The 54864-nt window shown below is 67.3% G+C and carries 65 protein-coding genes and 3 tRNA genes (2 of these 68 running past the window's edge); 63 read left to right on the top strand and 5 right to left on the bottom strand.

Annotated elements, in window-relative coordinates; genetic code table 11:
- Positions 1-112, top strand: the 3' end of a protein-coding gene (locus ACFYP4_RS24380; protein ID WP_388787970.1) for an alpha/beta hydrolase family protein. Its footprint begins 1379 nt before the window's first position; only the last 112 of its 1491 coding nucleotides appear in the window; its start codon lies off the left edge, out of view; its stop codon occupies positions 110-112.
- A gap of 54 nt (positions 113-166) precedes the next feature.
- Here the strand turns inward: ACFYP4_RS24380 and ACFYP4_RS24375 are convergent, their stop codons facing one another.
- Positions 167-823, bottom strand: a complete 657-nt coding sequence (locus tag ACFYP4_RS24375; RefSeq protein ID WP_358852986.1) for an NAD(P)H-binding protein — start codon at positions 821-823, stop codon at positions 167-169.
- 185 nt (positions 824-1008) lie between these two features.
- On the opposite strand from ACFYP4_RS24375, the gene ACFYP4_RS24370 reads away from it, so the two are divergent.
- Complete coding sequence (locus ACFYP4_RS24370) at positions 1009-2007, top strand: hypothetical protein (RefSeq protein WP_358852985.1); 999 nt, start codon at positions 1009-1011, stop codon at positions 2005-2007.
- 198 nt (positions 2008-2205) lie between these two features.
- On the opposite strand, the gene ACFYP4_RS24365 is transcribed toward ACFYP4_RS24370, so the two are convergent.
- A complete protein-coding gene (locus ACFYP4_RS24365; protein ID WP_358852984.1) occupies positions 2206-3465 on the bottom strand; it encodes an amidohydrolase family protein in 1260 nt (419 codons plus the stop codon).
- 513 nt (positions 3466-3978) lie between these two features.
- On the opposite strand from ACFYP4_RS24365, the gene ACFYP4_RS24360 reads away from it, so the two are divergent.
- The 6 genes from ACFYP4_RS24360 (at position 3979) to ACFYP4_RS24335 (ending at position 6648) form a co-directional block, all read left to right on the top strand.
- Positions 3979-4051, top strand: a tRNA-Thr gene (locus ACFYP4_RS24360).
- Positions 4052-4097: 46 nt separating this feature from the next.
- A tRNA-Met gene (locus ACFYP4_RS24355) sits at positions 4098-4170 on the top strand.
- 88 nt (positions 4171-4258) lie between these two features.
- Complete coding sequence (rpmG, locus tag ACFYP4_RS24350) at positions 4259-4423, top strand: 50S ribosomal protein L33 (RefSeq protein ID WP_003948671.1); 165 nt, start codon at positions 4259-4261, stop codon at positions 4421-4423.
- A gap of 128 nt (positions 4424-4551) precedes the next feature.
- Positions 4552-5004: a MaoC family dehydratase N-terminal domain-containing protein gene (locus ACFYP4_RS24345; RefSeq protein WP_358852983.1), complete on the top strand. Its 453-nt coding sequence runs from the start codon at positions 4552-4554 to the stop codon at positions 5002-5004.
- A gap of 1 nt (position 5005) precedes the next feature.
- Complete coding sequence (locus tag ACFYP4_RS24340; RefSeq protein ID WP_388787965.1) at positions 5006-5434, top strand: MaoC family dehydratase; 429 nt, start codon at positions 5006-5008, stop codon at positions 5432-5434.
- A 158-nt stretch (positions 5435-5592) separates the two neighbouring features.
- Positions 5593-6648 carry a UDP-N-acetylmuramate dehydrogenase gene (locus ACFYP4_RS24335; RefSeq protein ID WP_358852981.1) on the top strand — a complete coding sequence of 352 codons (1056 nt, stop codon included), beginning with the start codon at positions 5593-5595 and terminating at the stop codon, positions 6646-6648.
- A gap of 33 nt (positions 6649-6681) precedes the next feature.
- Here the strand turns inward: ACFYP4_RS24335 and ACFYP4_RS24330 are convergent, their stop codons facing one another.
- Positions 6682-7701 (bottom strand): adenosine deaminase, encoded by a 1020-nt coding sequence (locus ACFYP4_RS24330; RefSeq protein ID WP_358852980.1) that lies wholly within the window; start codon positions 7699-7701, stop codon positions 6682-6684.
- A gap of 186 nt (positions 7702-7887) precedes the next feature.
- Positions 7888-9114: a pyridoxal phosphate-dependent aminotransferase gene (locus tag ACFYP4_RS24325; protein ID WP_358852979.1), complete on the bottom strand. Its 1227-nt coding sequence runs from the start codon at positions 9112-9114 to the stop codon at positions 7888-7890.
- A 213-nt stretch (positions 9115-9327) separates the two neighbouring features.
- Here ACFYP4_RS24325 and ACFYP4_RS24320 point away from each other — a divergent pair.
- From ACFYP4_RS24320 to ACFYP4_RS24195, 26 genes are all read left to right on the top strand, one after another.
- Positions 9328-9400 (top strand) — tRNA-Trp (locus ACFYP4_RS24320).
- Positions 9401-9507: 107 nt separating this feature from the next.
- The gene (gene secE / locus ACFYP4_RS24315; protein ID WP_358852978.1) at positions 9508-9795 is read left to right on the top strand and encodes a preprotein translocase subunit SecE; all 288 of its coding nucleotides are present in this window, start codon (positions 9508-9510) and stop codon (positions 9793-9795) included.
- Positions 9796-9872: 77 nt separating this feature from the next.
- Complete coding sequence (gene nusG, locus ACFYP4_RS24310; protein WP_358852977.1) at positions 9873-10775, top strand: transcription termination/antitermination protein NusG; 903 nt, start codon at positions 9873-9875, stop codon at positions 10773-10775.
- A 191-nt stretch (positions 10776-10966) separates the two neighbouring features.
- Entirely contained in the window at positions 10967-11401 is a 435-nt protein-coding gene (gene rplK, locus ACFYP4_RS24305) for a 50S ribosomal protein L11 (protein WP_030359033.1), read from the top strand.
- A 79-nt stretch (positions 11402-11480) separates the two neighbouring features.
- Positions 11481-12206, top strand: coding sequence for a 50S ribosomal protein L1 (rplA, locus tag ACFYP4_RS24300; RefSeq protein ID WP_358852976.1), 726 nt, complete (start codon positions 11481-11483; stop codon positions 12204-12206).
- 186 nt (positions 12207-12392) lie between these two features.
- Positions 12393-13253 (top strand): hypothetical protein, encoded by an 861-nt coding sequence (locus tag ACFYP4_RS24295; protein WP_388787956.1) that lies wholly within the window; start codon positions 12393-12395, stop codon positions 13251-13253.
- Between the two features lie 81 nt (positions 13254-13334).
- Complete coding sequence (locus tag ACFYP4_RS24290) at positions 13335-14204, top strand: DUF1396 domain-containing protein (RefSeq protein ID WP_388787953.1); 870 nt, start codon at positions 13335-13337, stop codon at positions 14202-14204.
- A 356-nt stretch (positions 14205-14560) separates the two neighbouring features.
- The gene (rplJ, locus tag ACFYP4_RS24285) at positions 14561-15091 is read left to right on the top strand and encodes a 50S ribosomal protein L10 (RefSeq protein ID WP_358852973.1); all 531 of its coding nucleotides are present in this window, start codon (positions 14561-14563) and stop codon (positions 15089-15091) included.
- Between the two features lie 110 nt (positions 15092-15201).
- Positions 15202-15585, top strand: coding sequence for a 50S ribosomal protein L7/L12 (gene rplL / locus ACFYP4_RS24280; protein ID WP_358852972.1), 384 nt, complete (start codon positions 15202-15204; stop codon positions 15583-15585).
- Between the two features lie 612 nt (positions 15586-16197).
- Positions 16198-19683, top strand: a complete 3486-nt coding sequence (gene rpoB, locus ACFYP4_RS24275; RefSeq protein ID WP_358852971.1) for a DNA-directed RNA polymerase subunit beta — start codon at positions 16198-16200, stop codon at positions 19681-19683.
- Positions 19684-19782: 99 nt separating this feature from the next.
- Positions 19783-23682 (top strand): DNA-directed RNA polymerase subunit beta', encoded by a 3900-nt coding sequence (locus ACFYP4_RS24270; protein WP_358852970.1) that lies wholly within the window; start codon positions 19783-19785, stop codon positions 23680-23682.
- A gap of 545 nt (positions 23683-24227) precedes the next feature.
- Positions 24228-24599, top strand: coding sequence for a 30S ribosomal protein S12 (rpsL, locus tag ACFYP4_RS24265; RefSeq protein WP_003948652.1), 372 nt, complete (start codon positions 24228-24230; stop codon positions 24597-24599).
- Between the two features lie 2 nt (positions 24600-24601).
- Positions 24602-25072: a 30S ribosomal protein S7 gene (gene rpsG, locus ACFYP4_RS24260; RefSeq protein WP_003974303.1), complete on the top strand. Its 471-nt coding sequence runs from the start codon at positions 24602-24604 to the stop codon at positions 25070-25072.
- 39 nt (positions 25073-25111) lie between these two features.
- Positions 25112-27238, top strand: a complete 2127-nt coding sequence (fusA, locus tag ACFYP4_RS24255) for an elongation factor G (RefSeq protein WP_358852969.1) — start codon at positions 25112-25114, stop codon at positions 27236-27238.
- 144 nt (positions 27239-27382) lie between these two features.
- Positions 27383-28576 (top strand): elongation factor Tu, encoded by a 1194-nt coding sequence (tuf, locus tag ACFYP4_RS24250; RefSeq protein ID WP_358852968.1) that lies wholly within the window; start codon positions 27383-27385, stop codon positions 28574-28576.
- Between the two features lie 308 nt (positions 28577-28884).
- Positions 28885-29322: a hypothetical protein gene (locus ACFYP4_RS24245; RefSeq protein WP_388787947.1), complete on the top strand. Its 438-nt coding sequence runs from the start codon at positions 28885-28887 to the stop codon at positions 29320-29322.
- A gap of 19 nt (positions 29323-29341) precedes the next feature.
- Positions 29342-31153 (top strand): alpha/beta hydrolase, encoded by a 1812-nt coding sequence (locus ACFYP4_RS24240; RefSeq protein ID WP_388787945.1) that lies wholly within the window; start codon positions 29342-29344, stop codon positions 31151-31153.
- Positions 31154-31194: 41 nt separating this feature from the next.
- Complete coding sequence (locus ACFYP4_RS24235; protein ID WP_388787942.1) at positions 31195-31725, top strand: hypothetical protein; 531 nt, start codon at positions 31195-31197, stop codon at positions 31723-31725.
- A 249-nt stretch (positions 31726-31974) separates the two neighbouring features.
- Entirely contained in the window at positions 31975-32505 is a 531-nt protein-coding gene (locus tag ACFYP4_RS24230; protein WP_388787940.1) for a hypothetical protein, read from the top strand.
- Complete coding sequence (locus tag ACFYP4_RS24225; protein WP_388787937.1) at positions 32505-34088, top strand: translation initiation factor IF-2; 1584 nt, start codon at positions 32505-32507, stop codon at positions 34086-34088. Before ACFYP4_RS24230 ends, ACFYP4_RS24225 begins: the two co-directional genes overlap by 1 nt.
- A 68-nt stretch (positions 34089-34156) precedes the next feature.
- Complete coding sequence (gene mycP / locus ACFYP4_RS24220; RefSeq protein ID WP_358852962.1) at positions 34157-35347, top strand: type VII secretion-associated serine protease mycosin; 1191 nt, start codon at positions 34157-34159, stop codon at positions 35345-35347.
- Positions 35348-35453: 106 nt separating this feature from the next.
- Positions 35454-35924 (top strand): hypothetical protein, encoded by a 471-nt coding sequence (locus ACFYP4_RS24215; RefSeq protein ID WP_388787934.1) that lies wholly within the window; start codon positions 35454-35456, stop codon positions 35922-35924.
- Between the two features lie 10 nt (positions 35925-35934).
- Positions 35935-37269: a hypothetical protein gene (locus ACFYP4_RS24210; RefSeq protein ID WP_388787931.1), complete on the top strand. Its 1335-nt coding sequence runs from the start codon at positions 35935-35937 to the stop codon at positions 37267-37269.
- Between the two features lie 61 nt (positions 37270-37330).
- A complete protein-coding gene (locus ACFYP4_RS24205; protein ID WP_358852959.1) occupies positions 37331-37828 on the top strand; it encodes a hypothetical protein in 498 nt (165 codons plus the stop codon).
- 55 nt (positions 37829-37883) lie between these two features.
- Entirely contained in the window at positions 37884-38396 is a 513-nt protein-coding gene (locus ACFYP4_RS24200; RefSeq protein WP_388787928.1) for a hypothetical protein, read from the top strand.
- Between the two features lie 175 nt (positions 38397-38571).
- Complete coding sequence (locus tag ACFYP4_RS24195) at positions 38572-38922, top strand: DUF4333 domain-containing protein (protein ID WP_388787925.1); 351 nt, start codon at positions 38572-38574, stop codon at positions 38920-38922.
- 169 nt (positions 38923-39091) lie between these two features.
- On the opposite strand, the gene ACFYP4_RS24190 is transcribed toward ACFYP4_RS24195, so the two are convergent.
- On the bottom strand, positions 39092-39379 hold the full coding sequence (locus ACFYP4_RS24190; protein WP_358852956.1) for a YrhB domain-containing protein: 288 nt from the start codon (positions 39377-39379) through the stop codon (positions 39092-39094).
- 547 nt (positions 39380-39926) lie between these two features.
- Between ACFYP4_RS24190 and rpsJ the strand changes: the two genes are divergently transcribed.
- The 29 genes from rpsJ to ACFYP4_RS24045 form a co-directional block, all read left to right on the top strand.
- Complete coding sequence (gene rpsJ / locus ACFYP4_RS24185; protein ID WP_003948644.1) at positions 39927-40235, top strand: 30S ribosomal protein S10; 309 nt, start codon at positions 39927-39929, stop codon at positions 40233-40235.
- Positions 40236-40252: 17 nt separating this feature from the next.
- A complete protein-coding gene (gene rplC, locus ACFYP4_RS24180) occupies positions 40253-40897 on the top strand; it encodes a 50S ribosomal protein L3 (protein WP_355782961.1) in 645 nt (214 codons plus the stop codon).
- 5 nt (positions 40898-40902) lie between these two features.
- Complete coding sequence (gene rplD / locus ACFYP4_RS24175) at positions 40903-41568, top strand: 50S ribosomal protein L4 (RefSeq protein ID WP_358852955.1); 666 nt, start codon at positions 40903-40905, stop codon at positions 41566-41568.
- The gene (gene rplW, locus ACFYP4_RS24170; protein WP_388787922.1) at positions 41568-41984 is read left to right on the top strand and encodes a 50S ribosomal protein L23; all 417 of its coding nucleotides are present in this window, start codon (positions 41568-41570) and stop codon (positions 41982-41984) included. The genes rplD and rplW overlap by 1 nt, the downstream gene beginning before the upstream one ends.
- 39 nt (positions 41985-42023) lie before the next feature.
- A complete protein-coding gene (gene rplB, locus ACFYP4_RS24165) occupies positions 42024-42860 on the top strand; it encodes a 50S ribosomal protein L2 (protein ID WP_059192905.1) in 837 nt (278 codons plus the stop codon).
- 12 nt (positions 42861-42872) lie between these two features.
- Complete coding sequence (rpsS, locus tag ACFYP4_RS24160) at positions 42873-43154, top strand: 30S ribosomal protein S19 (RefSeq protein ID WP_015035577.1); 282 nt, start codon at positions 42873-42875, stop codon at positions 43152-43154.
- A 41-nt stretch (positions 43155-43195) separates the two neighbouring features.
- On the top strand, positions 43196-43543 hold the full coding sequence (rplV, locus tag ACFYP4_RS24155) for a 50S ribosomal protein L22 (protein ID WP_003974262.1): 348 nt from the start codon (positions 43196-43198) through the stop codon (positions 43541-43543).
- Positions 43543-44385, top strand: a complete 843-nt coding sequence (gene rpsC, locus ACFYP4_RS24150; RefSeq protein WP_356167229.1) for a 30S ribosomal protein S3 — start codon at positions 43543-43545, stop codon at positions 44383-44385. Before rplV ends, rpsC begins: the two co-directional genes overlap by 1 nt.
- A 5-nt stretch (positions 44386-44390) precedes the next feature.
- A complete protein-coding gene (rplP, locus tag ACFYP4_RS24145; RefSeq protein WP_099500627.1) occupies positions 44391-44810 on the top strand; it encodes a 50S ribosomal protein L16 in 420 nt (139 codons plus the stop codon).
- A complete protein-coding gene (rpmC, locus tag ACFYP4_RS24140; RefSeq protein ID WP_003998824.1) occupies positions 44810-45034 on the top strand; it encodes a 50S ribosomal protein L29 in 225 nt (74 codons plus the stop codon). Before rplP ends, rpmC begins: the two co-directional genes overlap by 1 nt.
- The gene (gene rpsQ, locus ACFYP4_RS24135) at positions 45034-45318 is read left to right on the top strand and encodes a 30S ribosomal protein S17 (protein WP_358852953.1); all 285 of its coding nucleotides are present in this window, start codon (positions 45034-45036) and stop codon (positions 45316-45318) included. Before rpmC ends, rpsQ begins: the two co-directional genes overlap by 1 nt.
- A gap of 149 nt (positions 45319-45467) precedes the next feature.
- A complete protein-coding gene (gene rplN, locus ACFYP4_RS24130; protein ID WP_003998823.1) occupies positions 45468-45836 on the top strand; it encodes a 50S ribosomal protein L14 in 369 nt (122 codons plus the stop codon).
- A 2-nt stretch (positions 45837-45838) separates the two neighbouring features.
- Entirely contained in the window at positions 45839-46162 is a 324-nt protein-coding gene (gene rplX, locus ACFYP4_RS24125) for a 50S ribosomal protein L24 (RefSeq protein ID WP_107904101.1), read from the top strand.
- On the top strand, positions 46162-46719 hold the full coding sequence (rplE, locus tag ACFYP4_RS24120; RefSeq protein ID WP_358852952.1) for a 50S ribosomal protein L5: 558 nt from the start codon (positions 46162-46164) through the stop codon (positions 46717-46719). Before rplX ends, rplE begins: the two co-directional genes overlap by 1 nt.
- A gap of 5 nt (positions 46720-46724) precedes the next feature.
- Positions 46725-46910, top strand: a complete 186-nt coding sequence (locus ACFYP4_RS24115; protein ID WP_003948630.1) for a type Z 30S ribosomal protein S14 — start codon at positions 46725-46727, stop codon at positions 46908-46910.
- Between the two features lie 209 nt (positions 46911-47119).
- Entirely contained in the window at positions 47120-47518 is a 399-nt protein-coding gene (gene rpsH / locus ACFYP4_RS24110) for a 30S ribosomal protein S8 (RefSeq protein ID WP_010986352.1), read from the top strand.
- 24 nt (positions 47519-47542) lie between these two features.
- A complete protein-coding gene (gene rplF, locus ACFYP4_RS24105) occupies positions 47543-48082 on the top strand; it encodes a 50S ribosomal protein L6 (protein WP_121405504.1) in 540 nt (179 codons plus the stop codon).
- A gap of 3 nt (positions 48083-48085) precedes the next feature.
- On the top strand, positions 48086-48466 hold the full coding sequence (rplR, locus tag ACFYP4_RS24100; RefSeq protein WP_121405505.1) for a 50S ribosomal protein L18: 381 nt from the start codon (positions 48086-48088) through the stop codon (positions 48464-48466).
- 68 nt (positions 48467-48534) lie between these two features.
- A complete protein-coding gene (gene rpsE / locus ACFYP4_RS24095; RefSeq protein ID WP_006376045.1) occupies positions 48535-49140 on the top strand; it encodes a 30S ribosomal protein S5 in 606 nt (201 codons plus the stop codon).
- 2 nt (positions 49141-49142) lie between these two features.
- Positions 49143-49325, top strand: a complete 183-nt coding sequence (gene rpmD, locus ACFYP4_RS24090; protein WP_033319647.1) for a 50S ribosomal protein L30 — start codon at positions 49143-49145, stop codon at positions 49323-49325.
- Positions 49326-49327: 2 nt separating this feature from the next.
- Positions 49328-49783 (top strand): 50S ribosomal protein L15, encoded by a 456-nt coding sequence (gene rplO, locus ACFYP4_RS24085; protein ID WP_356167236.1) that lies wholly within the window; start codon positions 49328-49330, stop codon positions 49781-49783.
- A gap of 253 nt (positions 49784-50036) precedes the next feature.
- Positions 50037-51356: a preprotein translocase subunit SecY gene (gene secY, locus ACFYP4_RS24080; RefSeq protein WP_358852951.1), complete on the top strand. Its 1320-nt coding sequence runs from the start codon at positions 50037-50039 to the stop codon at positions 51354-51356.
- Complete coding sequence (locus ACFYP4_RS24075; protein ID WP_358852950.1) at positions 51356-52006, top strand: adenylate kinase; 651 nt, start codon at positions 51356-51358, stop codon at positions 52004-52006. Before secY ends, ACFYP4_RS24075 begins: the two co-directional genes overlap by 1 nt.
- Positions 52007-52106: 100 nt before the next feature.
- Positions 52107-52943, top strand: a complete 837-nt coding sequence (gene map / locus ACFYP4_RS24070; protein ID WP_358852949.1) for a type I methionyl aminopeptidase — start codon at positions 52107-52109, stop codon at positions 52941-52943.
- 141 nt (positions 52944-53084) lie between these two features.
- Positions 53085-53306, top strand: a complete 222-nt coding sequence (infA, locus tag ACFYP4_RS24065; protein ID WP_003948620.1) for a translation initiation factor IF-1 — start codon at positions 53085-53087, stop codon at positions 53304-53306.
- 57 nt (positions 53307-53363) lie between these two features.
- A complete protein-coding gene (gene rpmJ / locus ACFYP4_RS24060) occupies positions 53364-53477 on the top strand; it encodes a 50S ribosomal protein L36 (protein WP_003998809.1) in 114 nt (37 codons plus the stop codon).
- Positions 53478-53687: 210 nt separating this feature from the next.
- Entirely contained in the window at positions 53688-54068 is a 381-nt protein-coding gene (rpsM, locus tag ACFYP4_RS24055; protein ID WP_355780853.1) for a 30S ribosomal protein S13, read from the top strand.
- Between the two features lie 99 nt (positions 54069-54167).
- Positions 54168-54572, top strand: a complete 405-nt coding sequence (rpsK, locus tag ACFYP4_RS24050; RefSeq protein WP_003948617.1) for a 30S ribosomal protein S11 — start codon at positions 54168-54170, stop codon at positions 54570-54572.
- Between the two features lie 140 nt (positions 54573-54712).
- Positions 54713-54864, top strand: partial view of a DNA-directed RNA polymerase subunit alpha gene (locus ACFYP4_RS24045; RefSeq protein ID WP_003966937.1) — the 5' portion only. It continues 871 nt past the right edge of the window; the window shows 152 of its 1023 coding nt (coding positions 1-152); the start codon lies at positions 54713-54715; its stop codon lies beyond the right edge, outside the window.

Genomic DNA, 54864 nt, shown 5'->3' with positions numbered 1-54864 from the left:
TGCCTCTCTCGCCTTCCTGGACTCCACGCTGCGTCACCAACCGGGTGACGTGACCGGCGCGCTGTCCGCCTACGGCGACCTGAGCGTCCAGCGGCCGGGGGGCGGCCGCTGACCGCTGCCCCGCCACACCAAGCCGGGGGCACGGCTCCCGCGGCCCGGACACGACCTAGTTCCCCGCCACCGACTTCACCGCCACCGAGACCGGTGCCGATCCGCTGATCAGTTCCAGGGTGAGGCCGGCCGTCGCCGGGGTGTCCACCAGCTCCGCCAGCACCGCCGCAACATCCTCACGGGGGACCGAACCGCGCCCCGTGGAGGCCTCCAGGCGGACGAGGCCCGTCCCCGCGTCGTCCGTCAGGGTGCCGGGACGCAGGATCGTCCAGTCCAGGGCTTCCCGGCCGCGTACGTACTCGTCGGCCTCGCCCTTGGCGCGCAGGTACGCGTCGAAGATTTCGTGTCCCTGGTGCGCGGCATCCGCGCCCATCGAGGAGACGACGACGTAACGCCGTACACCCGCCAGCTCCGCCGCGTCCGCGAACAGGACCGCCGCGGCCCGGTCCACGGTGTCCTTGCGGGCGACGGTGCTGCCCGGGCCTGCGCCCGCCGCGAAGACGGCCGCGTCCGCGCCCCGCAGGTGCCCGGCGACCTCCTCGACCGAGGCCGTCTCCAGATCGCACAGGATCGGCTCGGCACCGGCCTCCCGCAGATCGTCGCCCTGCTCCGCGCGGCGGATGATGCCCGCCGCCTCGTCGCCGCGCGCGGCGAGCAGGCGCTCCAGCCGCAGTGCGATCTGACCATGACCTCCAGCAATGACAATGCGCATGATTCCGACCGTACGCCCGGCCGGGCGGCTTCGCCGCACAACCCTGTGGACGACTTGTGAGTCATAGCGGTGATCACTGCGAAATCAGAGGTCGCTGTCCACGCCGTACGACGCCCCGGGGGCCGTTCGGCGACGTGCGGCCTCGTTAGGAGACCCCCATCACCACGCTACGCAAGACCGTCACCGTGGCCGGCTGTGCCGCCGTCCTGTTCGCCACGGCGGCCGCCTGTGGCACGGTCGAGAATCTCACCGCCGGACAGAAGGTCGACCACGCCGTCGACCGGCTCGGCGAACAGAAGTCCCTCGCCTTCGGCTTGAGCCTGGACGCGACCCCAAAGGCCCTGGCCTCGCTGGCGGGCGACACCGGACCGGGCGAGGAGGTGCCCGAGGAGTTCACCGACCTGATCGCCGGGCTGCACGTCGACGTCTCGGTCAAGTCCCGCAAGAAGCTCGCCGATTCCGGGGAAAAGGACCTCCTCGGTACGAGCGTCAGGGTCGCGGGTCCCAAGGGCGTCCTCGTCGAGTACCGGGCCGTCGGTGACTACATGTACTACCGCGCCGACCTGAAGGCCCTCGGCGACGCGATGGGCTTCCCCTTCCCGACCGCAGACGAACTCCCCGAAGAGGAGAAGGGGTTCAAGAAGGTCCTGGAAGGCGAGTGGGCCAAGGTCGACGCTCGCGAGCTCGAGAAGTCGGGCAAGGGCACGAAGGGGTCCGGCGACGAGGTCGACGCGAAGACCCAGCAGAAGGTCATGAAGGCCGTCCGCGGAGCCATCACGGACGAAGTGACCTTCCGCGACAAGGGCGAGAGCGACGGTGCCGAACACGTCGTCGCCAAGGCAGGCTTCCGCGACCTGCTCACCGAACTGTTCGACAGGCTCCGTCCGCTGCAGGGGGACCTCCCGCCGGGTGCCGAACTCCCCACGGCCAAGGACCTCAAGGAAGCCCCGGACAAGAAGGTCGCCGTCGACTTCAGGCTGAAGGACGGTGACCTCGAACAGGTCAGGGTCGACCTGGCCGTCCTCGCCGACAAGCCGAACGGCACGAAGCTGCCGCTGGTCCTGAAGTTCAGCGAGGCGGGTGACGTGAGTGCCCCGAAGGGCGCCACGGAACTCCCCGCGGACGAACTCCGCGGCCCCGGCAGCCCCTTCGCCGGCGGCATGCTGGGCGGCGGCATGCTCTGACCCACCCGCCGGCCGGCCTCGAACGCCGATCCGGCGCACCGGCAGGGGGCGGGGACCGCTGCGACGGCCCTCCTCGCCCCCGCCGGGGGACCGCTGCGACGGCCCTCCTCGCCCCCGCCGGGGGACCGCTGCGACGGCCCTCCTCGCCCCCGCCGGGGGAGCGCTACGACGGCTCCCCCCGCCACCTCCGGGGGACCGCTACGACGGCTCCCCCCGCCCCTGCCGGGGCAGATCCAACGCCGCCGTCACGGCCGAACCGCAGTACTCCCGCACCGCACTCGTCCGTGCCACCACGCGCCCGCCGTGTACGACGATCCGGCTGTACGCCAGCGACAGCGCCCCGGCGAGCCGGTCGCCGCGCACCGCGAGCAGCTCCGCGGGGAAACCGGCCTCCACACGCACCTCGGGCAGGCCGAGGGCGGCTCTGGCGGCGGAACCGACCGTGTCGTAGGCGTCCTCGGGCCGCAGCCCGTAGCGCGAGGCGAGCAGGTACGCCGCCTCCAGCGGGTCCCCCCGGCCCACCGGGTTCGAGACGTCGCGCAGGGCGCCGCTGCCCGCCGCGACCCGCACACCGGCCGACCGCAGCAGCCGTACCGGAGCCGTGCCGGGCCGGTCGACGCTGCCACAGCCGCCCTGCGGGAGGCACACCACCGTCACTCCGGCCGCCGCGAGCTGGTCCGCGGCGCGCGCCGCCACCTCGCCGGGCAGCCGCCCGAGGCCGCCGCACGGACCGAGGGTCACTCCGGGGCGCAGGCCGCCCGCCATCGCCGCCAGCCGGGCCAGCCGGGCCGGATCGGCGCCGTCCGTGTGCAGGTCGACCGGACAGCCGTGCTCGGAGGCGATCTCCAGCACCGCCTCCACGTACCCCGTCGGGTCCGGGTCCGTGTCCGGGCAGCCGCCCACCGCCGAAGCGCCCATCTTCACCGCGTCCCGCAGCATCGCGAGACCGTCGGCCCCGGCCACCCCGGTCAGCAGCCGGGGCATCGCGACCGTCGACAGCTCGGTGAGACCGCGGAGCGCCCGGCGCGCCCGGAGCACCGCCGTCAGCGCGCCGAGTCCCTGCACGGCACCGACGTGCACGTGCGAGCGCAACGCCGTCGCGCCGTGCCCGAGTTGGAGCAGCGCCGCCTCGGTGACCCGGCGTTGGACCTGCCCGGAGTCGGACGAGACCGGTCCGTCCTCGTCGGCCGTGAACGCCGTGTCGCCGTGCGCGTGGGCCTCGGCGGGGGCCGGCAGGAGCAGGTAGCCGTCGAGGTCCACACGCGTGCCGTGGGCGGGGCTTCCGCCCGGAGCGAGGCTTCCCGCGGTGCCGACGGCCTCGATGCGTCCGCCGACGAGCCGCACGTCCACGGTCCTGCCGTCGGTGAGCCGCGCTCCGCACAGCAGCAGGGCGGCAGCGTCGGCATGTCCCGAGGAGGACGGGGACGAGGGGGGCGGCTGCGGCTGGCTGTCGTGCATCGCGCTCCTGAGGGCTCGGGGACGTCTGCGCGGCAGGGACGCAAGGTCACGCAGAGTGAGTCGAGCCTAGGGTCGCGACCCGCCGGTCTCCGGGAGGAGCGCAATAGTCGTACCGGTGTGGTCCTCGTGTTGACCGGATACGACGAATGGGCCGAAAGGGAGGCTTTGGCCAGGCCGAACGGACACAGGTCCGAGCGCCGGACCGACGGCCTCCGGAGCTCCGCGTGGCCTCCCGCGCCCCGGGGGTCACCGCCGTTCCCCACGCGCCTCACCGGGTGGCGACTGCGCGTCCTCCGCGGCAAAGACCCGTGCGCAACCCGCGCCGATCCGCCCTTCTCGGAGGCCGCTCGCAGAGGCTGTGGAACCCCCGGCGTACGGCCGCGACTCACCCCTTCGACCGTCCGTAGTACGGCCGTCGGACGCCCTGAGTGACGGGTGGGAGACACCCCGGGGCAGGTGCCGCGAAACGGATTTGGGCGATCGGCGACCGACCGTGTAATGTCTTCATCGCTCGCCCCAATAGCTCAGTCGGCAGAGCGTCTCCATGGTAAGGAGAAGGTCTACGGTTCGATTCCGTATTGGGGCTCTGGTGTGTGAGGTTCCCGTCGCAAGGCGGGGCCCGATCGCATCTCAGCGGTGTAGCTCAGTCGGTAGAGCAAGCGGCTCATAATCGCTGTGTCACCGGTTCAAGTCCGGTCACCGCTACTGACAGTAGCCGATTGTTGGGTCGGTCCTTCGATCGGCTACTCTTCTATGCGTTAATCGTCCCATCCGTTCGTCAAGGAGCACTCCTGTGGCTGCCACCGACGTCCGCCCGAAGATCACGCTGGCCTGCGTGGAGTGCAAGGAGCGGAACTACATCACCAAGAAGAACCGGCGTAACAACCCGGACCGACTGGAGATGAAGAAGCACTGCCCGCGTTGCAACGCGCACACCGCGCACCGCGAAACGCGATAGTTTCAGGCTCGTACACGAGGCCGTCCCCAGCAACGGGGGCGGCCTCGCGTCGTTCACCCGCCGAGCGTCCCACCGTGGACCTCGGCTGAGACTCGTTGTTCCGGCTGAAACCAGGAGGTGCCGAGTCCATGGCGCTCGACCAGTCCTTCGTGGGGCGGTCCTACCCGCCCACCGACCCCTATGAGGTCGGCCGGGAGAAGATCCGCGAGTTCGCGGAGGCCGTGGGGGACGCCAACCCCGCGTACACGGACCCCGACGCCGCCAAGGCGCTCGGGTACGCCGATGTGATCGCCCCGCCGACCTTCGTCTTCGCGATCACCTTCAAGGCCGCGGGGCAGGTCGTCCAGGACCCCCAACTGGGCCTCGACTACAACCGCGTGGTGCACGGCGACCAGAAGTTCGCCTACACCCGGCCGGTGCGCGCGGGCGACCGGCTCACGGTCACCTCGACCATCGAGTCGATCAAGTCCCTCGCGGGCAACGACGTCGTGGACATCCGCGGTGAGGTCCACGACGAGACGGGCGAGCACGTGGTGACGGCTCGCACGAAGCTCGTCGCGCGTGCGGCGGAGGAGGACTGACATGACGGCGAAGATCTCTTACGCGGACGTCGAGGTCGGCACGGAACTGCCGGCCCAGGTCTTCCCCGTGACGCGTGCCACGCTCGTGCGGTACGCGGGCGCCTCCGGGGACTTCAACCCGATCCACTGGAACGAGAAGTTCGCGGTCGAGGTCGGTCTCCCCGACGTCATCGCGCACGGCATGTTCACGATGGCCGAGGCCGTCCGCGTCGTCACCGACTGGGTGGGCGACCCGGGCGCGGTCGTCGAGTACGGCGTCCGCTTCACCAGGCCCGTCGTCGTCCCGAACGACGATCACGGCGCGACGATCGAGGTCAGCGCCAAGGTCGCGGCCAAGCTCGACGACAACACCGTCCGCGTCGACCTCACGGCGATGAGCGCCGGACAGAAGGTGCTCGGGATCTCACGGGCGGTCGTACGACTGGCGTAAGCGCCGCCGGACCGCGGCGAAGGCAGCGGGCGTAGTCGCCTCGGCACCCCCGCCCCTTCCGGGCGGTGGATGCCCACCAGGGCCCCCGGGGCGGCCGGACCCGCGCCGGGCCCCACCGATGGGCGGATGCTCCCCCGCTCTCTCGTACTCTTGAGCCCGTGCAGGAACTCCACGACGCTCCGCTCGCCCCCCTGACCACCTTCCGGCTCGGCGGGCCCGCCGACCGGCTGATCACCGCCACGACCGACGCCGAGGTGATCGCCGCCGTCCGCGAGGCCGACGACAGCGGGACGCCGCTGCTGCTCATCGGCGGCGGATCGAACCTGGTCATCGGCGACAAGGGCTTCGCCGGGACGGCCCTGCGCATCGCCACGACCGGCGTCGGACTCGACGGGACGCGGCTGGAACTGGCCGCCGGCGAGGTGTGGACGGACGCGGTCGCCCGCACCGTCGAGGCCGGACTCGCCGGCGTCGAGTGCCTCGCCGGGATCCCCGGCTCGGCGGGCGCGACCCCCATCCAGAACGTCGGCGCGTACGGCCAGGAAGTGTCGTCGGCCATCACCGAGGTGGTCGCGTACGACCGCGTCACGCGCGAGACGGTCACCCTCGCCAACGCCGACTGCGCCTTCTCGTACCGCCACAGCCGCTTCAAGGCGGACCCCGAGCGCTACGTCGTCCTGCGCGTCCGCTTCGAGCTCGAGGACGCGGCCGGGCTCTCCGCGCCGGTCAAGTACGCCGAGACGGCGCGCGCCCTCGGCGTCGAACCGGGCGACCGCGTGCCCCTCGCCGCCGCCCGGGAGACCGTCCTGAAACTGCGGTCCGGCAAGGGGATGGTCCTCGACCCCGAGGACCACGACACCTGGTCGGCCGGATCGTTCTTCACCAACCCGATCCTCACGCACGAGGAGTTCGCGGCGTTCCACGCGCGCGTGCGGGAGCGGCTCGGCGACGACGCCATGGCACCGGCGTACCCGGCCGGGGACAGCCACACCAAGACCTCCGCGGCCTGGCTGATCGACAAGGCCGGCTTCACCAAGGGCTACGGCACCGGGCCCGCCCGGATCTCCACCAAGCACACCCTCGCGCTCACCAACCGCGGCGGGGCCACCACCGACGACCTGCTCGCGCTCGCCCGCGAGGTCGTCGAAGGCGTGCGCGACGCCTTCGGGATCACGCTGGTCAACGAGCCGGTGACGGTGGGCGTCAGCCTCTGAGGCGACGGAGCCGTCCGACCGGGCCGAAGGGCCTCACGAGGCGAGCCAGTCGTCGACTCCGGACAACAGCTTCGCGCGGACGTCCTCGGGGGCGGCCGAGGCGCGGATGGACTGCCGGGCCAGCTCGGCCAGTTCCGCGTCGCTGAAGCCGTGGTGGCGGCGGGCGATCTCGTACTGGGCGGCGAGACGCGAGCCGAACAGGAGCGGGTCGTCCGCCCCGAGGGCCATCGGGACCCCGGCTTCGAACAGAGTCCTCAGGGGTACGTCCTCGGGCTTCTCGTAGACACCGAGGGCGACGTTGGACGCCGGGCAGACCTCGCAGGTCACCTGGCGGTCCGCCAGCCGCTTCATCAGCCGTGGGTCGTCCGCGGCCCGCACCCCGTGCCCGATCCGCGTGGCGTGCAGGTCGTCCAGGCAGTCCCGCACGGACGAGGGCCCGGCGAGCTCGCCGCCGTGCGGCGCCGACAGCAGCCCGCCCTCGCGCGCGATCGCGAAGGCCCGGTCGAAGTCCCGCGCCATGCCACGCCGTTCGTCGTTGGAGAGCCCGAAGCCGACGATGCCGCGGTCCGCGTACCGCACCGCCAGGCGGGCCAGCGTGCGGGCGTCAAGCGGGTGCTTCATCCGGTTCGCGGCCACCACGACCCGCATCCCGAGGCCGGTCTCCCGCACGGCCGAGTCCACCGCGTCCAGGATGACCTCCATGGCCGGGATGAGCCCGCCCAGACGAGGCGCGTACGACGTCGGATCGACCTGGATCTCCAGCCACCCCGAGCCGTCCTTCAGGTCCTCCTCGGCGGCCTCGCGCACCAGACGCCGGATGTCCTCGGCATCCTGCAGGCACGACCGGGCCGCGTCGTACAGCCGCTGGAAACGGAACCAGCCCCGCTCGTCGGTCGCCCGCAACTGCGGCGGCTCCGCGCCGGTCAGCGCGTCCGGCAGCCGGACACCGTGCCTGTCGGCCAGCTCGAGCAACGTGCTGGGGCGCATGGACCCCGTGAAGTGCAGGTGCAGATGGGCCTTGGGCAGTTCAGAGAGATCACGTACACGCTCCATCCCAGGATCCTGCCGTACGGGAATGCCCCACCGGTAGCGTTTTCCCTGATCGTGGTCTTGCTCGAACGAAGAAGCGGACTGCCCTCCCGAACGAAGAAGCGGACCGCCCTCCCGGAGGAGGACGGTCCGCACACGCGCGTGGAGCGCGAAAAAGGGGTACGACGCCCCTGACGGCGTACGACCGGGTCAGTCGCGAGCCTCCGCCAGCAGCTTCTGGATCCGCGAGACACCCTCGACCAGGTCGTCGTCGCCCAGCGCGTACGACAGACGCAGGTAACCCGGCGTGCCGAAGGCCTCGCCCGGGACGACCGCGACCTCCGCCTCCTCCAGGATGAGCGCGGCCAGCTCGACCGTGTTCTGCGGACGCCTGCCGCGGATCTCCTTGCCGAGCAGCGCCTTCACCGAGGGGTACGCGTAGAAAGCACCCTCCGGCACCGGGCAGAGCACGCCGTGGATCTCGTTCAGCATGCGCACGATGGTCTTGCGGCGCCGGTCGAAGGCCTCACGCATCTGCGCGACCGCCTCCAGGTCGCCCGACACGGCGGCCAGCGCGGCGACCTGGGCCACGTTGGAGACGTTCGACGTGGCGTGCGACTGCAGGTTGGTCGCGGCCTTGACGACGTCCTTGGGACCGATGATCCAGCCCACGCGCCAGCCGGTCATCGCGTAGGTCTTGGCGACGCCGTTGACGACGATGCACTTGTCGCGCAGCTCCGGCAGCAGGGCCGGCAGCGACACGGAGACCGCGTCCCCGTAGACCAGGTGCTCGTAGATCTCGTCGGTGAGCACCCACAGGCCGTGCTCGACGGCCCAGCGGCCGATGGCCTCGGTCTCGGCCTCGGTGTAGACCGCGCCGGTCGGGTTCGAGGGCGAGACGAAGAGGACGACCTTGGTCTTCTCCGTGCGGGCGGCCTCCAGCTGCTCGACCGAGACGCGGTAGCCGGTGGTCTCGTCGGCGACCACCTCGACCGGCACGCCACCGGCGAGCCGGATCGACTCCGGGTAGGTCGTCCAGTACGGCGCCGGGACGATGACCTCGTCGCCCGGGTCCAGGATCGCGGCGAAGGCCTCGTAGATGGCCTGCTTGCCGCCGTTGGTCACGAGGACCTCGGAGACGTCCGGCTCGTAGCCGGAGTCGCGCAGCGTCTTCGCGGCGATCGCGGCCTTCAGCTCGGGCAGACCGCCCGCCGGCGTGTAGCGGTGGTACTTCGGGTTCTTGCACGCCTCGACGGCGGCTTCGACGATGTAGTCCGGGGTCGGGAAGTCGGGCTCACCGGCGCCGAAGCCGATCACCGGACGCCCGGCGGCCTTGAGGGCCTTCGCCTTGGCGTCCACGGCGAGGGTGGCGGACTCGGAGATCGCACCGATCCGGGCGGAGACCCGGCGCTCGGTGGGAGGGGTTGCAGCGCTCATGGCGCCCATAGTTTCAGACCGGAAACGTCCCGGGTACGCGGGTTTCACAGACTGAACACCCGCGGATCGACCACGGACAAAGCCCGTACGGACACTTTCTGTTCGACGACCGGCCGCCGAGCACGTACACTCACACCTCGTTGGCCTTCACCGGCCGCGCCCACCCGGTGCACACCGAGCACCCGGGCGGATGCGGTACGTTGGGGGAACCAAAGGGTCGTAGCTCAATTGGTAGAGCACTGGTCTCCAAAACCAGCGGTTGGGGGTTCAAGTCCCTCCGGCCCTGCTACACACTCCTTCGCCAGGATGTGTGCGCATGTACGTACTGCTTTGCACCGCCGTGCGGCTCAACCGGGCGCGGCGCGGCCACGACCCGGAATCAGGTGAGGACGAGTGACGGACGCCGTGGGCTCCATCGACATGCCTGATGCCCAGGACGAGGCGCCGGAGTCCAAGAAGAAGACCCGCAAGGGCGGAAAGCGTGCCAAGAAGGGCCCGCTGAAGCGCCTTGCCCTCTTCTACCGCCAGATCGTCGCGGAGCTCCGCAAGGTCGTCTGGCCGTCCCGCCATCAGCTGACGACGTACACGACCGTAGTGATCGTATTCGTCATCATCATGATCGGTCTGGTCACCGTGATTGACTATGGACTCGATCACGCCGCCAAGTACGTCTTCGGCTGAGCCAAGAGCGAAGGGCGCCGTCACCGGCGCCCCTTTCGCGTGTTCCACCCCCATGTATCCAGGAAGAAGCAGCCACCGTGTCTGACCCGAACCTGAACGACGCCACCGAGTCGGTCGAGTCCGCTGAGGACGAGCTCGACATCGTTGAGGCGGCGGACGCCGAGGACCCGGACCAGGCCGAGGCTGCCGACGCCGAGGCGGGCGAGCCCGCCGAGGAAGCGGCTCTGAGCGTCGAGGACGAGTCCGACGAGTCCACCGAGGACACCGAGTCCGACGAGGACACCGAGCCCGCCGCGGACACCGAGGACGACGCCGCCTCCGACGAGGCCGTCACCGAGGACGCCGAGGAAGAGGCCGAGCCGGTCGACCCCGTCACCGCTCTGCGTGAGGAACTCCGCGCCCTGCCCGGCGAGTGGTACGTCATCCACACGTACGCCGGTTACGAGAACCGCGTGAAGACCAACCTCGAGCAGCGCGCCGTCTCGCTGAACGTCGAGGACTTCATCTTCCAGGCCGAGGTGCCGCAGGAAGAGGTCGCGCAGATCAAGAACGGCGAGCGCAAGACCATCCGCCAGAACAAGCTCCCCGGCTACGTGCTGGTGCGCATGGACCTGACGAACGAGTCCTGGGGCGTCGTCCGCAACACCCCCGGCGTCACCGGCTTCGTGGGCAACGCCTACGACCCGTACCCGCTGACCCTGGACGAGATCGTCAAGATGCTCGCCCCGGAGGCGGAGGAGAAGGCCGCCCGCGAGGCCGCCGAGGCCGAGGGCAAGCCGGCTCCGGCCCGCAAGCTCGAAGTCCAGGTGCTGGACTTCGAGGTCGGCGACTCGGTCACGGTCACCGACGGCCCGTTCGCGACGCTGCAGGCGACGATCAACGAGATCAACGCCGACTCGAAGAAGGTCAAGGGCCTCGTCGAGATCTTCGGCCGCGAGACCCCGGTCGAGCTCTCCTTCGACCAGATCCAGAAGAACTAGCCCTTCTGGAACAGATGCCTCCGACCAGGTCAGACAGGCGCTCGCAGCCGGTCTGACCTGCTCGGTTTTTGGCCGCGCACAGATACCCGTTATCGTTGTGCGGTATGCCTCCATACGGATCATTGGTCCGGTCGAGGCAGCCGTCTGGGGCGACTCGGACGTAGGAAGGCGAAAACGAAAGAGGACCCGGAATGCCTCCCAAGAAGAAGAAGGTCACGGGGCTCATCAAGCTCCAGATCCAGGCCGGCGCCGCCAACCCGGCTCCGCCTGTCGGCCCCGCGCTGGGCCAGCACGGCGTCAACATCATGGAGTTCTGCAAGGCCTACAACGCCGCGACCGAGTCGCAGCGTGGCTGGGTGATCCCGGTGGAGATCACGGTCTACGAGGACCGCTCCTTCACCTTCATCACCAAGACGCCGCCGGCCGCGAAGATGATCCTCAAGGCCGCGGGTGTGGAGAAGGGCTCCGGCGAGCCGCACAAGACCAAGGTCGCCAAGATCACTCAGGCGCAGGTCCGCGAGATCGCCACCACGAAGATGCCCGACCTGAACGCCAACGACCTGGACGCCGCGTCGAAGATCATCGCCGGCACCGCCCGTTCCATGGGCATCACGGTCGAGGGCTGAAACCCACCTCGTAAGTCTTGAACCGTGGAAGGGCCTGCTCGGCCCGGACCACGACTCCTCAGAGAACACAGGAGCAGTAGTGAGCAAGCGCAGCAAGTCTCTCCGCGCTGCGGACGCCAAGATCGACCGGGACAAGCTCTACGCCCCGCTCGAGGCCGTCCGTCTCGCCAAGGAGACCTCCACGAGCAAGTTCGACGGCACCGTCGAGGTCGCCTTCCGCCTGGGTGTCGACCCGCGCAAGGCCGACCAGATGGTCCGTGGCACCGTGAACCTCCCGCACGGCACCGGTAAGACCGCCCGGGTCCTGGTCTTCGCGACCGGTGACCGTGCCGAGGCCGCGACTGCCGCGGGCGCCGACATCGTCGGCTCCGACGAGCTCATCGACGAGGTGGCGAAGGGCCGTCTGGACTTCGACGCCGTCGTCGCCACCCCGGACCTCATGGGCAAGGTCGGCCGCCTGGGCCGTGTCCTCGGCCCGCGTGGTCTGATGCCGAACCCGAAGACCGGCACCGTGACCCCGGACGTGGCCAAGGCCGTGACCGAGATCAAGGGCGGCAAGATCGAGTTCCGCGTCGACAAGCACTCGAACCTGCACTTCATCATCGGCAAGGCGTCCTTCGACGACACCCAGCTGGTGGAGAACTACGGCGCCGCGCTGGACGAGATCCTTCGTCTGAAGCCGTCGGCCGCCAAGGGTCGGTACATCAAGAAGGCCGCGATCAGCACCACGATCGGCCCCGGCGTTCCGGTCGACCCGAACCGCACCCGCAACCTCCTCGTCGAGGAGGACCCGGCCGCCGTCTGAGCCTCCCGCTCACTCCGGTAGCCGCGTCGCGCACGCGAACCCAGGACGGGCCCCGCACCTTTCGAGGTGCGGGGCCCGTCCGTCTTCCGTCCCCGAGTCCGGCCCCCCGGGACACGCGATCGGGACATCTGTGCCGGTGGGCTGCGCTAGCGTGCGGATCACAGTCATCGCTCAGGGGTGGGGGACATGATCAGCACCGTACTGCGGCGCGTGGGCCTGCCGTTGGCCGTGATCGGTGTGCTGAGCGGCGCGCTGAGCGGGTGCGGCCCGGCGGACCCCGCGGGGCGGAAGCCCCCGCGCACGGACGACCCCCGGGAGGCCGCGGCCCGCACCGCCGTCACCAGGACGCTGAGCGAGGTCCGCAGCCGCACCCGCGAGGCGGGTTCGGCCCGCGTCGACTGCTCGACGGCCAGGGGCAACATGGTCGCCACGCGGTCCAAGGGCGTCCTCGGCTGGTCCGACGGCCTCTCCGGCACCCTGACCATCACGTACACCGGGGGCAGCTGGGCCACGACCATGCGGGAGATGGGCAACGTGTCCACCCCGGCCCGCTTCGTCTCCGACACCTACTACGCGAAGATGAGCGACAGGTTCGCCACCGTCTCCGGCCGCGGCAGGCACTGGATCAAGTACGGCTACGACGCCTCCGCGAACTTCACCCCGGCGCAGTCGGTCGAGCTGCTGCTGGCGGCTCCCGACACCCACGAGGTCGGCACGGAGCAGGTCCGCGGCATCCGCACCACGCACTACTCGGGCACGGTGACCGTCGCCGCACTGGACGCCCCCCGCCCGGGGCTCACCCGCGCCGAGCTCGCCGACCTCGCGAAGTGGTTCACCGAGGCCGGCGTCCGCAAGGAGAGGGTCGACGTCTGGGTCGACGCCGCGGGCCTGCTGGTGAAGCGGTCCGAGCGCGGGGAGACCCCCTCGGGCGCCCTGGTGACCACGGCGTACTACGCGGACTACGGCACCCGCTTCGCCACCCCCGAGGCCCCGCCTGCCGACGACACGGTCGACTTCGCGGATCTGGTCGACCCCGAGACCCCCTGAGAACTCGCGCGAACACGTCGAGCGTCCGGGATAGGCTCACGACCTTGCTGTGAACCTGCTCGACGTTTCCTGGGGGGAACCATGAAGACCGCTGTAAGCACAGCCGCACGACGTCGCACGCTCGGCGTGGCGCTCACCGTCCTCGCTCTCGGCGCGAGCGCCGTCGCCTGTTCCAAGAGTGACAGCGAGGCCGGAGAGTCGCCGTCGATGACGCCCGCGGCCGCCGTGGCCGAGGCCGCGAAGAACACCGAGGACATCACGTCCCTGCGGTACCGGATGACCGGCAAGGTCCCGGAGCAGGGCCGGGTCGAGGCCGAGGCGTCGATGAGCATGAAGCCGATGGCCATGAGCATGAAGATGTCGGCGCTCGACGCGGGGGCCGACAGCGGCAAGGTGGAGCTCCGGTTCGTCGACGGCGCGCTCTACATGGGCGGCGGTGCCGCTGCCGCCAAGGAGATGGACGGCAAGCACTGGATCAAGTTCGGGGACCTGGGCAAGAACGCCGGCTCCTCCGGTGCCGGCGCCTCCGGCATGGAGGACCAGGTCAAGAAGAACCCGGCCCAGGAGTCCACCTTCCTGACCGGCTCCAAGGACGTGAAGAAGGTCGGCACCGAGAAGGTGGACGGCGTCGAGACCACGCACTACAAGGGCACGGTCACCCTCGACGAGTTCCGGGACTCCCTCAAGGACGAGGACAAGGCCACCCGTGAGGCGCGGGAGAAGAGCCTCCAGCAGTACGAGACCATGGGCATCGACAAGGTCACCATGGACATGTGGATCGACCCGGACGAGCACACCAAGCAGTTCCGGATGCGGGGCGCCGCCGACAAGGGCCCGCTCGACATGACGGTCACCTTCCTCGACTTCAACAAGCCGGTGACGGTGCGCGCGCCGGCCGCCGGGGACACGGTCGACCTGGCCGAGACCCTGCGGGACGCCCAGGAGGGCTGAGCGCCGGCTCACGCGCCTGTCGAGCACCCGTGCCGGGCGAGCCGGGACCCTCGCGGGAGCGGGGGTACCGGAGCCCGGACGGGGGCCTTCCGGGCGGATTTGCTCGACGGCGATCCGTTCGCGTACTCTTCCGGAGAAGCCAAAGACCGCTGGTCGTTGCCGTGCGCTCGTGAGGGAGTGCGGTGGCCGAAGGATCCGCTGAAACTGCGGACGACCCGCGTAGGTGACTGTGGATGTGCTCCCCGGAGTTCGCTTGCGGACAAAAGGTCGAGCCACGCCCCTGCGCCTGCGCCGGGGCGTTTTGTTTTGTCGGCCTCTTCTGAGCGGTCCTCATCACCCGGAAGGAGGCCACGCTTATGGCAAGGCCCGACAAGGCTGCCGCGGTAGCCGAGCTCGCGGACCAGTTCCGCAGCTCGAATGCCGCCGTGCTGACCGAGTACCGGGGTCTCACCGTGGCGCAGCTCAAGACGCTGCGTCGTTCGCTCGGTGAAGACGCCCAGTACGCCGTGGTGAAGAACACGCTGACCAAGATCGCGGCCAACGAGGCCGGGATCAACCAGCTCGACGACCTGTTCAACGGTCCGACGGCGGTTGCCTTCATCACCGGTGACCCGGTGACGTCGGCGAAGGGTCTTCGTGACTTCGCCAAGGACAACCCCAACCTCGTCATCAAGGGCGGTGTCCTTGACGGCAAGGCGCTGTCCGCCGACGAGATCAAGAAGCTTGCGGACCTCGAGTCCCGCGAGGTTCTGCTCGCCAAGCTGGCGGGTGCCATGAAGGGCAAGCAGTCCCAGACTGCCGCGCTCTTCCAGGCGCTTCCCTCGAAGTTCGTCCGCACCGCGGAGGCGCTTCGTGCCAAGCAGGCCGAGCAGGGCGGTGCCGAGTAATTCGGCTCGCGCATTGACCGCCGCCTGACGGCGACGGTCGCAGCGGGCCGAACGTACGCCCGCCTCACCAGTACATCCGGCACCTGCCGAATTAGTGGAAGGACGCCATCATGGCGAAGCTGTCCCAGGAAGAGCTGCTCGCGCAGTTCGAGAACCTCACCCTCATCGAGCTCGCCGAGTTCGTGAAGGCCTTCGAGGAGAAGTTCGACGTCACCGCCGCCGCCCCGGTCGCCGTCGCCGGTGGCCCGGTTGCCGGCGCCCCGGCCGAGGCCGAGGCCGAGCAGGACGAGTTCGACGTCATCCTCACGGGTGCCGGCGAGAAGAAGATCCAGGTCATCAAGGTCGTGCGTGAGCTGACCTCCCTGGGTCTGAAGGAGGCCAAGGACCTCGTGGACGGCGCTCCGAAGCCGGTCCTCGAGAAGGTCGCCAAGGACGCCGCCGAGAAGGCCGCCGAGTCCCTCAAGGGCGCCGGCGCCTCCGTCGAGGTCAAGTAACACCACGAGTCCCGCGAGGGGCTCACGCGCGCTGACACAGCCGCTCACGCAGCGCTGTAACGCCGACGCACCGAAGAGCGATCACCCACTTGGGTGGTCGCTCTTCGGCGTTCAGGGGGTCCCGGAGCGGCTGCCTTGCACCGCCGGTCGCGACGAGTATGGTGATCTTCGTCGTGCCTCCGGCGGACCCCGGGGCGGGCGGCGAGTGACGTGGACAGCATCTTGTTCGGGCCTGGGGGGCCTTGACGAACCGCACGGAGCGCGCAATTCTCAGGACGCGTCGTCACAACGATCCGGATCCGAGGCATGGATCGGCGGCGAAGAGGGCAGTATCGATGTGCATCGAGGGCATGGCTTGCAGCAGGGGTTGAGAGCAACGAGGGTCTTCAAAAACCCGCACTGGACATCAGTGAGCCTAGTGGCTACACTGACCCTTTGCGCTGCCTGTTAGCTGCCTCCTGCCCGTCACCAGGGGCATGCCCTCGCTTGAGCACCGATGATCGAATCGCCTCTGAGCTGGTCTTCCCAGCCGAATGAGGAAGGTCCGTCCCGGTGCACCAGCCGGGGACCGGTACGCGCGTAGTGAGTCCGAGCCCTCGGAAGGACCCCCTCTTGGCCGCCTCGCGCACTGCCTCGACCGCGAATACGAACAACGGCGCCAGCACCGCCCCGCTGCGCATCTCCTTTGCAAAGATCAAGGAGCCCCTCGAGGTTCCGAACCTTCTTGCGCTGCAAACCGAGAGCTTCGACTGGCTGCTCGGCAACGACGCGTGGAAGGCTCGTGTCGAGGCGGCTCTGGACAACGGACAGGACGTCCCCACCAAGTCCGGTCTGGAGGAGATCTTCGAGGAGATCTCCCCGATCGAGGACTTCTCCGGGTCGATGTCGCTGACCTTCCGCGACCACCGCTTCGAGCCTCCCAAGAACTCCATCGACGAGTGCAAGGACCGCGACTTCACGTTCGCGGCCCCGCTCTTCGTCACCGCCGAGTTCACCAACAACGAGACCGGCGAGATCAAGTCCCAGACGGTCTTCATGGGCGACTTCCCGCTCATGACCAACAAGGGCACCTTCGTCATCAACGGCACCGAGCGTGTCGTGGTGTCCCAGCTGGTCCGCTCGCCGGGTGTCTACTTCGACTCCTCCATCGACAAGACGTCCGACAAGGACATCTTCTCGGCCAAGGTGATCCCCTCCCGGGGTGCCTGGCTGGAGATGGAGATCGACAAGCGCGACATGGTCGGTGTCCGCATCGACCGCAAGCGCAAGCAGTCCGTCACCGTTCTCCTGAAGGCTCTCGGCTGGACGACCGAGCAGATCCTCGAGGAGTTCGGCGAGTACGAGTCCATGCGCGCCACCCTGGAGAAGGACCACACCCAGGGCCAGGACGACGCGCTCCTGGACATCTACCGCAAGCTGCGTCCGGGCGAGCCGCCGACCCGTGAGGCCGCGCAGACCCTGCTCGAGAACCTCTACTTCAACCCCAAGCGCTACGACCTCGCCAAGGTCGGCCGCTACAAGGTGAACAAGAAGCTCGGCGGCGAAGCCCCGCTGGACGCCGGCGTCCTGACCGTCGAGGACATCATCTCGACGATCAAGTACTTGGTGAAGCTGCACGCCGGTGAGACCGAGACCGTCGGTGACAACGGCACCTCGATCGTCGTCGAGACCGACGACATCGACCACTTCGGCAACCGTCGTCTGCGCAACGTCGGCGAGCTCATCCAGAACCAGGTCCGCACGGGTCTGGCTCGTATGGAGCGCGTCGTCCGCGAGCGGATGACCACCCAGGACGTCGAGGCGATCACGCCTCAGACCCTGATCAACATCCGGCCGGTCGTCGCCTCCATCAAGGAGTTCTTCGGCACCAGCCAGCTCTCGCAGTTCATGGACCAGAACAACCCGCTGTCGGGTCTGACGCACAAGCGTCGTCTCTCGGCTCTGGGTCCCGGTGGTCTGTCGCGTGAGCGGGCCGGCTTCGAGGTCCGTGACGTGCACCCCTCGCACTACGGCCGCATGTGCCCGATCGAGACCCCCGAAGGCCCGAACATCGGCCTGATCGGCTCGCTCGCCTCCTACGGCCGGGTCAACGCGTTCGGGTTCGTCGAGACCCCGTACCGCAAGGTCGTCGAGGGTGTCGTCACCGACGACGTCGACTACCTGACCGCCGACGAGGAAGACCGCTTCGTCATCGCCCAGGCGAACGCGATCCTCTCCGAGGACATGCGCTTCGAGGAGTCCCGCGTCCTCGTCCGCCGCCGTGGCGGCGAGATCGACTACATCCCGGGCGACGACGTCGACTACATGGACGTCTCGCCGCGCCAGATGGTGTCGGTCGCGACCGCCATGATCCCGTTCCTCGAGCACGACGACGCCAACCGTGCCCTCATGGGCGCGAACATGATGCGTCAGGCCGTACCGCTGATCAAGTCCGAGGCGCCGCTGGTCGGCACCGGCATGGAGTACCGCTGCGCGGTCGACGCCGGTGACGTCCTGAAGTCGGAGAAGGACGGTGTGGTCCAGGAGGTCTCCGCGGACTACATCACCACCGCCAACGACGACGGCACGTACACCACGTACCGCCTCGCGAAGTTCTCGCGCTCGAACCAGGGCACCTCGGTCAACCAGAAGGTTGTCGTGGACGAGGGCGCCCGGATCATCGCCGGACAGGTCCTGGCCGACGGCCCGGCGACCGAGAACGGCGAGATGGCGCTCGGCAAGAACCTGCTCGTGGCGTTCATGCCGTGGGAGGGTCACAACTACGAGGACGCGATCATCCTGTCGCAGCGCCTCGTGCAGGACGACGTCCTCTCCTCGATCCACATCGAGGAGCACGAGGTCGACGCCCGTGACACCAAGCTCGGCCCCGAGGAGATCACCCGGGACATCCCGAACGTCTCCGAGGAGGTCCTCGCCGACCTCGACGAGCGCGGCATCATCCGTATCGGTGCCGAGGTCGTCGCCGGCGACATCCTCGTCGGCAAGGTCACGCCCAAGGGCGAGACCGAGCTGACCCCCGAGGAGCGCCTGCTCCGCGCGATCTTCGGTGAGAAGGCGCGCGAGGTGCGCGACACCTCGCTGAAGGTGCCGCACGGCGAGATCGGCAAGGTCATCGGCGTCCGCGTCTTCGACCGCGAGGAGGGCGACGAGCTGCCCCCCGGTGTGAACCAGCTGGTGCGCGTGTACGTGGCGCAGAAGCGCAAGATCACCGACGGTGACAAGCTCGCCGGCCGTCACGGCAACAAGGGCGTCATCTCCAAGATCCTGCCGATCGAGGACATGCCGTTCCTGGAGGACGGCACCCCGGTCGACATCATCCTCAACCCGCTGGGTGTCCCGTCCCGAATGAACCCGGGACAGGTCCTGGAGATTCACCTCGGCTGGCTCGCCAGCCGCGGCTGGGACGTCTCCGGGCTCGGCGAGGAGTGGGCGCAGCGCCTGCAGGCCATCGGCGCCGACCAGGTCGACCCGGGCACGAACGTCGCGACCCCCGTCTTCGACGGTGCGCGCGAGGACGAGCTCGCGGGTCTGCTGCAGCACACCATCCCGAACCGCGACGGCGAGCGCATGGTGCTCCCGTCCGGCAAGGCGAGGCTGTTCGACGGCCGCTCCGGCGAGCCGTTCCCGGAGCCGATCTCGGTCGGCTACATGTACATCCTCAAGCTCCACCACCTGGTCGACGACAAGCTGCACGCCCGGTCGACCGGTCCGTACTCGATGATCACCCAGCAGCCGCTGGGTGGTAAGGCCCAGTTCGGTGGCCAGCGCTTCGGTGAGATGGAGGTGTGGGCGCTGGAGGCATACGGCGCCGCGTACGCCCTCCAGGAGCTGCTGACCATCAAGTCCGACGACGTGACCGGCCGCGTGAAGGTCTACGAGGCCATCGTCAAGGGCGAGAACATTCCCGAGCCCGGCATCCCCGAGTCCTTCAAGGTGCTCATCAAGGAGATGCAGTCCCTGTGCCTCAACGTGGAGGTGCTGTCCTCGGACGGCATGTCCATCGAGATGCGCGACACCGACGAGGACGTCTTCCGCGCTGCGGAAGAGCTCGGAATCGACCTGTCCCGGCGCGAGCCGAGCAGCGTCGAAGAGGTCTGACGGGAGTCCGGCCCGGGGCTCAGCGATGAGCCCCGGCCGGCCCCAGGACCCCCGTTTCAGACCCCTAAGACTTACAACCCTGAGAGGGATTGACGCATAGTGCTCGACGTCAACTTCTTCGATGAGCTCCGGATCGGTCTGGCAACCGCTGACGACATCCGTCAGTGGAGCCACGGCGAGGTCAAGAAGCCCGAGACCATCAACTACCGCACGCTCAAGCCCGAGAAGGACGGACTCTTCTGCGAGAAGATCTTCGGTCCGACCCGGGACTGGGAGTGCTACTGCGGCAAGTACAAGCGCGTCCGCTTCAAGGGCATCATCTGTGAGCGCTGCGGCGTCGAGGTCACTCGCGCCAAGGTGCGTCGTGAGCGGATGGGCCACATCGAGCTTGCCGCTCCCGTCACCCACATCTGGTACTTCAAGGGCGTCCCGTCGCGCCTGGGCTACCTGCTCGACCTGGCCCCGAAGGACCTCGAGAAGGTCATCTACTTCGCCGCGTACATGATCACGTACGTGGACGAGGAGCGCCGCACGCGTGACCTGCCGTCGCTGGAGGCGCACGTCTCCGTCGAGCGTCAGCAGGTCGAGAACCGTCGCGACGCCGACCTCGAGGCCCGCGCCAAGAAGCTCGAGACCGACCTGGCCGAGCTCGAGGCCGAGGGTGCGAAGGCCGACGTGCGCCGCAAGGTGCGCGAGGGCGCCGAGCGCGAGATGAAGCAGCTGCGCGACCGTGCGCAGCGCGAGATCGACCGTCTCGACGAGGTGTGGACCCGGTTCAAGAACCTCAAGGTCCAGGACCTGGAGGGCGACGAGCTCCTCTACCGCGAGCTGCGTGACCGCTTCGGCACGTACTTCGACGGTTCGATGGGTGCCGCGGCGCTGCAGAAGCGCCTGGAGTCCTTCGACCTGGACGAGGAGGCCGAGCGCCTCCGCGAGATCATCCGCACCGGCAAGGGCCAGAAGAAGACCCGTGCGCTGAAGCGGCTGAAGGTCGTGTCTGCCTTCCTGCAGACCTCCAACAGCCCCAAGGGCATGGTCCTCGACTGCGTGCCGGTCATCCCGCCGGACCTGCGTCCGATGGTGCAGCTGGACGGTGGCCGCTTCGCGACCTCCGACCTGAACGACCTGTACCGCCGCGTGATCAACCGCAACAACCGCCTGAAGCGGCTTCTCGACCTCGGCGCCCCCGAGATCATCGTGAACAACGAGAAGCGCATGCTCCAGGAGGCCGTCGACGCCCTGTTCGACAACGGTCGTCGTGGTCGCCCGGTCACCGGTCCCGGTAACCGCCCGCTGAAGTCCCTCAGCGACATGCTGAAGGGCAAGCAGGGCCGATTCCGTCAGAACCTGCTCGGCAAGCGCGTGGACTACTCCGCGCGTTCCGTCATCGTCGTCGGTCCGCAGCTGAAGCTGCACCAGTGCGGTCTGCCCAAGGCCATGGCGCTGGAGCTCTTCAAGCCGTTCGTGATGAAGCGCCTGGTCGACCTGAACCACGCGCAGAACATCAAGAGCGCCAAGCGGATGGTCGAGCGCGGCCGCACGGTCGTGTACGACGTCCTGGAAGAGGTCATCGCCGAGCACCCGGTTCTGCTGAACCGTGCGCCGACGCTGCACCGCCTCGGCATCCAGGCCTTCGAGCCCCAGCTGGTCGAGGGCAAGGCCATCCAGATCCACCCGCTCGTCTGCACCGCGTTCAACGCGGACTTCGACGGTGACCAGATGGCCGTGCACCTGCCGCTCTCCGCGGAGGCGCAGGCCGAGGCCCGCATCCTGATGCTGTCCTCGAACAACATCCTCAAGCCCGCCGACGGCCGCCCGGTCACGATGCCGACCCAGGACATGGTCCTCGGTCTGTTCTTCCTGACCACGGACGGCGAGCTGCGCGACGTCAAGGGCGAGGAGCGCTCCTTCGCGTCCGTCGCCGAGGCGATCATGGCGTTCGACGCCGGCGAGCTCTCGCTGCAGTCCCGCGTGGACATCCGCTTCCCGGTGGGCACCATCCCGCCGCGCGGCTGGACCCCGCCGGCCCGCGAGGAGGGCGAGCCCGAGTGGCAGCAGGGTGACACCTTCCGGCTGCGGACGACCCTGGGCCGCGCGCTCTTCAACGAGCTGCTGCCCGAGGACTACCCGTTCGTCGACTACGAGGTCGGCAAGAAGCAGCTCTCCGAGATCGTCAACGACCTCGCGGAGCGCTACCCCAAGGTCATCGTGGCGGCGACGCTCGACAACCTGAAGGCGGCCGGCTTCTTCTGGGCGACCCGCTCCGGCGTCACCGTGGCCATCTCCGACATCGTCGTTCCCGAGGCGAAGAAGGAGATCGTCAAGGGCTACGAGGCGCAGGACGAGAAGGTCCAGAAGCAGTACGAGCGCGGTCTGATCACCAAGGACGAGCGCACGCAGGAGCTCATCGCGATCTGGACCAAGGCGACCAACGAGGTCGCCGAGGCGATGAACGCGAACTTCCCGAAGACGAACCCCATCTTCATGATGGTCGACTCGGGTGCCCGCGGAAACATGATGCAGATGCGTCAGATCGCCGGTATGCGTGGTCTGGTGTCGAACGCCAAGAACGAGACGATCCCGCGTCCCATCAAGGCGTCCTTCCGTGAGGGCCTGTCCGTGCTGGAGTACTTCATCTCCACGCACGGTGCCCGTAAGGGTCTGGCCGACACGGCTCTGCGTACCGCCGACTCGGGTTACCTCACCCGTCGTCTGGTCGACGTCTCGCAGGACGTCATCATCCGCGAGGAGGACTGCGGCACCGACCGCGGTCTGCGCCTGGCGATCGCCGAGCGCGGCGCCGACGGCGTCCTGCGCAAGACGGACAACGTCGAGACCAGCGTGTACGCACGTGCGCTGGCCGAGGACATCGTCGTCGACGGCGTGGTGCTGGCCCCGGCCAACACCGACCTGGGCGACGTCCTCATCGACGAGCTGGTCAAGCACGGCATCGAGGAGGTCAAGACCCGCTCGGTCCTGACCTGCGAGTCCGCCGTCGGTACCTGCGCCATGTGCTACGGCCGCTCGCTGGCCACCGGCAAGCTGGTCGACATCGGTGAGGCGGTCGGCATCATCGCCGCCCAGTCCATCGGTGAGCCCGGTACCCAGCTGACGATGCGTACCTTCCACACCGGTGGTGTGGCAGGTGACGACATCACCCAGGGTCTGCCCCGTGTCGTCGAGCTCTTCGAGGCTCGTACGCCGAAGGGTGTCGCCCCGATCTCCGAGGCGGACGGCCGTGTCCGCATCGAGGAGACGGAGAAGACCAAGAAGATCGTCATCACCCCCGACGACGGCAGCGACGAGACGGCGTTCCCGATCTCCAAGCGTGCCCGTCTGCTGGTGGGCGAGGGCGACCACGTCGGAGTGGGCCAGAAGCTCACCGTGGGTGCCACCAACCCGCACGACGTGCTGCGGATCCTCGGTCAGCGCGCGGTCCAGGTCCACCTGGTCGGCGAAGTCCAGAAGGTCTACAACTCGCAGGGTGTGTCGATCCACGACAAGCACATCGAGATCATCATCCGGCAGATGCTCCGCCGGGTGACGATCATCGAGTCCGGCGACGCGGAGCTGCTGCCGGGCGAACTGGTCGAGCGCGGCAAGTTCGAGACCGAGAACCGTCGTGTGGTCCAGGAAGGCGGCCACCCGGCCTCCGGCCGTCCGCAGCTGATGGGTATCACCAAGGCCTCGCTCGCCACCGAGTCGTGGCTGTCGGCGGCGTCCTTCCAGGAGACGACCAGGGTTCTGACGGACGCGGCGATCAACGCCAAGTCCGACTCCCTGATCGGCCTCAAGGAGAACGTCATCATCGGTAAGCTCATCCCGGCCGGTACGGGCCTGTCCCGCTACCGCAACATCCGGGTCGAGCCGACCGAGGAGGCCAAGGCCGCGATGTACTCGGCCGTCGGCTACGACGACATCGACTACTCGCCGTTCGGCACGGGCTCCGGCCAGGCCGTTCCGCTGGAGGACTACGACTACGGTCCGTACAACCAGTAAGGCGTACGTCTGCCGGCGGGCGGCCATCCCTGCGGGGGTGGCCGCCCGTCGGCGTGCCCGGGGGCGGGGGCGCTGTGCGGGGGAGTGGGGCTCCGGCCCGCCGGGCGGGGGCCGCGGTGCCGGCCCGCCGGTGACGGGCGCTCTGCGGGCTGCTGGGGCCGCGCGACCGTCCGGCGGCACCCGTGAGTGCGCCGGCGGGGTCCGGGCCCCTGGGGGGCCTCTGGGGCGGCTCAGGGCGGTACGCCGGGCCGCGGCGCGGAGGTGCCGCGGTGGTGTGCCGATCGTGTGGCGAGCCCGGCGTGTCCCGCGCGAGACCATTTGTTTTGACCGGAGTGGATGCGATAGGTACGCTCAGACCTTGTGCCTGGGGTGTGCCCTGGCTCCCGTGCGTGCCTTCAAACCGCAAGGGGAGCCGTCAGCGGCCACCGCAATCTGCGCCCTCTCGCCTTGCGGCGGAAGTCTGCAGTATTCGACACACCCGACCGCGTGGGTCGGTGGCGTTCCAGGTTAGCTTCACCATTCGGCACACAGAAACCGGAGAAGTAGTGCCTACGATCCAGCAGCTGGTCCGGAAGGGCCGGCAGGACAAGGTCGAGAAGAACAAGACGCCCGCACTCGAGGGTTCGCCCCAGCGTCGCGGCGTCTGCACGCGTGTGTTCACGACCACCCCGAAGAAGCCGAACTCGGCCCTGCGTAAGGTCGCGCGTGTGCGTCTGACCAGCGGGATCGAGGTCACCGCTTACATTCCGGGTGAGGGACACAACCTGCAGGAGCACTCCATCGTGCTCGTGCGCGGCGGCCGTGTGAAGGACCTGCCTGGTGTTCGTTACAAGATCATCCGCGGCTCGCTCGACACCCAGGGTGTCAAGAACCGCAAGCAGGCCCGCAGCCGCTACGGCGCCAAGAAGGAGAAGTAAGAATGCCTCGTAAGGGCCCCGCCCCGAAGCGCCCGGTCATCATCGACCCGGTCTACGGTTCTCCTCTTGTCACCTCCCTGATCAACAAGGTGCTGCTGAACGGCAAGCGCTCCACCGCCGAGCGCATCGTGTACGGCGCCATGGAGGGCCTGCGCGAGAAGACCGGCAACGACCCGGTCATCACGCTGAAGCGCGCTCTTGAGAACATCAAGCCGACCCTCGAGGTCAAGTCCCGCCGTGTCGGCGGTGCGACGTACCAGGTCCCGATCGAGGTCAAGCCCGGTCGCGCCAACACGCTCGCGCTGCGCTGGCTGGTCGGTTACTCCCGCGCCCGTCGCGAGAAGACCATGACCGAGCGTCTGCTCAACGAGCTTCTCGACGCCTCCAACGGCCTTGGTGCCGCTGTGAAGAAGCGCGAGGACACCCACAAGATGGCCGAGTCCAACAAGGCCTTCGCGCACTACCGCTGGTAGTCGCAACCCACATCGAGACCGAGAGAAGACTGAAGCCTTATGGCTACCACTTCACTTGACCTGGCCAAGGTCCGCAACATCGGGATCATGGCCCACATCGACGCGGGCAAGACGACCACCACCGAGCGGATCCTCTTCTACACCGGCGTCAGCTACAAGATCGGTGAGGTCCACGACGGCGCTGCCACCATGGACTGGATGGAGCAGGAGCAGGAGCGTGGCATCACGATCACCTCTGCTGCGACCACCTGTCACTGGCCGCTCGAGGACAACGACTACACGATCAACATCATCGACACCCCGGGGCACGTCGACTTCACGGTCGAGGTCGAGCGCTCGCTGCGCGTCCTCGACGGTGCCGTCACGGTGTTCGACGGTGTCGCGGGTGTCGAGCCGCAGTCCGAGACGGTGTGGCGTCAGGCCGACCGTTACGGTGTGCCGCGTATCTGCTTCGTGAACAAGCTGGACCGTACCGGCGCCGAGTTCCACCGCTGTGTGGACATGATCAAGGACCGGCTCGGTGCCGTTCCGATCATCATGCAGCTGCCGATCGGTGCCGAGATGGACTTCAAGGGCGTTGTGGACCTGGTCCGCATGAAGGCGCTCGTGTGGTCCGCCGAGGCGGCGAAGGGCGAGATGTACGACGTCGTCGACATCCCCGCCACGCACGCCGAGGCTGCCGAGGAGTACCGCGGCAAGCTGGTCGAGACCGTCGCGGAGAACGACGACGAGATCATGGAGCTGTTCCTGGAGGGCCAGGAGCCCACCGAGGAGCAGCTGTACGCCGCGATCCGTCGCATCACCATCGCGTCCGGCAAGGGTGACGGCGTCACCGTCACTCCGGTGTTCTGTGGCACCGCGTTCAAGAACAAGGGCGTTCAGCCCCTGCTCGACGCGGTCGTGCGCTACCTGCCGACTCCCCTGGACGTCGAGGCCATCGAGGGCCACGACGTGAAGGACCCGGAGCTGGTCGTCAAGCGCAAGCCGTCCGAGGACGAGCCGCTGTCCGCCCTCGCTTTCAAGATCATGAGCGACCCGCACCTGGGCAAGCTCACCTTCGTCCGGGTGTACTCGGGCCGCCTGGAGTCCGGCACCGCCGTGCTGAACTCCGTCAAGGGCAAGAAGGAGCGCATCGGCAAGATCTACCGCATGCACGCGAACAAGCGTGAGGAGATCGAGTCGGTGGGCGCCGGCGACATCGTCGCCGTCATGGGCCTGAAGCAGACCACCACCGGTGAGACGCTCTCGGACGACAAGAACCCGGTCATCCTGGAGTCCATGGACTTCCCGGCGCCGGTCATTCAGGTCGCCATCGAGCCCAAGTCCAAGGGTGACCAGGAGAAGCTGGGTGTCGCCATCCAGCGTCTCGCGGAGGAGGACCCCTCCTTCCAGGTCCACTCGGACGAGGAGACCGGCCAGACCATCATCGGCGGTATGGGCGAGCTGCACCTCGAGGTGCTGGTCGACCGTATGCGCCGTGAGTTCAAGGTCGAGGCCAACGTTGGTAAGCCGCAGGTCGCCTACCGTGAGACGATCCGCAAGGCCGTCGAGCGTGTGGACTACACCCACAAGAAGCAGACCGGTGGTACCGGTCAGTTCGCCAAGGTGCAGATCGCGATCGAGCCCATCGAGGGCGGCGACGCCTCGTACGAGTTCGTGAACAAGGTGACCGGTGGTCGTATCCCGAAGGAGTACATCCCTTCGGTCGACGCCGGTGCGCAGGAGGCCATGCAGTTCGGCATCCTCGCCGGGTACGAGATGACGGGCGTCCGCGTCACGCTTCTCGACGGTGCCTACCACGAGGTCGACTCCTCGGAGCTCGCGTTCAAGATCGCCGGCTCGCAGGCCTTCAAGGAGGCCGCGCGCAAGGCCAGCCCCGTGCTGCTCGAGCCGATGATGGCCGTCGAGGTCACCACGCCCGAGGACTACATGGGTGAGGTCATCGGCGACATCAACTCCCGCCGTGGCCAGATTCAGGCCATGGAGGAGCGTGCCGGTGCGCGCGTCGTGAAGGGCCTCGTGCCCCTTTCGGAGATGTTCGGCTATGTCGGCGACCTCCGCAGCAAGACCTCGGGTCGCGCAAGCTACTCGATGCAGTTCGACTCCTACGCCGAGGTTCCCCGGAACGTCGCCGAGGAGATCATCGCGAAGGCCAAGGGCGAGTAACGCACCCCGTTTGCACGCTTTAGGCTTGACACCGACCGTCGGGGATCACCCCGGTAAGGGAGAACCCCGGCGGGCGGCATCCCAGCAAAGATCACCTGGCGCCGATGAGTAAGGCGTACCAGAACCACTCCGCAGGAGGATTCAGTGGCGAAGGCAAAGTTCGAGCGGACTAAGCCGCACGTCAACATCGGCACCATCGGTCACATTGACCACGGTAAGACGACCCTCACGGCCGCCATTACCAAGGTGCTGCACGACGCGTACCCGGACCTGAACGAGGCCTCGGCCTTCGACCAGATCGACAAGGCTCCTGAGGAGCGCCAGCGCGGTATCACCATCTCCATCGCGCACGTCGAGTACCAGACCGAGACGCGTCACTACGCCCACGTCGACTGCCCCGGTCACGCGGACTACATCAAGAACATGATCACGGGTGCGGCGCAGATGGACGGCGCCATCCTCGTGGTCGCCGCCACCGACGGCCCGATGCCGCAGACCAAGGAGCACGTGCTCCTGGCCCGCCAGGTCGGCGTTCCCTACATCGTCGTCGCCCTGAACAAGGCCGACATGGTGGACGACGAGGAGATCCTGGAGCTCGTCGAGCTCGAGGTTCGTGAGCTCCTCTCCGAGTACGAGTTCCCGGGCGACGACCTTCCGGTCGTCAAGGTCTCGGCGCTCAAGGCCCTCGAGGGCGACAAGGAGTGGGGCCAGTCCGTCCTCGACCTGATGAAGGCCGTCGACGAGAACATCCCGCAGCCCGAGCGTGACGTCGACAAGCCGTTCCTCATGCCGATCGAGGACGTCTTCACGATCACCGGTCGCGGTACGGTCGTCACCGGCCGTATCGAGCGTGGTGTCCTCAAGGTCAACGAGACCGTTGACATCGTGGGCATCAAGCAGGACAAGACCACCACCACGGTCACGGGCATCGAGATGTTCCGCAAGCTGCTCGACGAGGGCCAGGCCGGTGAGAACGTCGGTCTGCTCCTCCGTGGCATCAAGCGCGAGGACGTCGAGCGCGGCCAGGTCATCATCAAGCCGGGCTCGGTCACCCCGCACACCGAGTTCGAGGCGCAGGCCTACATCCTGTCCAAGGACGAGGGTGGCCGCCACACGCCGTTCTTCAACAACTACCGTCCGCAGTTCTACTTCCGTACGACTGACGTGACCGGTGTTGTGACCCTCCCCGAGGGCACGGAGATGGTCATGCCGGGCGACAACACTGAGATGAAGGTCGAACTCATCCAGCCCGTCGCCATGGAGGAGGGCCTCAAGTTCGCCATCCGTGAGGGTGGCCGGACCGTCGGCGCCGGCCAGGTCACCAAGATCAACAAGTAAGCATCGCTTGCCTGTTGGGCTTGAACGCCTGGTAGCTCTTCCCTGAGCTCCTGAAGGGGCCCGCACGACTTCGGTCGTGCGGGCCTCTTTGCGTTTAGGCGATCTGAGTACGGGGGCTCATGTGCGGGGTGGTGTGGGCGGTGTTGGGTGGGGGAGGGATGATCCGTGGACGGCGTCCCGGTGAGGCGAGTTTGCCGCCTTGCCGTCGGCCGGAGACACCCTCGTCGACGTGACGAGATACGGTACATGCCAATTGTGTCAAAACAGGTACCGGATGCAGAGCGTCCGCAGTGACAACGGGGATACGCATGGCGTGGGAAGAATGGGAGCAGCTCAAGAGCGCTGCATCGGAGCAGCGCGCGGCACAGATGCAGCTGAACCATGTTCCGCTTGACCCGGGCGGCAGCGCGGGCGGAACGCTCGTGTCGAACAAACCCGTCTGGTCCAAGGCCGGTCGGGACGTCGGCCTGTTGCGGGACGACATCGACAAGGCGAAGGGGAAGCTGTCGGACGGCCAGCAAGGGATGGACAAGGACACCGGCTGTCTGACTGCAGCCGCACAGGCCGAGGTTCACGCTTCTTGGGAGACGTACGTCAAGAACGTGAGTAGCCGATGCGGCAAGCTCTCGGGACTGTTCGTGAAGGCCGGCAACGAGCAACTGAAGAGCGATGAGTCGATCCAGGCCGAGATCGGCAATCTGAAGGTCGAGTACGCCGACACCCCGGCTGTCGGCGGCAAGGGCTGACGGGGGGGAACGAGTCGTCATGGACCTCGCAACGCTCAAGGCCCTCAGGCCCACCGAGTACACGGAAGCGGCCGACGGTTACCGCAGTACGTCCGACATGGCGAGCGCGGCGAAAGACCGCATCGACCATCAGATTGTCGTCGCCATGCGGGAATCCCTCGAAGGGGAGGCCGCCACCGCGGCGATCAAGCAGCTCACGGAGCTCAGCAAGAACTTTCACTACGTGCAGGTCGAATGCGGGCTGGTCGGCTCCGCGCTCGAAGCATTCTCGTACGAAGTGGGAGCGGCCAAGGCGAAGCTCGATGCGGCACTGGAGGGGGCGCGGGCGGCGAATCTCACCGTCAACGCTGACGCCTCGGTCAGTTACCCGGCGGGCGGGGAGAAGGACGCCGATGGCAAGACCCCGGCCGGCGGAACGGTGAGCGGGCTGACGGACGGCACGGCCGCAGCTGTCGGCCGGCAGGCGGCCAACGTGGATCCCAACCCCCACCACCGCCTCGCTCAGGACTACGCCGACCAGATCGCCGCCGCGCTCAAGGAGGCGACGGAAGCCGACGAAAAGTGGGCCCCTAAGCTCCGCGCGCTGAAGGCAGACGACGACCTGACCGTCTCCGACAGCGACTGGGCCGATGCATCCTCGGACACGAGCGCGGTCAAGGACGCAGGCAAAAAGTACCTCGACTCCCTTCCGCAACCCCCCAAAGACGGCAGTCCGAAGGACAACGCGCAATGGTGGAAAGGTCTCAGCGCGGAGGAGCAGGCGGCATGGATCTCCATGCGCCCGGACTCTGTTGGTGCGCTCGACGGGTTGCCCGCTGTCGCCCGTGACGAGGCCAATCGCATAGTTCTCGACGAGACGCGCGGCAGGATGCAGATGGAGCTGAACTCGATTCCCAAACCCCCGATGAACGAGTGGACCTTTATCAGCGCCGGGGGGTATGCGTCCAAGGTGCACACGGACGAGTGGACGGAGTGGCACAACAAGTACGGAGACAGGTACGACCGGCTCACCAACAACCTCAAGGGAATGGAAAGCATTCAGAAGAGGTTTGATCAGACCGGCAAGAACGGGCTTCCCGAGGCGTATCTGCTCGGATTCAGCACCGACGGGGATGGTCGGGCGATCGTAGCCAACGGAAATCCGGACACTGCAGATCACACAGCGGTCTATGTTCCGGGTACGACGTCGGACCTGGCGAGTATCGAAGGTAACGTCAACCGAATGGTCAACGTCTGGCACTCGGCCGACGCAAAAGCCGGCGGCCAAAGCGTTTCGACGATCACCTGGCTCGGCTACGACGCACCAGACGAGATTGTCAAGGATGCGCCGTTCAAGCACTATGCGTATGACGGTGCGCCGGTCTTCCGGGATTTCATGGGTGGGCTCGGCGCATCTCACGCAGGCGACACGCCAGCGCACACCACTGTCATTGCGCACTCATACGGGACGACGCTTGTCGGGGCCGCAGCCGAGACGGGGAATCTCAGGGCGGACGACATCGTCTTCGCCGGAAGCCCGGGTGTCCGGGTGTCTGGTGCTGACGAGCTGGACGTCCCCGCGGGACATGTCTGGAACGAAGAAGCCGACGGAGACGCGGTTCCGGACATCGGTCGCTGGGGGCGTCTCAGCGGAGACTACTTCATCATCCCCAGTGATCCAGAATTCGGCGCCAATCAAATGACTACTGACACCGATGGGCACAGCGGATACTGGGACACCGGCGAGAACGGAGACTCGACGAGTTTGCTGAATCAGGCGCTGGTCGTCGTCGGAAAGGGCGATGACGTACCGCTGAAGCCGGCGCCCGACCCGTGGGCTCACGTGAAATAGGTCGCTATCTGCCATTCAGTCGAGGAAGTAAGGCTCCTGACGTGAAGACCGAACTGAGCGCTCTGATGCTCACTGTCCCTCTCGCCCTCATCACTCTCACCGGATGCAGCATGACTGACGACGACACCCAGGCCATTCCGTCTGCTGGCACAAGCACTTCACGAGACGCTTCGGACTCGATGGAAAGGGTATCCAGCAGCATCTATGACCTCATCGGTATCGCAGGGAAGGCATCTGACAGTCGACCCACCGTCACGGACTGTGGAGGCAAGGACGCCGGCACTTATTTCCGGATTCTCCATCCCTGGAGTTTCACCCCCGCTACGGAAGGTGATCTCGAAGTGGCGATGAAGCGGCTCAAGGTGGAGCTGCCGAAGAACGGTTGGAAGGTTGTTCACTACGGACCGGACACCAGCAAGAACAAGAACATCAGCCTAACGGCTGACAATGACGCGAAGAAGGTCAGCGTTAAGGTCATCGCCATGGCCAAGGATGACCCGCCGATGCTGACGCTGGACGTCATCTCCGGTTGCTACAAGGTGCCCGAGGGTCAGGAAGTCGAGCGTTTCTGACGGTTCGACCGCAGGCTGGCGGTGTCCCTTCCCGGCGCGGGGCTCATGCTCATCCCGGAGCCGTCTCAGTGCGGAGGCTGGATCTGAGTACGGGCACTCATGCGTGGTCCCGGCGCGGGGTGTTGGGTGAAGTGGGCCCGGTTGTGATTGCTGCTTGTGACAGGTCGAGCATGCAGTGTCACTGCTGGTGGCTAGAGTTGCCGGCGAGTGAGGGTCGGGCGTGCGGGCGTTGCGGGGGAGAGGTACGGCGTGTTGACGAGTGAGGGCGGGACGGGGGCCGCGGCTTCGCCGTGGTACGCCGACGTGTTCGACGCGGCTCGGGATGCCGCCGCCGACGTCGCCACGGAGCTGTCCTCGTTCACGAAGTTCCAGAAGCGCGTCGACGATCTCATCCGCGACCTGAAAGGCTCCCCGGCCGGACCTGGCGAGGTGGGCCGGGCGCGGCTCGTACGCCGTCAGTTGGGCGGTGGGGACGGCGCCTGGGCCGAGGCGTCCGGGCTGTTCACCTCGTACGAGACGGTGATCGACGAGCTGGAGAAGCTGTCCAGGCTGCTGTCCGACTCCATGGAGGGCATGAACATCGCGGTCCTCGCCTCACACAAGGGCTACCAGAACATCGACCTGGACGTGCGCGACCGGATGCGGCAGATCAGCGTGGAGACCACCGAGCACTACGGCGGGAGTTACGACCCCGAGGCCGCGAGGCGGCACGGGCACGCGGGTGCCGCGCCGAAGGCGGAGCCGGCGCCTGCCGAGGGCGACGCGGGAGGCACGATCTGATGGGCGGCGACGGCAAGGGGACCGGCGCCGGCACGTCGTTCGACGGCATGAGCCACGAGCAGATGCTCCAGTGGCTCGACCAGGCGAACGCCGGCACGGTACAGGCCGCCGCGGACCGTCTGACCGCGGCCGCGCGGGAGATCCGCTCGATCGCGGAGGAACTCAAGATCCGCCCCCAGTGGGTGGAGTGGAAGGGCGAGGGCGCGGACGCCTTCCGCACCTGGAGCGGCGACCTCGCGAACGCGACCCTGCGGCTCGGCGACTTCAGCGACGGTGCGGCGAAGTGGCTGGGGGAGGCGTCCGGCGCGATCGCCAGGGCCCAGGCGTCGATCCCTCGCGACAGGGCGGCCGCGCGGGTCAACCTGGACGCGGCGACGTCGACGCCGAACGATCCGGACGCGGCGTCGATCGGTGCGAAGTCCCTCCGGGAACTGGCGGCGCTCGAAGCGGCCGAGGAGAAGGTCCGCCAGGAGGCCGCCGCGGAGATGACGAAGCTGGGCCAGGCGTACCGGCTGTCGGCGTCGCAGATGGAGGGGTTGGAGAGGCCCCGGTTTCCTCCGCCGCCCACCGCGATCGTGCCGCGGGGGACCGCGGACCAGGGCACCGACCTCGCCCGTCCGGGGGACACGCCCTCCAGCGTCGTCGTCGAGAGCGGACCGGGCCTGGGCGGAGCAGGCGGCGTGAGCGAAGAGCGCGGACGCGACGCGGTTTCGATGCGTGCGTCCAGCGGGTCGGCCTCGTACGACGGGGCTTTTCACCTACCGTCCCTCTCCGACACCGAAGCCGGCACGCGGGTCGGTATCGAGTCCGTGGCCGCGCTTCCGGACCTGCGTGAACTGTCGGCGACCGGCGCGGGCGCAGCGCCTTCGTCCGGTCGTGCGGATGCCTCGGTGTCGGCCCCCGTGAGTGGCTTCGCCCCGTCGGCCGGCGGTACGGCCGTCACGCCCATCGTGTCCCGCGGCCCTGGCCGGCCCGTGGTAGCAGGTCGGGTGTCCTCCCCGCCCGGGCAGGGAGCCGGCGCCCCTTCCGCGTCAGGTCGCGGAGCCGTGGGAACCGGGCAGATCGTCGGGCGCGGTATTCCGGGCTCCGGTGCGTCCGCCGGCCGGAACGGTCTCGTACCCGGACGCGGACCGGTGACGGGCCGTGCGGTCCCGTCGTCACCGGCGATCACCGGTGGCCGCCCGACCGCGAGTCCCACCGCCGGCGGCCCGGTGGGCCGGGTGCCGCCAGGAACGACCGTCGGCAGCGGCACAGCCGCCGGGGGCGGTTCCACGGCACGTGGTGCGGCCACGGGGGCGATGCGCCAGGGGGCCCGTTCTGCCGGGCCCGCCAGAGGCATCGGACCCACTCCTCGCGACGGCATCGTGGGCGGTACGGCCCAGCGGAACGGCCGTCCACCGACCCCGCCCGGCACTCCGGTACCGTCCGCGCCGACGCGCGGCGGCATCTCGGGAGGTACTCCCATCCGCGCCGGAGCGAGGGACAGCTCCCGTGCCCGTCCTGGCGGCTGCACGACGACCGGCCCTGCTGCACAGCGGGAACGGCCCTCCGCGCCCCGGCGCGAACACCCGAACGCCGACTGAGCGGCAGAGAGACGAGAGGGATGCACATGTCCGCCGGCACCAGGTGTTACGGGAGTCTTCGGACAGCCGTGGCCTCGACCTCCGTCGCGGTGATGCTGGCCGTGAGCGCGCCCGCTCAGGCCCACGCCGACTCGACGGACTCCACCCGTGCGCAGCAGTGGCATCTGGACGCCATGCGAGCCGAACAGATGTGGCGGTCGAGCACCGGCAGGGGCGTCACGGTCGCCGTCATCGACACCGGAGTCGATCCGGAGAACCCGGATCTGAAGGGGCGGGTCCTGGACGGCAAGGACTTCGCGCCGACGAGCCGGGCGGGCGACGAGCACACGGACTACGACGGTCATGGCACGGGCATGGCCGGCCTGATCGCCGGCACGGGCGCCTACGGAGGCGGCGAGGGCGCGTTCGGGCTCGCCCCCGGGGCGGACATCCTTCCGGTGCGGATGCCTGACGCCGACGACGTGAGCCCGTTCGCCGTGTCCACGTACTTCGGCAAGGGCATCCGCTACGCGGCTGACTCAGGCGCCAAGGTCATCAACGTCTCCATGAGTGGCGGGATCAGCACTCCAGAGCTGACAGGTGCAGTCGAACACGCGCTGAACAAGGGGGCGTTGGTGTTCGCCGCGGTGGGAAACGACGCCGACAAGGCGCGGCACGTCGACTATCCGGCCGCCACGCCCGGGGTCGTCGGCGTGGCCGCTGTCGGCAGGAATCTCCGGCGCGCCGCCTGGTCCCAGTACGGCCCTCAAGTGGACCTCGCCGCTCCGGGCGAGGGGATGGTCCATGCCTGCGGCGGCAAGACCGGCCTCTGCAAGACGAACGGCACCAGCGACGCCACCGCCCTCGCCTCCGCCAGTGCCGCCCTCATCTGGGCCGCGCACCCGGCTTGGACCAACAACCAGGTCCTGCGGGTCCTGCTGAACACCCTCGGTGGTCCCACGGACGGCGCCGAGCGCAACGACTCCATCGGGTACGGGATCGTCCGTCCACGGGTCGCCCTGCAGAACCCGGGCGACCCGGGCCCCCCGGACGTCTACCCGCTCCCGGACCTGGCCGCCGCGGCCTCGGCGTCCCCCACCGGGAGAGCGCCCGCTGCAGGCAACTCTGACCTCTCTGCGAAGGCCGAAAACATCGCTGCAACCTCCGTAGACGACGGCAATACCACCCTCTGGATCGGGCTGGGGACGGCGGCCGTCCTGCTGGTGGTGGCGATCTTTGGAGCAATGATCATAAGCAAACGTCGCCGGCGCACCGCCTAGTTGTTGTGGACGAGACCCCTCGGTTCAGTCGATCTCAGTAGCGCGAGGGAGCCAAGTACAGAGGTGCGGCAGCAAGGAGCAGGCGCGACCGATAGGGTGCCCAACGATGTTCCGCAGTCGGCCGGTTGGGCGTGAAGCGGACGAGGACGTGGATTGCAACGGGGGGTTGCTTGTGGGAACCGGACCTGGTGGCGAGCAGACACTCGCCACTTCGCCGAGCGACAAGAAGCGCGCCGCGAAGTACATGGAAGAACACCTGATGCCTGAGACCCAGGCGGCCGCCCGTTTAGCAGACGGCGGCGGATCCGTGCGACCGCCCTTCGTCACGCCGACCGCTCCCGCCAGCCCTCTGATAAAGAGGGAGACCGGACTCAAAGGGCTCTCCGGATGGGCCTCGGACCAAGGCGTCTCAGACGCGCTGACCGCGTGGGAAGGTCACGCGAAGCGACTGGTAGGACGCTTGCAGCAGGAACTGAACGCCTTGCATGGCACGAAGAACCTCTTCCAGAACCAGGACACCGGTGTCGGCGCGCAAGCTGCGTCGGTGCGTCTTCCCAGCAGTCTCGACGGGATGTGACGGGGCAGTCATGGCGTTGAACTATCACGACGTGATGACGGCCGACCTCTCTACCCTGTCGGACGTATCCGAGGCGTGGAAGAAGATGGGCCAGCGCTTCGGAGAGTTGAAGACGGACTACGAGAAGCATGTCCAGGCCGCGCTCGGTAACGGGAACTGGCAAGGCCTCGCCTACGGGGCGCAGCAGCAGAGTGCCTCCGCCACGGTTGCCGAATATGCAGCGGCCAAGGCCGAGGCAGTGGCGATCGCCAGTCTCCTCACGGACGGACACGCCGAACTGACCCGCTTGCAGAAGGCGGTCAAGGACTTGGTGCGTGATGCCGAGGAGAAGGACTACAAGGTCGACAGCTCCGGTAAGGCGACCTATGTCGGCTACGACAACCTCTCCGAGCAAGAGCGGTACGCGCTCCACCACGATCCGGACTATCCCAAACTGCTGTCCGATGCCCGGGTGAAGGCGCAGGGTTGGACCGACGAGATCGCCAAGGCGGTCAGGGCCGTTGACGCCGCCGACCAAAGTGTGAAGCGGGCACTGGCACGGGCGACGGTCGATGCCTCCGGGGACGGTATCGGGTTCGGCGGATTCAATGCTCATGCCGAAGGCGACTTAGCCAAGGCGGGGAAGCCGGAGCCCCGATCGAGTGCCAAGAAGGACGGATGGGTGTCCGAAGGTAAGAGCGAGGCCTCCGGTCCGGACGTCGATAAATCGGCTACTGGTCCCGACATCGGTGCCGGCAAGCTGGCCGAGGCAGAGGCACATGCCGACCTGGGCCGGGCGAGCGCTGAGGGCTCGTTGACCAATGGTCCGATGAAACTCTCCGGAGGAGCCGAAGCCTATGCGGGTGCCAAAGTCTCCGGGGCTGGAACATTCACCAATGAGGGTATCCAAGGTGAGGGCACTGGTTTCTTGGGCGGTGAAGCGTCGGCGAATGGGCGCGCCGACCTCGGTCCAGTAGGGGTGTACGGACGGGCGGAATCGATGGCGGGTGCCGAAGCCGGCGCACATGCCGGGGCGGGCCTAGAGGGCTTGCAGCTCGGCGCCGAGGCGTTCGCCGGGGCCAAAGCGGGTGGCTCTCTGGGGGCGGACGTAGGGGGTATCGGCGCGGGTGCCACGCTGGAGGGATGGGCTGGTCCTGGCGCAGAGGCGAGCTTGGATTGCAACAAGGACGCCAATGGCACTTGGCACGTTGGCACCAAAGTGGGCGTTTCCCCTGCCCTCGGTGGCGCCGTGGGCTTCGAGTTCACGGTTGACCCGGGGAAGGTTGCCGACACCGTGGGTGACGCGGCTGACGCTCTTGGCGATGCGGCAGGCGCAGTTGGTGACGGAATCACCAGCATCTTCTGATCCAGGAACCCACAGGTTTTTATGGCCTTACGTGCAATGACCTTGTAGAGGAGGGTCTGAGATGCCCACGAACCTACCCGTACCGATCAAGTTCGAGCTGCCGGATGGCTGGCGTGCAGAACCCCCGGATGAAGCCGGGGCGCCAGGTGCGGCATTCGTCGCGTCGTTTCGGCACCCTGATGCCGGCTTCACCGCAAACATCACGATCGATGGCGAATACCGTCCTGACATGGCGCCGCTCTCCGCTATTGCCGACGAGTCCGTGCAGCGCTTGCGGCAGGGCACGGCTTCGGTGCAAGTAGTCGAGCGGCGCGAGGTCGGAACTGCTGACGCGCCCGGCCTGACACAGACACTCGCACTCTCGGTAGTTGCCGACAGAACGTGTCGAGACCTCGTCCAGTCGCAGGTCTACCTCTCCATGTTGGATGCCGATGATCATCGTCGTCGGTCGGTGATCCGTCTGGTCCTGACGTCGACTGCCTCGCAACACACCACCGTGCTGGAGGACTTCCGGGATTTCGTGCGCACAGTGCGACCCGACACGGCCTCATCAGCCTGACTCCGGCCTCAAGTGCCCTTGTGGCAAACGAAATCCCACCCCTTAGGTTGGTCCCATGGGACTTTTCGACAAGCTGACCGGAACCAGGCGCCCGGAGGGCGGCGTCGCACCAGCCCCGCCCGAAGGGATGCGCGCAGCTCTGCTTGATCTCAACCGCCCTGATGTGCCGTTTGTCATCCGCGACGGCGCTGCAGAGGACGCTGACCTGGTGGCGGAGTGGCGGATGGCGGAACCCGCATGGCAGACCCTTTTCATCGAGTCCCAGCTGACTCGTGCGGTGCGGATCCGGATGCGGCTGGTGCCTGAAGACCATGAGGTGCGTGCTCTTGAGGAGCAGTGGGAAGTCACCCGAGTCGGGAACCCGCCGCGGCTCGTGATCTCGCAGGAGCACTCGCGTGGGCAGGACAGGACCGTCTCTCGACACTGGACGATCGAACGCGGGAGCAATGGGCGCCTTGAGGCCACGGAGACTTTCCGCTTCGACGGTGCAGAGCTGCGTAATCCTCTGCGTGACGCCACTCTCGAGTCGGGTTGGACTTGGCGCGGAGTGGTCTTCGGACAACTCTGAGGTACCGAGAACCCAGCCGTTGGCGGGTGAACTCGGATGGGGACGAGGCAGGCAAGACTCACAGGCCATGCACCGCTGCCGCTGAGCTCGCGGAACAACTCGAAGAACGCGTCGAGTGCAGCCCAGTAAGCTGCCGCGTTTTTCGACCCACCTGATTACTGAAATGGACGTCACCATGACCCTAGGTCGCTCCTCCACCGCGCTCCTGAGCCTCTCCGCCGCAGCCGTGGGTCTGCTGCTCGTCGGCTGTTCAGCCTCGGTCGACGTGGGGGCCGAGCCGGAGTTGTCCTCCGGCAAGCTGTCCGACGAGGTCGCCAGGCAGCTCGCCGCGACGACCGGGCAGCCGAAGCCGGACGTAGTTTGTCCCGAGGACCTGGCCGGCAAGGTCGGCACCACGACCCGGTGCACCCTCACCGCGGGCGACGGCAGCACCCTGGGTGTGACGGTCACGGTCACGTCCGTGAAGGACGAGCAGATCAAGTTCGACATCGAGGCCGACAAGACGGCGTCCCCGGCGCCCCGCTGACCGTCGTGCTTTCGCACCGCGTTCTGCAGGTGATCGACGCCCAAGTCGAACGGACCCTGTGCCACGGGGGTCGACCAGCGGCCGCCGTCCGAGCGGTCGAACTCGGGTCACTCCCGTGAGCCGGCGCTACCGTTCGGCCGACTGGGCAGGCTCGCGTCCTTGGCCTCGTTCAGGGCCAGGTGCCTGCGGCCCGGCGTGCCATGTACTCCGCTACCGCGGGGAACGTCGGTGCGAAGTGGACTGCGGTTCCGTCGTGCGGTACGACGACGACCGAGGTGAAGGGGGCGTGTGCGGGGTCCTTCGTCTCGATGTGCTCCTTGAAATCGAAGCGAACGGTCCAGCCGTACGCGAATTCGATCCCCGTCTCCGGGAGGACCATCACGGAGTCCGGCCTGTCCGGGTACGCGAGGCGCGTCAAGAACGTGGTGGCCGCAGCCAGCGCTTCCTTCTCGGTCACGGTAGGGCGCTCCCATGCGATGCGATGCGGGTCGGGTGAGGCTGCGGCCCCCGCGTCCACGTCACCCAAGGCGACGTGAGGCTCGTCACTCGGTGGGGGTGCCTCAGGGTCGGCGCGGCAGGGGTCAAGCCCTCAGGGTTTGACCTGCGTCACCTTCGGGGTAAAGTCCTCGGCTCGATTGGCCAGCGACATGCCCCGTATGGCAGACTAGCGGGGTTGCTCGGTCGAGTGCCGATGCTGCGCGCCTCCCGCCGGGAGGACCGGAAGCGAGTCCCACAGTACTCGTCGCTCCAACTGCCGTGAGGCAGCGCTGGAGCGGACGTACGGGAATCTTCCGGGAAGTGTCAGCGGGGTGCCGGCCAGGCGCCCGGTGGGTGTTCAGCCCCCGGTCCTGCGGTCCTTGGGCCGCGTCCCTCGGCAGGGAATTCCATTCGTGGAGATCTTTGTCAGCGAGGACGCGACACGCCCGACCGCGTGGGTCGGAGGTAGGACGCGAACCTCCCGGGTTCCAGAGCGTTTATTCGAGACAAAGGACTACTGAGTAGCCATGGCGGGACAGAAGATCCGCATCCGGCTCAAGGCCTACGACCACGAGGTCATCGACAGCTCGGCGAAGAAGATCGTCGAGACGGTGACGCGTACTGGTGCGTCGGTCGCGGGCCCGGTGCCGCTGCCCACTGAGAAGAACGTGTACTGCGTCATCAAGTCGCCGCACAAGTACAAGGACTCGCGCGAGCACTTCGAGATGCGCACGCACAAGCGCCTGATCGACATCCTCGACCCGACCCCCAAGACCGTTGACTCTCTGATGCGACTCGACCTCCCGGCCGGTGTCGACATCGAGATCAAGCTCTGAAGGCCGGTGATCTGAAGATGGCTAAGCAGATCAAGGGCATCCTGGGCGAGAAGCTCGGCATGACGCAGGTGTGGGACGAGAACAACCGTGTTGTTCCGGTCACCGTCGTCAAGGCCGGCCCGAACGTCGTCACCCAGGTCCGCACCAATGACACCGACGGCTACGAGTCGGTCCAGATCGCCTTCGGCGAGATCGACCCGCGCAAGGTGAACAAGCCCCTCAAGGGTCACTTCGCCAAGGCCGACGTCACCCCCCGTCGTCACCTCGTCGAGATCCGTACCGCTGACGCCAGCGAGTACACCCTCGGCCAGGAGATCACCGCCGAGACCTTCGAGGCCGGCGTCAAGGTGGACGTGACCGGCAAGAGCAAGGGCAAGGGCTTCGCCGGTGTCATGAAGCGTCACAACTTCAAGGGCCTCGGCGCCGGTCACGGCACCCAGCGCAAGCACCGCTCTCCCGGCTCCATCGGTGGCTGTGCCACCCCGGGCCGTGTGTTCAAGGGCCTCCGCATGGCGGGTCGCATGGGCAACGAGCGGGTCACCACCCAGAACCTGACCGTTCACGCCGTTGACGCGGAGAAGGGCCTGCTCCTTATCAAGGGCGCGGTTCCTGGTCCGAACGGCGGCCTCGTCCTGGTCCGCACCGCGGCCAAGGGGGCCTGAGGACTATGAGCACCATTGACATTCTGTCGCCCTCCGGCGACAACGCCGGGACCGTAGAGCTCCCGGCCGAGATCTTCGACGTCGAGAAGATCAGCATCCCGCTGCTTCACCAGGTCGTCGTCGCGCAGCTGGCCGCCGCCCGTCAGGGCACGCACAAGGTCAAGCGTCGTGGCGAGGTCCGCGGTGGTGGCAGGAAGCCTTACCGCCAGAAGGGCACCGGCCGCGCCCGTCAGGGCTCGACCCGTGCGCCGCAGTTCGCCGGCGGTGGCGTCGTTCACGGCCCCACGCCGCGTGACTACTCGCAGCGGACCCCGAAGAAGATGAAGGCCGCGGCCCTGCGCCACGCCCTCACCGACCGGGCCCGCAACGCTCGCATCCACGTCATCACCGGCGTGATCGAGGGCGAGACCCCCTCCACCAAGGCCGCGAAGAGCTTCCTCGGCAAGGTCAGCGAGCGCAAGAACGTGCTCCTGGTCATCGAGCGCTCCGACGAGGCCGCGCTGCTTTCCGCGCGCAACCTGCCCCAGGTGCACATCCTGGAGCCGGGCCAGCTGAACACGTACGACGTTCTCGTCTCGGACGACGTGGTCTTCACCCAGGCCGCTTTCGAGTCCTTCGTGTCTGGCGCGCCGCAGTCGTCGGCTGCTGACACCGAAGGGAGCGAAGCCTGATGGCTACGCGTCACCCGAGCATCGCCTCGAAGGCCGCCAAGGTCGCCAAGGCAGCGCGCGTCGCCAAGGCGAAGCGCCACGCCACCGAGGGCAAGAACACCGTCGAGACCCCGCTGAGCAAGTCCTTCACGGATCCCCGTGACGTGCTGCTCAAGCCGGTCGTCTCGGAGAAGAGCTACGCGCTCCTCGATGAGGGCAAGTACACCTTCATCGTCGCGCCCGGCGCCAACAAGACGCAGATCAAGGAGGCCGTCCAGGCGGTCTTCTCGGTCAAGGTCACCGGGGTCAACACGATCAACCGTCAGGGCAAGCGCAAGCGCACCAAGACGGGCTTCGGCAAGCGTGCGGACAGCAAGCGCGCGATCGTGACCCTCGCTGAGGGCGACCGTATCGACATCTTCGGCCAGGCCTCCTAACGGAGCGCCCTGGTCCGAATATCGGACGAGGACTGAGAAATGGGAATCCGCAAGTACAAGCCGACGACGCCGGGCCGCCGTGGCTCCTCCGTCGCCGACTTCGTCGAGGTCACGCGGTCCACGCCGGAGAAGTCGCTGGTCCGCCCGCTGCACAGCAAGGGCGGCCGTAACAACGCCGGTCGTGTGACCGTTCGCCACCAGGGTGGCGGACACAAGCGCGCCTACCGTGTGATCGACTTCCGTCGTCACGACAAGGACGGCGTGCCGGCGAAGGTCGCGCACATCGAGTACGACCCCAACCGCACCGCGCGCATCGCGCTGCTGCACTACGCGGACGGCGAGAAGCGCTACATCCTCGCCCCGCGCAACCTGCAGCAGGGTGACCGCGTCGAGAACGGTCCCGGGGCCGACATCAAGCCGGGCAACAACCTGGCCCTCCGCAACATCCCGGTCGGTACCACGATCCACGCGATCGAGCTCCGTCCCGGTGGCGGTGCCAAGTTCGCCCGCTCCGCCGGTGCCTCCGTGCAGCTGCTCGCGAAGGAGGGCCAGATGGCCCACCTGCGCATGCCGTCCGGAGAGATCCGCCTGGTCGACGTGCGCTGCCGCGCCACCGTCGGCGAGGTCGGCAACGCCGAGCAGTCGAACATCAACTGGGGCAAGGCCGGCCGCAAGCGCTGGCTCGGCGTCCGCCCGACCGTTCGCGGTGTGGCGATGAACCCGGTTGACCACCCGCACGGTGGTGGTGAGGGCAAGACCTCCGGTGGTCGCCACCCGGTCTCGCCGTGGGGTCAGAAGGAGGGTCGTACTCGTTCGCCGAAGAAGGCTTCGAACAAGTACATCGTCCGCCGCCGCAAGACGAACAAGAAGCGCTAGGAGCGGGTTTAGATGCCGCGCAGTCTCAAGAAGGGACCCTTCGTCGACGGACACCTTGTAAAGAAGGTGGACGCTCAGAACGAAGCCGGTACCAAGAACGTCATCAAGACCTGGTCCCGTCGCTCGATGATCATCCCGGCCATGCTCGGCCACACGATCGCGGTGCACAACGGCAAGACCCACATTCCGGTGTTTGTCACCGAGTCGATGGTCGGCCACAAGCTCGGCGAGTTCTCGCCGACGCGCACCTTCCGGGGTCACGTGAAGGACGACCGGAAGTCGAAGCGCCGCTAACGCGGGGTGGAATGACCATGACAGACACTGGAAGGACAACCATGGAAGCCAGGGCCCAGGCGCGGTACATCCGCGTTACGCCCATGAAGGCCCGCCGCGTGGTGGACCTTATCCGTGGCATGGATGCCACGGAGGCTCAGGCGGTCCTGCGTTTCGCCCCGCAGGCCGCGAGCGTGCCGGTCGGCAAGGTGCTTGACAGCGCCATTGCCAACGCCGCGCACAACTACGACCACACCGACGCCGACAGCCTCTTCATCTCCGAGGCGTACGTCGACGAGGGCCCGACCCTGAAGCGGTTCCGGCCGCGCGCCCAGGGTCGCGCCTACCGGATCCGCAAGCGGACCAGCCACATCACCGTGGTCGTCAGCAGCAAGGAAGGAACCCGGTAATGGGCCAGAAGGTTAACCCGCATGGGTTCCGGCTCGGCATCACCACGGACTTCAAGTCCCGCTGGTACGCCGACAAGCTGTACAAGGACTACGTCAAGGAAGACGTCGCCATCCGTCGGATGATGACGTCCGGCATGGAGCGCGCCGGCATCTCGAAGGTTGAGATCGAGCGCACCCGTGACCGCGTGCGGGTGGACATCCACACCGCGCGTCCCGGCATCGTCATCGGCCGCCGTGGCGCCGAGGCCGACCGCATCCGCGGCGACCTCGAGAAGCTCACGGGCAAGCAGGTCCAGCTGAACATCCTCGAGGTCAAGAGCCCCGAGACCGACGCTCAGCTGGTCGCCCAGGCCGTCGCCGAGCAGCTGTCCTCCCGCGTCTCCTTCCGTCGCGCCATGCGTAAGAGCATGCAGGGCACGATGAAGGCCGGCGCCAAGGGCATCAAGATCCAGTGTGGTGGCCGTCTCGGCGGCGCCGAGATGTCCCGCTCGGAGTTCTACCGCGAGGGCCGTGTGCCCCTGCACACGCTCCGCGCGAACGTCGACTACGGCTTCTTCGAGGCCAAGACGACCTTCGGCCGCATCGGTGTGAAGGTCTGGATCTACAAGGGCGACGTCAAGAACATCGCCGAGGTCCGCGCCGAGAACGCCGCTGCCCGTGCGGGTAACCGCCCGGCCCGCGGCGGCGGCAACGACCGCCCGGCCCGTGGTGGCCGTGGTGGCGAGCGTGGCGGTCGCGGCCGCAAGCCGCAGCAGCAGTCCGCGCCGGCTGCCGAGGCCCCCAAGGCCGACGCTCCCGCCGCCGCTGCCGCTCCGGCTGAGAGCACCGGAACGGAGGCCTGACCGAAATGCTGATCCCCCGTAGGGTCAAGCACCGCAAGCAGCACCACCCGAAGCGCCGTGGTCAGGCCAAGGGCGGTACGCAGGTTTCGTTCGGCGAGTACGGCATTCAGGCCCTCACGCCGGCGTACGTCACCAACCGCCAGATCGAGGCGGCGCGTATCGCGATGACCCGCCACATCAAGCGTGGCGGCAAGGTCTGGATCAACATCTACCCGGACCGCCCGCTGACGAAGAAGCCCGCCGAGACCCGCATGGGTTCCGGTAAGGGTTCTCCCGAGTGGTGGGTTGCGAACGTGCACCCGGGCCGGGTCATGTTCGAGCTGTCCTACCCCAACGAGAAGATTGCGCGTGAGGCGCTCACTCGCGCAGCCCACAAGCTGCCGATGAAGTGCCGGATCGTCAAGCGCGAGGCAGGTGAAGCGTGATGTCGGCCGGTACCAAGGCGTCCGAGCTGCGCGAACTGGGTGACGAGGAGCTTCTTGCGAAGCTTCGCGAAGCCAAGGAAGAGCTGTTCAACCTCCGCTTCCAGGCGGCGACCGGTCAGCTCGAGAACCACGGGCGGCTCAAGGCCGTCCGCAAGGACATCGCGCGGATCTACACCCTGATGCGTGAGCGCGAGCTGGGCATCGAGACGGTGGAGAGTGCCTGATGAGCGAGAGCAACGTGACTGAGACCAACGAGACGCGCGGATTCCGCAAGACCCGTGAGGGCCTGGTCGTCAGCGACAAGATGGACAAGACCGTCGTCGTCGCTGTCGAGGACCGCGTCAAGCACGCGCTGTACGGCAAGGTCATCCGCCGTACGAACAAGCTCAAGGCCCACGACGAGCAGAACGCCGCGGGTGTCGGCGACCGTGTCCTCCTCATGGAGACCCGGCCGCTGTCCGCGACGAAGCGCTGGCGCGTCGTCGAGATTCTCGAGAAGGCCAAGTAGGGAAATCCCCGCGAGGGGATTCCAACGACACACCTGAGGCCCCGGAAAATCTGGGGGCCCCTCGGGTTCGTTCCGCCAGGCTCGGCAGGGGCTCCGCCTCGTGAAGAGGCAGCCCCTGCCGGGAACCGGCAGACAATCAGGAGATAGACGTGATCCAGCAGGAGTCGCGACTGCGTGTCGCCGACAACACTGGTGCGAAGGAAATCCTTTGCATCCGTGTGCTCGGTGGCTCCGGTCGCCGCTACGCGGGCATCGGTGACGTCATCGTCGCCACCGTCAAGGACGCGATCCCCGGTGGCAACGTGAAGAAGGGTGACGTCGTCAAGGCGGTCATCGTTCGCACCGTGAAGGAGCGCCGCCGTCCGGACGGCTCGTACATCCGCTTCGACGAGAACGCCGCCGTCATTCTGAAGAACGACGGCGACCCTCGCGGCACCCGTATCTTCGGCCCGGTCGGCCGTGAGCTGCGCGAGAAGAAGTTCATGAAGATCATCTCGCTCGCGCCGGAGGTGCTGTAAGCATGAAGATCAAGAAGGGCGACCTGGTTCAGGTCATCACCGGTAAGGACAAGGGCAAGCAGGGCAAGGTCATCGCGGCCTACCCCCGCGAGGACCGCGTCCTGGTCGAGGGTGTCAACCGGGTCAAGAAGCACACCAAGGCCGGCCCGACCGCCAAGGGTTCGCAGGCCGGTGGCATCGTCACGACCGAGGCCCCGGTCCACGTGAGCAACGTTCAGCTCGTCGTGGAGAAGGACGGCAACAAGGTCGTCACGCGTGTCGGTTACCGCTTCGACGACGAGGGCAACAAGATCCGCGTTGCCAAGCGGACGGGTGAGGACATCTGATGGCTACCACCACCACTCCGCGTCTCAAGACGAAGTACCGCGAAGAGATCCAGGCCAAGCTGCAGGAAGAGTTCTCGTACGAGAACGTCATGCAGACCCCCGGCCTGGTCAAGATCGTGGTGAACATGGGTGTCGGCGACGCCGCCCGTGACTCGAAGCTCATGGACGGTGCCGTCCGTGACCTGACCACGATCACCGGTCAGAAGCCGGCCGTCACCAAGGCCCGCAAGTCCATCGCGCAGTTCAAGCTGCGTGAGGGCCAGCCGATCGGTGCTCACGTCACGCTCCGTGGCGACCGCATGTGGGAGTTCCTGGACCGCACCCTGTCGCTCGCGCTGCCGCGCATCCGCGACTTCCGCGGCCTGTCCCCCAAGCAGTTCGACGGCCGTGGCAACTACACCTTCGGTCTCACGGAGCAGGTCATGTTCCACGAGATCGACCAGGACAAGATCGACCGCGTCCGGGGTATGGACATCACCGTGGTCACCACGGCGACCAACGACGCTGAGGGCCGTGCCCTTCTCCGTCACCTCGGCTTCCCCTTCAAGGAGGCGTAAGCGAGATGGCGAAGAAGGCTCTGATTGCCAAGGCTGCTCGTAAGCCCAAGTTCGGCGTTCGTGGCTACACGCGCTGCCAGCGCTGCGGCCGTCCGCACTCCGTGTACCGCAAGTTCGGCCTCTGCCGCGTGTGCCTTCGTGAGATGGCTCACCGTGGCGAGCTCCCGGGCGTGACCAAGAGCTCCTGGTAATCCCGTACTTCGGGATTCCGGAAGCTCTCGGTAAGTAGAGGTTCGGTCAGGGCCCAGCTCTCCATGGCTTAGGCTAGGAGGGTTGGGCGTCTGACCGCCCGTACGACTTACTACGCCGTAGGTCCCCGCACCGCACCCGTCCCGCCACTGAGTGGGGAGAGGGATGGCGCATACAGGAAACCCCGGCGAGAGAGGCCGAAGGCCAATTCATGACCATGACTGATCCGATCGCAGACATGCTTACGCGTCTGCGTAACGCGAACTCGGCGTACCACGACACCGTGGGTATGCCGCACAGCAAGATCAAGTCGCACATCGCGGAGATCCTCCAGCAGGAGGGCTTCATCACCGGCTGGAAGGTCGAGGACGCCGAGGTCGGCAAGAACCTCGTCCTCGAGCTGAAGTTCGGCCCGAACCGTGAACGCTCCATCGCGGGCATCAAGCGGATCTCCAAGCCCGGTCTCCGGGTGTACGCGAAGTCCACCAACCTGCCCAAGGTGCTGGGTGGCCTCGGCGTGGCGATCATCTCCACGTCCCACGGGCTCCTCACCGACAAGCAGGCCGGCAAGAAGGGCGTAGGCGGAGAAGTTCTCGCCTACGTCTGGTAGCGGAAGGGAACGGAGGAAACAGCTATGTCGCGTATTGGCAAGCTCCCCATCACGGTTCCCGCCGGCGTGGACGTCACCATCGACGGCCGTACGGTGCAGGTGAAGGGCCCGAAGGGGACCCTCTCCCACACCATTGCGGCGCCGATCGAGATCGCTAAGGGTGAGGACGGCGTTCTGAACGTCACCCGCCCGAACGACGAGCGTCAGAACAAGGCCCTCCACGGCCTGTCCCGCACGCTGGTGGCGAACATGATCACCGGCGTGACCCAGGGTTACGTGAAGAAGCTCGAAATCAGCGGTGTCGGTTACCGCGTCCTGGCGAAGGGCTCCAACCTGGAGTTCTCGCTCGGCTACAGCCACTCGATCACTGTCGAGGCGCCCGAGGGCATCACCTTCAAGGTGGAGGCTCCGACCCGTTTCTCGGTCGAGGGCATCGACAAGCAGAAGGTCGGCGAGGTTGCGGCCAACATCCGCAAGCTGCGCAAGCCCGACCCGTACAAGGCCAAGGGCGTCAAGTACGAAGGCGAAGTCATCCGCCGCAAGGTCGGAAAGGCGGGTAAGTAAGCCATGGCATACGGTGTCAAGATTGCTAAGGGCGACGCTTACAAGCGTGCTGCCATCAAGCGTCGTCACATCCGGATCCGTAAGCACATCTCGGGTACGGCCGAGCGTCCGCGCCTGGTCGTGACGCGCTCCAACCGCCACATCGTGGCCCAGGTCATCGACGACATCAAGGGTCACACCCTGGCGTCGGCGTCGACCCTGGACGCGTCGATCCGCGGCGAGGGCGAGAAGTCGGCGCAGGCCGGCAAGGTCGGCGCCCTGGTCGCCGAGCGCGCCAAGGCCGCCGGCGTCGAGGCTGTCGTATTCGACCGTGGTGGTAACCAGTACGCCGGGCGCATTGCCGCTCTGGCGGACGCCGCCCGCGAAGCCGGACTCAAGTTCTGAGTCGCCCGTCGCGTCAGCGACAAAAATCGTTGGCGCGTAGCTAGCGGAAACAGAGAGAGGTAATTCCAATGGCTGGACCCCAGCGCCGCGGAAGCGGTGCCGGTGGCGGCGAGCGGCGGGACCGGAAGGGCCGTGACGGCGGCGCTGCTGCCGCCGAGAAGACCGCGTACGTTGAGCGCGTAGTCGCGATCAACCGCGTCGCCAAGGTTGTGAAGGGTGGTCGTCGCTTCAGCTTCACCGCGCTGGTCGTGGTGGGCGATGGTGACGGCACCGTCGGCGTCGGTTACGGCAAGGCCAAGGAGGTGCCGGCCGCCATCGCCAAGGGTGTTGAGGAGGCCAAGAAGCACTTCTTCAAGGTCCCCCGTATCCAGGGCACCATCCCGCACCCGATCACGGGCGAGAAGGCCGCGGGCGTCGTCCTGCTCAAGCCTGCTTCCCCCGGTACCGGCGTTATCGCCGGTGGCCCGGTGCGTGCGGTGCTCGAGTGCGCCGGCGTTCACGACATCCTGTCGAAGTCGCTCGGCTCGTCCAACGCGATCAACATCGTGCACGCGACCGTGGCGGCCCTCAAGGGCCTGCAGCGTCCCGAGGAGATCGCGGCCCGCCGCGGTCTGCCCCTCGAGGACGTCGCCCCCGCGGCTCTGCTGCGTGCGCGTGCGGGAGCGGGTGCGTAATCATGGCTCAGCTCAAGATCACGCAGACGAAGTCCTACATCGGCAGCAAGCAGAACCACCGCGACACCCTTCGTTCGCTTGGCCTCAAGCGGATCAACGACGTGGTCGTCAAGGAGGACCGCCCCGAGTTCCGCGGAATGGTGCACACCGTCCGCCACCTCGTGACGGTTGAGGAGGTCGACTGATCATGGCGGAGAACAACCCGCTCAAGATCCACAACCTCCGTCCCGCCCCGGGCGCCAAGACCGCCAAGACCCGTGTGGGTCGTGGTGAGGCGTCGAAGGGTAAGACGGCTGGTCGTGGTACCAAGGGCACGAAGGCCCGCTACCAGGTTCCGGAGCGCTTCGAGGGTGGCCAGATGCCCCTCCACATGCGTCTTCCGAAGCTGAAGGGCTTCCGTAACCCGTTCAAGACCGAGTTCCAGGTCGTGAACCTCGACAAGCTGGCGTCGCTGTACCCGGAGGGTGGCGAGGTCACCGTCGAGGGTCTCGTCGCCAAGGGTGCCGTTCGCAAGAACAGCCTCGTCAAGGTCCTCGGCCAGGGCGAGATCTCCGTGGCGCTGCAGGTGACGGTCGACGCCGTCTCCGGCTCCGCCAAGGAGAAGATCACCGCCGCCGGCGGTAGCGTCACCGAGCTCGTCTGACCCGACGCTCGCTGACCTGAACGACCCGACCGGGGATGCCTCCCAGAGGCATCCCCGGTCGGCGTATGCGCGGTCCGCAACAGTGGCCGAGTGTGTTTGGGCGGAGATCGTCGTTCCGAGATGCCGCCGGTATCGGTAGGCTGTGCCGCTGGTACCCAATGCGTTGCTGCGGTGCCGTAATCTCGTTTGACAGGCCATCATCCCTTTTGACCATCACCTCACGCGACGATACGCGGGGGTCGCAGGAGGCACCGTGCTCACCGCGTTCGCCCGGGCGTTCAGGACGCCCGACCTGCGCAAGAAGCTGCTGTTCACGCTCGCCATCATCGTGGTCTACCGGGTCGGTACCCACATCCCGATCCCGGGAGTCGACTACAAGAACGTCCAGACCTGTATCGATGCGGCGTCGCAAGGCGGCAGCCAGGGTCTGTTCGGTCTGGTCAACATGTTCAGCGGTGGCGCGCTGCTGCAGATCACGATCTTCGCGCTCGGCATCATGCCGTACATCACCGCGAGCATCATCCTCCAGCTGCTGACCGTGGTGATCCCGCGCCTCGAGGCCCTCAAGAAGGAGGGTCAGGCCGGCACCTCGAAGATCACGCAGTACACCCGATACCTGACGGTGGCGCTGGCCATCCTGCAGGGCACCGGCCTGGTGGCCACCGCCCGCAGCGGTGCGCTGTTCAGCACCTGCCCCGTCGCCAACCAGATCGTGCCCGACCAGTCCGTCTTCGTGACCATCACCATGGTCATCACGATGACCGCCGGTACGGCCGTCGTGATGTGGCTCGGTGAGCTCATCACCGACCGCGGCATCGGCAACGGCATGTCGATCCTGATGTTCATCTCGATCGCCGCCAGCTTCCCGGCCGCCCTGTGGGCGATCAAGCAGCAGGGCTCGCTGGCCGACGGCTGGATCGAGTTCGGCACCGTGATCCTGGTCGGTCTGGTCATGGTCGGTCTCGTGGTCTTCGTCGAGCAGGCCCAGCGCCGCATTCCGGTCCAGTACGCGAAGCGCATGATCGGTCGCAGGTCCTACGGCGGTACGTCCACGTACATCCCGTTGAAGGTGAATCAGGCAGGTGTGATTCCTGTCATCTTCGCGTCGTCGCTGCTCTACATTCCGGCCCTGGTCGCCCAGTTCTCGAACGGCACCTCTGGCTGGAAGACGTGGATCGAGCAGAATCTGACCAAGGGCGACCACCCGATTTACATCACTATGTACTTCCTTCTGATCGTTTTCTTCGCGTTCTTCTACGTGGCGATCTCGTTCAACCCCGAGGAAGTCGCGGACAACATGAAGAAGTATGGTGGCTTCATCCCGGGCATCCGGGCTGGCAGGCCGACCGCTGAGTACCTCAGCTACGTACTCAACCGGATCACCTGGCCGGGTTCGCTGTATCTGGGCCTGATCGCTCTCGTACCGACGATGGCGTTGGTTGGCTTCGGGGCAAGCCAGAACTTCCCGTTCGGCGGTACCAGCATCCTGATCATCGTGGGTGTCGGTCTCGAGACGGTGAAGCAGATCGAGAGCCAGCTTCAGCAGCGCAATTACGAAGGGTTCCTCCGCTGATGCGAATCGTCCTCGTCGGGCCGCCCGGTGCCGGCAAGGGAACGCAGGCCGCGTTCCTCGCCCAGAACCTGTCGATCCCGCACATCTCCACGGGCGACCTGTTCCGCGCCAACATCAGCCGGCAGACGGAACTCGGCAAGCTCGCGAAGTCCTACATGGACGCGGGCAACCTGGTGCCGGACGAGGTCACGATCGCCATGGCGAAGGACCGCATGGAGCAGCCGGACGCCGAGAACGGCTTCCTGCTGGACGGCTTCCCGCGCAACGTGCTCCAGGCCGAGGCGCTGGACACGATGCTCCAGGCCGAGGGCATGAAGCTGGACGCGGTCCTGGACCTGGAGGTCCCCGAGGACGAGGTGGTCAAGCGCATCGCCGGCCGCCGGGTGTGCCGCAAGGACTCGAGCCACGTGTTCCACGTGGAGTACAAGAAGCCCGTCAAGGAAGGCGTCTGCGACGTCTGCGACGGCGAGCTGTACCAGCGCGACGACGACTCCGAGGAGACCGTCCGCAAGCGACTCGAGGTCTACCACACGCAGACCGAGCCGATCATCGACTACTACCGGGCGCAGAGCCTGGTCGTCACGATCACCGCGCTCGGCAAGGTCGAGGACGTCACCGCGCGCGCGATGGATGCGCTCAAGCGCAAGTAGTAGTGAACGCTGCTCCGGCCGCGGTGCCCTCGACGGGCGTCGCGGCCGTAGTGTTGTGTACGTAACCGGATGTCGCAGAAGACGGAGAGCGCAGGCCGCCATGGTGCAGATCAAGACCCCCGAGCAGATCGCCAAGATGCGTGAGGCGGGCCTGGTCGTCGCCGCCATCCATGCCGCCACGCGTGCGGCGGCGGTGCCGGGCGCCACCACGAAGGACCTCGACGACGTCGCGCGCAAGGTGCTCGACGAGCACGGCGCCAAGTCGAACTTCCTCGGGTACGGCGGCTTCCCCGCGACGATCTGCACCTCGGTGAACGAGGTCGTCGTGCACGGCATCCCGGACGAGAAAACCGTCCTCAAGGACGGCGACATCATCTCCATCGACGCCGGCGCCATCGTCGACGGCTGGCACGGGGACGCCGCGTACACCGCGTTCGTGGGCACCGGGCACGCTCCGGAGCTGGTCGAGCTCTCCCGGGTGACCGAGGAGTCGATGTGGGCGGGCATCGCGGCCATGAAGCAGGGCAACCGCCTGGTCGACGTCTCCCGCGCCATCGAGACGTACATCCGCCGCCAGCCCAAGCCGGGCGGCGGCAAGTACGGGATCGTCGAGGACTACGGCGGCCACGGCATCGGCACGGAGATGCACATGGACCCGCACCTGCTGAACTACGTCGAGCGCCGCCGCGGCAAGGGCCCCAAGCTGGTGCCCGGCTTCTGCCTCGCGATCGAGCCCATGGTCTCCCTCGGCACCCCGAGGACCGAGGTGCTCGAGGACGACTGGACGGTCATCACGACGGACGGCACGTGGTCCTCGCACTGGGAGCACTCCGTCGCGCTGACGGAGGAGGGGCCGCTGGTGCTGACGGCTCCCGACGGCGGCCGGGCGAAGCTCGCCGAGTACGGCGTCACGGCCGCTCCCGATCCCCTTGCTTAAGGATCAGCCCCGTGGGGCAGACTTCTTCGATTCGTCTTTCCGGGTGCGCTGACGTAGACTGACGCGTCGGCTCTGGTGCACCCGCATGCCTGCATGCGCTCGTACCGAGTCGATCAAGGTAGTCGATTCGAAGGGCGAAGCGTGGCCAAGAAGCAAGGTGCCATCGAGATCGAGGGCACTGTCGTCGAGTCTCTTCCGAACGCCATGTTCAAGGTTGAGCTCCAGAACGGCCACCAGGTCCTGGCACACATCAGCGGCAAGATGCGTATGCACTACATCCGCATCCTCCCTGACGACCGGGTCGTGGTGGAGCTGTCTCCGTACGACCTGACACGTGGCCGGATCGTCTACCGGTACAAGTAGATCTTGCCTGTGCCCCGTGTCCGCGGGGCGGTGGCACTGACCCGGAGAACCTCACCAATGAAGGTCAAGCCGAGCGTCAAGAAGATCTGCGACAAGTGCAGGGTGATCCGCCGTCACGGCCGGGTCATGGTCATCTGCGAAAACCCGCGCCACAAGCAGCGCCAGGGCTGACGCACGACCGCACCTTCTGCATCCGCAGGTACTTCGCGCGACGCAAGCAGTACATGTTCATACGCAGGGCCCAGGGCTGAGTTCTCTCAGGCCTGACACCCCCGGTCGGAGGCCGGGGACCCGGGCCGTACCGACTCTTCCCGAGGGAGGACGACGGCGGGCGGGATGCGGTTCTGCGGAAGACCTCCGAACGACAACTGGAGCCATTGAATGGCACGCGTTTCCGGTGTTGACATCCCGCGCGACAAGCGCGTGGAGGTCGCCCTCACCTACGTGTTCGGCATCGGCCGGACCCTCTCGCAGAAGACGCTGGCCGAGACCGGCGTCAACCCGAACACCCGCGTTCGCGACCTCTCCGAGGAGGAGCTGGTCAAGATCCGCGAGTTCGTGGACAGCAACATCAAGACCGAGGGTGACCTCCGTCGTGAGGTTCAGGCCGACATCCGCCGCAAGGTCGAGATCGGCTGCTACCAGGGCCTGCGTCACCGTCGTGGCCTGCCCGTCCACGGTCAGCGCACCAGCACGAACGCCCGTACCCGCAAGGGCCCGCGTCGCGCCATCGCCGGCAAGAAGAAGCCGGGCAAGAAGTAGTCCTCAGCGGACGCTGCGGAGCGTCCGGGTGCGTCCCGGACGCCCGCATTCCAGCGGTCTTCGCTGTAGGACCGACCACCTCCCGTAGGAGAACAAGACATGCCCCCCAAGGGACGTCAGGGCGCCGCCAAGAAGGTGCGCCGCAAGGAAAAGAAGAACGTCGCTCACGGCCACGCGCACATCAAGAGCACGTTCAACAACACGATCGTGTCCATCACGGACCCGACCGGCAACGTGATCTCCTGGGCCTCCGCCGGCCACGTCGGCTTCAAGGGCTCGCGCAAGTCCACCCCCTTCGCCGCGCAGATGGCCGCCGAGTCGGCCGCCCGCCGCGCGCAGGAGCACGGCATGCGCAAGGTCGACGTCTTCGTCAAGGGTCCCGGCTCCGGCCGTGAGACCGCGATCCGCTCCCTCCAGGCCACCGGCCTCGAGGTCGGCTCGATCCAGGACGTCACCCCCACCCCGCACAACGGCTGCCGTCCGCCCAAGCGCCGCCGCGTCTGAGGCTCGGTCGTCTTGAGGATGCGGGCGGTACGGCTCTTCGGCCGTGCCGCCCGTACCCTTGCAGTACCCGCACCGTCGAAACGTGCGGTCCGTCGGGCGTCAAATAGCGGGCGTCCACGAAAGAAGGATCTGATCCACACATGCTGATCGCTCAGCGCCCCTCGTTGACCGAAGAGGTCGTCGACGAATTCCGCTCCCGGTTCGTGATCGAGCCGCTGGAGCCGGGCTTCGGCTACACCCTCGGCAACTCCCTGCGCCGTACGCTCCTCTCCTCGATCCCGGGTGCGGCGGT

Source organism: Streptomyces sp. NPDC005551, assembly GCF_042871785.1.
GTDB lineage: Bacteria > Actinomycetota > Actinomycetes > Streptomycetales > Streptomycetaceae > Streptomyces.
The sequence above is the reverse complement of the archived record's forward strand: the minus strand, read 5'-3'. Positions and strand labels throughout refer to the sequence as shown.

Coding starts and splice junctions, on each gene's coding strand:
- ACFYP4_RS24375 (WP_358852986.1), bottom strand. CDS start 823: ATGCGCATTGTCATTGCTGGAGGTCATGGTCAGATCGCACTGCGGCTG.
- ACFYP4_RS24365 (WP_358852984.1), bottom strand. CDS start 3,465: ATGCACGACAGCCAGCCGCAGCCGCCCCCCTCGTCCCCGTCCTCCTCG.
- ACFYP4_RS24345 (WP_358852983.1), top strand. CDS start 4,552: ATGGCGCTCGACCAGTCCTTCGTGGGGCGGTCCTACCCGCCCACCGAC.
- ACFYP4_RS24340 (WP_388787965.1), top strand. CDS start 5,006: ATGACGGCGAAGATCTCTTACGCGGACGTCGAGGTCGGCACGGAACTG.
- ACFYP4_RS24330 (WP_358852980.1), bottom strand. CDS start 7,701: ATGGAGCGTGTACGTGATCTCTCTGAACTGCCCAAGGCCCATCTGCAC.
- ACFYP4_RS24325 (WP_358852979.1), bottom strand. CDS start 9,114: ATGAGCGCTGCAACCCCTCCCACCGAGCGCCGGGTCTCCGCCCGGATC.
- rplK (WP_030359033.1), top strand. CDS start 10,967: ATGCCTCCCAAGAAGAAGAAGGTCACGGGGCTCATCAAGCTCCAGATC.
- ACFYP4_RS24295 (WP_388787956.1), top strand. CDS start 12,393: ATGATCAGCACCGTACTGCGGCGCGTGGGCCTGCCGTTGGCCGTGATC.
- ACFYP4_RS24290 (WP_388787953.1), top strand. CDS start 13,335: ATGAAGACCGCTGTAAGCACAGCCGCACGACGTCGCACGCTCGGCGTG.
- rplJ (WP_358852973.1), top strand. CDS start 14,561: ATGGCAAGGCCCGACAAGGCTGCCGCGGTAGCCGAGCTCGCGGACCAG.
- rplL (WP_358852972.1), top strand. CDS start 15,202: ATGGCGAAGCTGTCCCAGGAAGAGCTGCTCGCGCAGTTCGAGAACCTC.
- rpsG (WP_003974303.1), top strand. CDS start 24,602: ATGCCTCGTAAGGGCCCCGCCCCGAAGCGCCCGGTCATCATCGACCCG.
- fusA (WP_358852969.1), top strand. CDS start 25,112: ATGGCTACCACTTCACTTGACCTGGCCAAGGTCCGCAACATCGGGATC.
- ACFYP4_RS24245 (WP_388787947.1), top strand. CDS start 28,885: ATGGCGTGGGAAGAATGGGAGCAGCTCAAGAGCGCTGCATCGGAGCAG.
- ACFYP4_RS24240 (WP_388787945.1), top strand. CDS start 29,342: ATGGACCTCGCAACGCTCAAGGCCCTCAGGCCCACCGAGTACACGGAA.
- ACFYP4_RS24225 (WP_388787937.1), top strand. CDS start 32,505: ATGGGCGGCGACGGCAAGGGGACCGGCGCCGGCACGTCGTTCGACGGC.
- ACFYP4_RS24215 (WP_388787934.1), top strand. CDS start 35,454: ATGTTCCGCAGTCGGCCGGTTGGGCGTGAAGCGGACGAGGACGTGGAT.
- ACFYP4_RS24210 (WP_388787931.1), top strand. CDS start 35,935: ATGGCGTTGAACTATCACGACGTGATGACGGCCGACCTCTCTACCCTG.
- ACFYP4_RS24205 (WP_358852959.1), top strand. CDS start 37,331: ATGCCCACGAACCTACCCGTACCGATCAAGTTCGAGCTGCCGGATGGC.
- ACFYP4_RS24200 (WP_388787928.1), top strand. CDS start 37,884: ATGGGACTTTTCGACAAGCTGACCGGAACCAGGCGCCCGGAGGGCGGC.
- ACFYP4_RS24195 (WP_388787925.1), top strand. CDS start 38,572: ATGACCCTAGGTCGCTCCTCCACCGCGCTCCTGAGCCTCTCCGCCGCA.
- rpsJ (WP_003948644.1), top strand. CDS start 39,927: ATGGCGGGACAGAAGATCCGCATCCGGCTCAAGGCCTACGACCACGAG.
- rplC (WP_355782961.1), top strand. CDS start 40,253: ATGGCTAAGCAGATCAAGGGCATCCTGGGCGAGAAGCTCGGCATGACG.
- rplD (WP_358852955.1), top strand. CDS start 40,903: ATGAGCACCATTGACATTCTGTCGCCCTCCGGCGACAACGCCGGGACC.
- rplW (WP_388787922.1), top strand. CDS start 41,568: ATGGCTACGCGTCACCCGAGCATCGCCTCGAAGGCCGCCAAGGTCGCC.
- rplB (WP_059192905.1), top strand. CDS start 42,024: ATGGGAATCCGCAAGTACAAGCCGACGACGCCGGGCCGCCGTGGCTCC.
- rpsS (WP_015035577.1), top strand. CDS start 42,873: ATGCCGCGCAGTCTCAAGAAGGGACCCTTCGTCGACGGACACCTTGTA.
- rplV (WP_003974262.1), top strand. CDS start 43,196: ATGGAAGCCAGGGCCCAGGCGCGGTACATCCGCGTTACGCCCATGAAG.
- rpsC (WP_356167229.1), top strand. CDS start 43,543: ATGGGCCAGAAGGTTAACCCGCATGGGTTCCGGCTCGGCATCACCACG.
- rplP (WP_099500627.1), top strand. CDS start 44,391: ATGCTGATCCCCCGTAGGGTCAAGCACCGCAAGCAGCACCACCCGAAG.
- rpmC (WP_003998824.1), top strand. CDS start 44,810: ATGTCGGCCGGTACCAAGGCGTCCGAGCTGCGCGAACTGGGTGACGAG.
- rpsQ (WP_358852953.1), top strand. CDS start 45,034: ATGAGCGAGAGCAACGTGACTGAGACCAACGAGACGCGCGGATTCCGC.
- rplX (WP_107904101.1), top strand. CDS start 45,839: ATGAAGATCAAGAAGGGCGACCTGGTTCAGGTCATCACCGGTAAGGAC.
- rplE (WP_358852952.1), top strand. CDS start 46,162: ATGGCTACCACCACCACTCCGCGTCTCAAGACGAAGTACCGCGAAGAG.
- ACFYP4_RS24115 (WP_003948630.1), top strand. CDS start 46,725: ATGGCGAAGAAGGCTCTGATTGCCAAGGCTGCTCGTAAGCCCAAGTTC.
- rpsH (WP_010986352.1), top strand. CDS start 47,120: ATGACCATGACTGATCCGATCGCAGACATGCTTACGCGTCTGCGTAAC.
- rplF (WP_121405504.1), top strand. CDS start 47,543: ATGTCGCGTATTGGCAAGCTCCCCATCACGGTTCCCGCCGGCGTGGAC.
- rplR (WP_121405505.1), top strand. CDS start 48,086: ATGGCATACGGTGTCAAGATTGCTAAGGGCGACGCTTACAAGCGTGCT.
- rpsE (WP_006376045.1), top strand. CDS start 48,535: ATGGCTGGACCCCAGCGCCGCGGAAGCGGTGCCGGTGGCGGCGAGCGG.
- rpmD (WP_033319647.1), top strand. CDS start 49,143: ATGGCTCAGCTCAAGATCACGCAGACGAAGTCCTACATCGGCAGCAAG.
- rplO (WP_356167236.1), top strand. CDS start 49,328: ATGGCGGAGAACAACCCGCTCAAGATCCACAACCTCCGTCCCGCCCCG.
- ACFYP4_RS24075 (WP_358852950.1), top strand. CDS start 51,356: ATGCGAATCGTCCTCGTCGGGCCGCCCGGTGCCGGCAAGGGAACGCAG.
- map (WP_358852949.1), top strand. CDS start 52,107: ATGGTGCAGATCAAGACCCCCGAGCAGATCGCCAAGATGCGTGAGGCG.
- rpmJ (WP_003998809.1), top strand. CDS start 53,364: ATGAAGGTCAAGCCGAGCGTCAAGAAGATCTGCGACAAGTGCAGGGTG.
- rpsM (WP_355780853.1), top strand. CDS start 53,688: ATGGCACGCGTTTCCGGTGTTGACATCCCGCGCGACAAGCGCGTGGAG.
- rpsK (WP_003948617.1), top strand. CDS start 54,168: ATGCCCCCCAAGGGACGTCAGGGCGCCGCCAAGAAGGTGCGCCGCAAG.